This is a genomic window from Roseococcus suduntuyensis, from assembly GCF_014196305.1.
Lineage (GTDB): Bacteria > Pseudomonadota > Alphaproteobacteria > Acetobacterales > Acetobacteraceae > Roseococcus > Roseococcus suduntuyensis.
Genome location: NZ_JACIDJ010000005.1, coordinates 163,847 through 217,518, shown reverse-complemented (window position 1 = coordinate 217,518; position 53,672 = coordinate 163,847). Strand labels below are relative to the sequence as shown.

General features: G+C 68.7%; 63 protein-coding genes and 4 tRNA genes (2 of these 67 running past the window's edge). 6 read left to right on the top strand and 61 right to left on the bottom strand.

The window, feature by feature from the left end; genetic code table 11:
* The 3 genes in view from GGQ83_RS14865 to GGQ83_RS14855 are tightly spaced (at most 10 nt apart) and all read left to right on the top strand, a layout consistent with a single transcriptional unit that may run on beyond the window.
* Window positions 1–302: the final stretch of a P-loop NTPase family protein gene (locus GGQ83_RS14865; RefSeq protein WP_184385367.1), read on the top strand. 409 nt of this gene lie to the left of the window's left edge; the window shows 302 of its 711 coding nt (coding positions 410–711); the start codon falls outside the window, past its left edge; the stop codon is at window positions 300–302.
* Between the two features lie 10 nt (window positions 303–312).
* Complete coding sequence (locus GGQ83_RS14860; RefSeq protein ID WP_311728308.1) at window positions 313–2,493, top strand: RNA degradosome polyphosphate kinase; 2,181 nt, start codon at window positions 313–315, stop codon at window positions 2,491–2,493.
* Between the two features lie 4 nt (window positions 2,494–2,497).
* A complete protein-coding gene (locus GGQ83_RS14855) occupies window positions 2,498–3,982 on the top strand; it encodes a Ppx/GppA phosphatase family protein (RefSeq protein WP_184385363.1) in 1,485 nt (494 codons plus the stop codon).
* A 4-nt stretch (window positions 3,983–3,986) separates the two neighbouring features.
* On the opposite strand, the gene GGQ83_RS14850 is transcribed toward GGQ83_RS14855, so the two are convergent.
* The 3 genes from GGQ83_RS14850 to GGQ83_RS14840 are packed head-to-tail and all read right to left on the bottom strand — an operon-like array spanning window position 3,987 to window position 6,445.
* Window positions 3,987–4,922 (bottom strand): AEC family transporter, encoded by a 936-nt coding sequence (locus GGQ83_RS14850; protein ID WP_311728306.1) that lies wholly within the window; start codon window positions 4,920–4,922, stop codon window positions 3,987–3,989.
* On the bottom strand, window positions 4,915–5,556 hold the full coding sequence (gene gmk / locus GGQ83_RS14845; protein WP_184385361.1) for a guanylate kinase: 642 nt from the start codon (window positions 5,554–5,556) through the stop codon (window positions 4,915–4,917). The genes GGQ83_RS14850 and gmk overlap by 8 nt, the downstream gene beginning before the upstream one ends.
* Entirely contained in the window at window positions 5,546–6,445 is a 900-nt protein-coding gene (locus GGQ83_RS14840) for a YicC/YloC family endoribonuclease (RefSeq protein WP_184385359.1), read from the bottom strand. Before GGQ83_RS14840 ends, gmk begins: the two co-directional genes overlap by 11 nt.
* A 39-nt stretch (window positions 6,446–6,484) precedes the next feature.
* On the opposite strand from GGQ83_RS14840, the gene GGQ83_RS14835 reads away from it, so the two are divergent.
* Entirely contained in the window at window positions 6,485–7,255 is a 771-nt protein-coding gene (locus tag GGQ83_RS14835; protein ID WP_184385357.1) for an SDR family NAD(P)-dependent oxidoreductase, read from the top strand.
* Here GGQ83_RS14835 and GGQ83_RS14830 read toward each other — a convergent pair.
* From GGQ83_RS14830 to rplK, 40 genes are all read right to left on the bottom strand, one after another.
* On the bottom strand, window positions 7,212–8,405 hold the full coding sequence (locus GGQ83_RS14830) for a BaiN/RdsA family NAD(P)/FAD-dependent oxidoreductase (protein ID WP_184385355.1): 1,194 nt from the start codon (window positions 8,403–8,405) through the stop codon (window positions 7,212–7,214). The genes GGQ83_RS14835 and GGQ83_RS14830 overlap by 44 nt on opposite strands.
* 33 nt (window positions 8,406–8,438) lie before the next feature.
* On the bottom strand, window positions 8,439–9,656 hold the full coding sequence (locus tag GGQ83_RS14825; protein WP_184385353.1) for an RNA polymerase sigma factor: 1,218 nt from the start codon (window positions 9,654–9,656) through the stop codon (window positions 8,439–8,441).
* Complete coding sequence (locus tag GGQ83_RS14820; RefSeq protein WP_242535114.1) at window positions 9,653–9,979, bottom strand: YciI family protein; 327 nt, start codon at window positions 9,977–9,979, stop codon at window positions 9,653–9,655. The genes GGQ83_RS14825 and GGQ83_RS14820 overlap by 4 nt, the downstream gene beginning before the upstream one ends.
* 12 nt (window positions 9,980–9,991) lie before the next feature.
* Window positions 9,992–10,345 (bottom strand): YciI family protein, encoded by a 354-nt coding sequence (locus GGQ83_RS14815; protein ID WP_184385349.1) that lies wholly within the window; start codon window positions 10,343–10,345, stop codon window positions 9,992–9,994.
* Between the two features lie 139 nt (window positions 10,346–10,484).
* A complete protein-coding gene (gene rplQ, locus GGQ83_RS14810; RefSeq protein ID WP_184385347.1) occupies window positions 10,485–10,907 on the bottom strand; it encodes a 50S ribosomal protein L17 in 423 nt (140 codons plus the stop codon).
* A 187-nt stretch (window positions 10,908–11,094) separates the two neighbouring features.
* The gene (locus GGQ83_RS14805) at window positions 11,095–12,165 is read right to left on the bottom strand and encodes a DNA-directed RNA polymerase subunit alpha (protein WP_184385345.1); all 1,071 of its coding nucleotides are present in this window, start codon (window positions 12,163–12,165) and stop codon (window positions 11,095–11,097) included.
* Window positions 12,131–12,523, bottom strand: a complete 393-nt coding sequence (gene rpsK / locus GGQ83_RS14800; RefSeq protein ID WP_184385343.1) for a 30S ribosomal protein S11 — start codon at window positions 12,521–12,523, stop codon at window positions 12,131–12,133. Before rpsK ends, GGQ83_RS14805 begins: the two co-directional genes overlap by 35 nt.
* 1 nt (window position 12,524) lies before the next feature.
* Entirely contained in the window at window positions 12,525–12,902 is a 378-nt protein-coding gene (gene rpsM, locus GGQ83_RS14795; protein WP_184385341.1) for a 30S ribosomal protein S13, read from the bottom strand.
* A gap of 174 nt (window positions 12,903–13,076) precedes the next feature.
* Window positions 13,077–13,730 carry an adenylate kinase gene (locus tag GGQ83_RS14790; protein WP_184385339.1) on the bottom strand — a complete coding sequence of 218 codons (654 nt, stop codon included), beginning with the start codon at window positions 13,728–13,730 and terminating at the stop codon, window positions 13,077–13,079.
* Between the two features lie 10 nt (window positions 13,731–13,740).
* Entirely contained in the window at window positions 13,741–15,096 is a 1,356-nt protein-coding gene (gene secY / locus GGQ83_RS14785; protein WP_184385337.1) for a preprotein translocase subunit SecY, read from the bottom strand.
* Window positions 15,097–15,207: 111 nt separating this feature from the next.
* Window positions 15,208–15,687 (bottom strand): 50S ribosomal protein L15, encoded by a 480-nt coding sequence (gene rplO / locus GGQ83_RS14780; protein ID WP_184385335.1) that lies wholly within the window; start codon window positions 15,685–15,687, stop codon window positions 15,208–15,210.
* Between the two features lie 91 nt (window positions 15,688–15,778).
* Window positions 15,779–15,967 (bottom strand): 50S ribosomal protein L30, encoded by a 189-nt coding sequence (gene rpmD, locus GGQ83_RS14775; protein WP_184385333.1) that lies wholly within the window; start codon window positions 15,965–15,967, stop codon window positions 15,779–15,781.
* The gene (gene rpsE, locus GGQ83_RS14770) at window positions 15,960–16,583 is read right to left on the bottom strand and encodes a 30S ribosomal protein S5 (RefSeq protein WP_184385332.1); all 624 of its coding nucleotides are present in this window, start codon (window positions 16,581–16,583) and stop codon (window positions 15,960–15,962) included. The genes rpmD and rpsE overlap by 8 nt, the downstream gene beginning before the upstream one ends.
* 18 nt (window positions 16,584–16,601) lie before the next feature.
* On the bottom strand, window positions 16,602–16,964 hold the full coding sequence (rplR, locus tag GGQ83_RS14765) for a 50S ribosomal protein L18 (protein ID WP_184385330.1): 363 nt from the start codon (window positions 16,962–16,964) through the stop codon (window positions 16,602–16,604).
* Window positions 16,964–17,497, bottom strand: a complete 534-nt coding sequence (gene rplF, locus GGQ83_RS14760; RefSeq protein WP_184385328.1) for a 50S ribosomal protein L6 — start codon at window positions 17,495–17,497, stop codon at window positions 16,964–16,966. The genes rplR and rplF overlap by 1 nt, the downstream gene beginning before the upstream one ends.
* A gap of 12 nt (window positions 17,498–17,509) precedes the next feature.
* On the bottom strand, window positions 17,510–17,908 hold the full coding sequence (gene rpsH, locus GGQ83_RS14755; RefSeq protein WP_184385326.1) for a 30S ribosomal protein S8: 399 nt from the start codon (window positions 17,906–17,908) through the stop codon (window positions 17,510–17,512).
* Window positions 17,909–17,918: 10 nt separating this feature from the next.
* The gene (gene rpsN, locus GGQ83_RS14750) at window positions 17,919–18,224 is read right to left on the bottom strand and encodes a 30S ribosomal protein S14 (RefSeq protein ID WP_184385324.1); all 306 of its coding nucleotides are present in this window, start codon (window positions 18,222–18,224) and stop codon (window positions 17,919–17,921) included.
* Window positions 18,225–18,279: 55 nt separating this feature from the next.
* Complete coding sequence (gene rplE / locus GGQ83_RS14745) at window positions 18,280–18,822, bottom strand: 50S ribosomal protein L5 (RefSeq protein WP_184385561.1); 543 nt, start codon at window positions 18,820–18,822, stop codon at window positions 18,280–18,282.
* 131 nt (window positions 18,823–18,953) lie between these two features.
* The gene (rplX, locus tag GGQ83_RS14740) at window positions 18,954–19,274 is read right to left on the bottom strand and encodes a 50S ribosomal protein L24 (RefSeq protein ID WP_184385322.1); all 321 of its coding nucleotides are present in this window, start codon (window positions 19,272–19,274) and stop codon (window positions 18,954–18,956) included.
* 2 nt (window positions 19,275–19,276) lie between these two features.
* Window positions 19,277–19,645: a 50S ribosomal protein L14 gene (gene rplN / locus GGQ83_RS14735; RefSeq protein WP_184385320.1), complete on the bottom strand. Its 369-nt coding sequence runs from the start codon at window positions 19,643–19,645 to the stop codon at window positions 19,277–19,279.
* Window positions 19,642–19,905, bottom strand: a complete 264-nt coding sequence (rpsQ, locus tag GGQ83_RS14730; protein WP_184385317.1) for a 30S ribosomal protein S17 — start codon at window positions 19,903–19,905, stop codon at window positions 19,642–19,644. Before rpsQ ends, rplN begins: the two co-directional genes overlap by 4 nt.
* A gap of 15 nt (window positions 19,906–19,920) precedes the next feature.
* Window positions 19,921–20,133, bottom strand: coding sequence for a 50S ribosomal protein L29 (gene rpmC, locus GGQ83_RS14725; protein ID WP_184385315.1), 213 nt, complete (start codon window positions 20,131–20,133; stop codon window positions 19,921–19,923).
* 5 nt (window positions 20,134–20,138) lie between these two features.
* Window positions 20,139–20,564, bottom strand: a complete 426-nt coding sequence (gene rplP / locus GGQ83_RS14720; protein WP_184385313.1) for a 50S ribosomal protein L16 — start codon at window positions 20,562–20,564, stop codon at window positions 20,139–20,141.
* A 12-nt stretch (window positions 20,565–20,576) separates the two neighbouring features.
* Complete coding sequence (gene rpsC, locus GGQ83_RS14715; protein WP_184385311.1) at window positions 20,577–21,254, bottom strand: 30S ribosomal protein S3; 678 nt, start codon at window positions 21,252–21,254, stop codon at window positions 20,577–20,579.
* Window positions 21,255–21,659 carry a 50S ribosomal protein L22 gene (gene rplV / locus GGQ83_RS14710; RefSeq protein ID WP_184385309.1) on the bottom strand — a complete coding sequence of 135 codons (405 nt, stop codon included), beginning with the start codon at window positions 21,657–21,659 and terminating at the stop codon, window positions 21,255–21,257.
* Window positions 21,660–21,663: 4 nt separating this feature from the next.
* On the bottom strand, window positions 21,664–21,942 hold the full coding sequence (gene rpsS / locus GGQ83_RS14705; RefSeq protein WP_184385307.1) for a 30S ribosomal protein S19: 279 nt from the start codon (window positions 21,940–21,942) through the stop codon (window positions 21,664–21,666).
* Between the two features lie 4 nt (window positions 21,943–21,946).
* Entirely contained in the window at window positions 21,947–22,783 is an 837-nt protein-coding gene (gene rplB / locus GGQ83_RS14700; protein WP_184385305.1) for a 50S ribosomal protein L2, read from the bottom strand.
* Between the two features lie 4 nt (window positions 22,784–22,787).
* The gene (locus GGQ83_RS14695) at window positions 22,788–23,084 is read right to left on the bottom strand and encodes a 50S ribosomal protein L23 (RefSeq protein WP_184385559.1); all 297 of its coding nucleotides are present in this window, start codon (window positions 23,082–23,084) and stop codon (window positions 22,788–22,790) included.
* 35 nt (window positions 23,085–23,119) lie between these two features.
* Window positions 23,120–23,740, bottom strand: a complete 621-nt coding sequence (rplD, locus tag GGQ83_RS14690; RefSeq protein WP_184385303.1) for a 50S ribosomal protein L4 — start codon at window positions 23,738–23,740, stop codon at window positions 23,120–23,122.
* Between the two features lie 12 nt (window positions 23,741–23,752).
* Window positions 23,753–24,436, bottom strand: coding sequence for a 50S ribosomal protein L3 (gene rplC / locus GGQ83_RS14685; protein ID WP_184385301.1), 684 nt, complete (start codon window positions 24,434–24,436; stop codon window positions 23,753–23,755).
* Window positions 24,437–24,446: 10 nt separating this feature from the next.
* A complete protein-coding gene (rpsJ, locus tag GGQ83_RS14680; RefSeq protein WP_027285682.1) occupies window positions 24,447–24,755 on the bottom strand; it encodes a 30S ribosomal protein S10 in 309 nt (102 codons plus the stop codon).
* Between the two features lie 16 nt (window positions 24,756–24,771).
* Window positions 24,772–25,959, bottom strand: coding sequence for an elongation factor Tu (tuf, locus tag GGQ83_RS14675; RefSeq protein WP_184385279.1), 1,188 nt, complete (start codon window positions 25,957–25,959; stop codon window positions 24,772–24,774).
* Window positions 25,960–26,022: 63 nt separating this feature from the next.
* A complete protein-coding gene (gene rpsG, locus GGQ83_RS14670) occupies window positions 26,023–26,499 on the bottom strand; it encodes a 30S ribosomal protein S7 (protein ID WP_184385299.1) in 477 nt (158 codons plus the stop codon).
* An 11-nt stretch (window positions 26,500–26,510) separates the two neighbouring features.
* The gene (gene rpsL, locus GGQ83_RS14665; protein WP_184385297.1) at window positions 26,511–26,882 is read right to left on the bottom strand and encodes a 30S ribosomal protein S12; all 372 of its coding nucleotides are present in this window, start codon (window positions 26,880–26,882) and stop codon (window positions 26,511–26,513) included.
* 285 nt (window positions 26,883–27,167) lie between these two features.
* A complete protein-coding gene (gene rpoC / locus GGQ83_RS14660) occupies window positions 27,168–31,352 on the bottom strand; it encodes a DNA-directed RNA polymerase subunit beta' (RefSeq protein WP_184385295.1) in 4,185 nt (1,394 codons plus the stop codon).
* Window positions 31,353–31,437: 85 nt separating this feature from the next.
* Window positions 31,438–35,625 carry a DNA-directed RNA polymerase subunit beta gene (gene rpoB / locus GGQ83_RS14655; RefSeq protein WP_184385293.1) on the bottom strand — a complete coding sequence of 1,396 codons (4,188 nt, stop codon included), beginning with the start codon at window positions 35,623–35,625 and terminating at the stop codon, window positions 31,438–31,440.
* A 175-nt stretch (window positions 35,626–35,800) separates the two neighbouring features.
* Window positions 35,801–36,175 carry a 50S ribosomal protein L7/L12 gene (gene rplL / locus GGQ83_RS14650; protein ID WP_184385291.1) on the bottom strand — a complete coding sequence of 125 codons (375 nt, stop codon included), beginning with the start codon at window positions 36,173–36,175 and terminating at the stop codon, window positions 35,801–35,803.
* A gap of 147 nt (window positions 36,176–36,322) precedes the next feature.
* Window positions 36,323–36,838 carry a 50S ribosomal protein L10 gene (gene rplJ / locus GGQ83_RS14645; RefSeq protein WP_184385289.1) on the bottom strand — a complete coding sequence of 172 codons (516 nt, stop codon included), beginning with the start codon at window positions 36,836–36,838 and terminating at the stop codon, window positions 36,323–36,325.
* A gap of 289 nt (window positions 36,839–37,127) precedes the next feature.
* Window positions 37,128–37,817 (bottom strand): 50S ribosomal protein L1, encoded by a 690-nt coding sequence (gene rplA, locus GGQ83_RS14640; protein WP_184385557.1) that lies wholly within the window; start codon window positions 37,815–37,817, stop codon window positions 37,128–37,130.
* 12 nt (window positions 37,818–37,829) lie between these two features.
* Window positions 37,830–38,264 carry a 50S ribosomal protein L11 gene (gene rplK, locus GGQ83_RS14635; RefSeq protein ID WP_184385287.1) on the bottom strand — a complete coding sequence of 145 codons (435 nt, stop codon included), beginning with the start codon at window positions 38,262–38,264 and terminating at the stop codon, window positions 37,830–37,832.
* A 257-nt stretch (window positions 38,265–38,521) separates the two neighbouring features.
* Between rplK and GGQ83_RS14630 the strand changes: the two genes are divergently transcribed.
* Entirely contained in the window at window positions 38,522–39,403 is an 882-nt protein-coding gene (locus tag GGQ83_RS14630; protein WP_184385285.1) for a DMT family transporter, read from the top strand.
* A gap of 42 nt (window positions 39,404–39,445) precedes the next feature.
* Here GGQ83_RS14630 and nusG read toward each other — a convergent pair whose 3' ends face one another.
* The 8 genes from nusG to GGQ83_RS14590 form a co-directional block, all read right to left on the bottom strand.
* Window positions 39,446–39,982 (bottom strand): transcription termination/antitermination protein NusG, encoded by a 537-nt coding sequence (nusG, locus tag GGQ83_RS14625; protein WP_184385283.1) that lies wholly within the window; start codon window positions 39,980–39,982, stop codon window positions 39,446–39,448.
* 23 nt (window positions 39,983–40,005) lie between these two features.
* On the bottom strand, window positions 40,006–40,197 hold the full coding sequence (gene secE / locus GGQ83_RS14620) for a preprotein translocase subunit SecE (protein WP_184385281.1): 192 nt from the start codon (window positions 40,195–40,197) through the stop codon (window positions 40,006–40,008).
* A gap of 93 nt (window positions 40,198–40,290) precedes the next feature.
* Window positions 40,291–40,367: transfer RNA gene (locus GGQ83_RS14615), tRNA-Trp, on the bottom strand.
* Window positions 40,368–40,423: 56 nt separating this feature from the next.
* Entirely contained in the window at window positions 40,424–41,611 is a 1,188-nt protein-coding gene (gene tuf / locus GGQ83_RS14610; RefSeq protein WP_184385279.1) for an elongation factor Tu, read from the bottom strand.
* 74 nt (window positions 41,612–41,685) lie between these two features.
* Window positions 41,686–41,759, bottom strand: a tRNA-Gly gene (locus GGQ83_RS14605).
* Between the two features lie 75 nt (window positions 41,760–41,834).
* Window positions 41,835–41,917, bottom strand: a tRNA-Tyr gene (locus GGQ83_RS14600).
* A gap of 24 nt (window positions 41,918–41,941) precedes the next feature.
* Window positions 41,942–43,123, bottom strand: coding sequence for a polysaccharide pyruvyl transferase family protein (locus GGQ83_RS14595; protein ID WP_184385277.1), 1,182 nt, complete (start codon window positions 43,121–43,123; stop codon window positions 41,942–41,944).
* 26 nt (window positions 43,124–43,149) lie between these two features.
* Window positions 43,150–43,235, bottom strand: a tRNA-Leu gene (locus GGQ83_RS14590).
* Between the two features lie 49 nt (window positions 43,236–43,284).
* Here GGQ83_RS14590 and lipB point away from each other — a divergent pair.
* Complete coding sequence (lipB, locus tag GGQ83_RS14585; RefSeq protein WP_184385275.1) at window positions 43,285–43,953, top strand: lipoyl(octanoyl) transferase LipB; 669 nt, start codon at window positions 43,285–43,287, stop codon at window positions 43,951–43,953.
* On the opposite strand, the gene GGQ83_RS14580 is transcribed toward lipB, so the two are convergent.
* The 10 genes from GGQ83_RS14580 to GGQ83_RS14535 form a co-directional block, all read right to left on the bottom strand.
* A complete protein-coding gene (locus tag GGQ83_RS14580) occupies window positions 43,947–44,900 on the bottom strand; it encodes a D-2-hydroxyacid dehydrogenase (protein WP_184385273.1) in 954 nt (317 codons plus the stop codon). The genes lipB and GGQ83_RS14580 overlap by 7 nt on opposite strands.
* A 107-nt stretch (window positions 44,901–45,007) precedes the next feature.
* Window positions 45,008–46,369 (bottom strand): DEAD/DEAH box helicase, encoded by a 1,362-nt coding sequence (locus tag GGQ83_RS14575; protein WP_184385271.1) that lies wholly within the window; start codon window positions 46,367–46,369, stop codon window positions 45,008–45,010.
* A gap of 234 nt (window positions 46,370–46,603) precedes the next feature.
* On the bottom strand, window positions 46,604–46,879 hold the full coding sequence (locus GGQ83_RS14570; RefSeq protein WP_184385269.1) for an acylphosphatase: 276 nt from the start codon (window positions 46,877–46,879) through the stop codon (window positions 46,604–46,606).
* A complete protein-coding gene (locus GGQ83_RS14565; protein WP_184385267.1) occupies window positions 46,876–47,577 on the bottom strand; it encodes an ATP12 family chaperone protein in 702 nt (233 codons plus the stop codon). The genes GGQ83_RS14570 and GGQ83_RS14565 overlap by 4 nt, the downstream gene beginning before the upstream one ends.
* Before the next feature lie 101 nt (window positions 47,578–47,678).
* Window positions 47,679–49,976, bottom strand: coding sequence for an AsmA family protein (locus GGQ83_RS14560; protein WP_184385265.1), 2,298 nt, complete (start codon window positions 49,974–49,976; stop codon window positions 47,679–47,681).
* A complete protein-coding gene (locus GGQ83_RS14555; RefSeq protein WP_184385263.1) occupies window positions 49,973–50,953 on the bottom strand; it encodes an RluA family pseudouridine synthase in 981 nt (326 codons plus the stop codon). Before GGQ83_RS14555 ends, GGQ83_RS14560 begins: the two co-directional genes overlap by 4 nt.
* Before the next feature lie 593 nt (window positions 50,954–51,546).
* Complete coding sequence (locus tag GGQ83_RS14550; protein ID WP_184385261.1) at window positions 51,547–51,729, bottom strand: hypothetical protein; 183 nt, start codon at window positions 51,727–51,729, stop codon at window positions 51,547–51,549.
* Window positions 51,730–51,813: 84 nt separating this feature from the next.
* A complete protein-coding gene (locus GGQ83_RS14545) occupies window positions 51,814–52,701 on the bottom strand; it encodes an MBL fold metallo-hydrolase (RefSeq protein ID WP_184385259.1) in 888 nt (295 codons plus the stop codon).
* A gap of 20 nt (window positions 52,702–52,721) precedes the next feature.
* A complete protein-coding gene (gene rsmA, locus GGQ83_RS14540; RefSeq protein ID WP_184385257.1) occupies window positions 52,722–53,591 on the bottom strand; it encodes a 16S rRNA (adenine(1518)-N(6)/adenine(1519)-N(6))-dimethyltransferase RsmA in 870 nt (289 codons plus the stop codon).
* Window positions 53,575–53,672 carry the end of a peptidylprolyl isomerase gene (locus GGQ83_RS14535; protein ID WP_184385255.1) on the bottom strand. The gene runs 1,252 nt beyond the window's last position, so 98 of the gene's 1,350 nt are visible here — the last part of the coding sequence; its start codon lies beyond the right edge, outside the window; it ends in the stop codon at window positions 53,575–53,577. Before GGQ83_RS14535 ends, rsmA begins: the two co-directional genes overlap by 17 nt.

Sequence of the window (53,672 nt, the reverse complement as noted above, 5' to 3'; positions counted from 1 at the left end):
CCACGGCAGTGGCGATGACCAACGAACCCTCGGACGCGCTGCTGGACGCGCTCTTCGCCAAGCACCTGGCGGACCGGCAGCTCTCGCTGGACCCCGGCCTGGGCGCGCGGCTGCGGCTGCGCCTGCCCCGCAGCGCGGCCGCCATGGCGGAGGCCGTGGCGCGGCTCGATCGCGCCACGCTCGGCACCCATGCCCGGCCCACGCTGCGCTCCGCCCTGGCCGCCCTGGCCCCCATGCTCGATGATGATGGTTTCGAGACAGCGCCTCCGGAGTACCTGCTCGACCACGCCCGGTTGCTGTAGCGTGGCCGCCATGCCCAGCGCCGTGACCCTGCCCCCGATCGCCCCGCCCGCCCCCGAGCCCGCGCAGGAGCCCGGCCGCTTCTTCAACCGCGAGCTCTCCTGGCTCGACTTCAACACCCGCGTGCTGGAGGAGGCCGCCAACCCCCAGCACCCGCTGCTGGAGCGGCTGCGCTTCGTGGCCATCTCGGGCTCCAACCTGGATGAATTCTATTCGGTGCGCGTGGCCGGGCTGGTGGGGCAGGAGCGCGAGAACGTCACCACCCCCTCGCCCGACGGGCTCTCCCCCACCCAGCAGTTGCAGGCCATCCACCAGCGGGCGCTGAAGCTGATCGAGGGACAGCAGACGGCGTGGACCACGCTGCACAAGCAGCTGCGCGCCGCCGGCGTGACCTTGCTGGACGCCGACGCCCTGGGTGAGCCGGACATCGCCTGGCTGGAGGCCTTCTTCCAGGACCGCGTCTTCCCGGTGTTGACCCCGTTGGCGGTGGACCCGGCGCACCCCTTTCCGTTCATCTCCAACCTCGCGCTCTGCATGGTGCTGAAGCTGGTGCGCGAGGAGGATGGCGGGACCATGCGCGCGCTGATCCCGCTGCCGCCCCAGGTGGACCGCTTCATCCGCCTGCCCAATGGCGAGGAGGGCATCCGCTTCGCCCTGCTGGAAGATGTGGTGGCGCTGAACCTGCACCACCTCTTCCCCGGCTTCATCGTGGCCGAGCGCGGGCTGTTCCGCCTGATCCGCGACACCGACGTGGAGTTCGAGGAGGAGGCCGAAGACCTCGTCCGTTCCTACGAGACCGCGCTGAAGCGCCGCCGCCGCGGCCGCGCCATCCGCCTGGCGGTGGATGCGCGCATGCCCAGCGACATGATCGAGTTCGTGGCGGAAGAGCTGGACGCCGCCCGCGATGGCATCTTCACGGTGAACGGGCTGCTGGGGGTGGCCGACCTCTCGCAGATGATTGTGGACGACAGGCCGGACCTGCTGTTCACCCCCTACACGCCGCGCTTCCCCGAGCGCATCCTGGATTTCGGCGGCGACTGCTTCGCGGCCATCCGCGCCAAGGACATCGTGGTCCACCACCCCTATGAGAGCTTCGACGTGGTGGTGCAGTTCCTGCGGCAGGCGGCGCGCGACCCCAGCGTCGTCTCGATCAAGCAGACCCTCTATCGCACCAGCCGCGACAGCCCGATTGCCAGGGCCTTGATCGAGGCGGCCGAGGCCGGCAAGTCCGTCACCGCCATGGTGGAGCTGAAGGCCCGCTTCGACGAGGAGCGCAACATCTCCATCGCGCGGGAGCTGGAAGCGGCCGGCGTGCAGGTCGTCTTCGGCTTCGTGGAGCTGAAGACCCACGCGAAGGTCTCGCTCGTGGTGCGGCGTGAGGGCGGTTCCCTTCGCAGCTACGCCCATTTCGGCACGGGCAACTACCACCCCATCACGGCGCGCATCTACACGGACCTCAGCTACTTCACGGCCGACCCCACGCTGACGCGCGATGCCGCCAAGCTGTTCAACTACATGACCGGCTACGCGCGGCCCGAGGACATGGAGAAGCTCGCTTTCGCGCCGCTGACCATCCGCCCCACCCTCATGGGCCTGATCGAGCAGGAGATCGCCTTCGCGCGCGAGGGCAAGCCCGCCACCATCTGGCTCAAGATGAACAGCCTGGTGGACCGCGACCTGATTGACGCGCTGTATCGCGCCTCCATGGCCGGCGTGCATGTGGAATGCGTGGTCCGCGGCATCTGTTGCCTCCGCCCGGGCGTTCCTGGCCTGTCGGACAACATCCGGGTCAAATCCATCGTGGGCCGCTTCCTTGAACACAGCCGCGTCTATGCCTTCGGCAACGGGCACCGCATGCCCTCGCGCCGCGCGCGGGTCTACATTTCCAGCGCCGACTGGATGGCGCGCAACATGGACTGGCGCGTCGAGACCATGGTCCCGGTGGAGAACGCCACCGTCCACGCCCAGGTGCTGGACCAGATCATGGTGGTGAATTTGCGCGACGCCGCGCAGAGCTGGGACCTGGAGCCCGACGGCACCTGGCGCCGCCGCGCGCCGGACCCGCGGCAATTCTCGGCGCACGAATACTTCATGACCAACCCCTCGCTCTCCGGCCGGGGCAGCGCGCTGTCACGGCCCGTGCGCTCGGCCACCTCCCGCCGCGCCCGACAAGACCGGCTGCATCAGGACTGACTGTATGGATTCGCACATCACCACCCGCATCCGCACCGGCGTGGTGGACCTGGGTTCCAACTCGGTGCGGCTGGTGGTCTATGAGGGGCTCAGCCGCAACCCGCATGTCATCTTCAACGAGAAGGCGGTGCTGGGCCTGGGCCGCGGCCTGCACACCACCGGCGAACTGAACGAGGCCGCCGCCGCCCAGGCCCTGACCGTGCTGGGCCGCTACCACGCCCTGGCGCGCGGCATGGGCGCCGAACCGCTGGAGGTGATGGCCACCGCCGCCGTGCGCGACGCCAGCAATGGCGCGCAGTTCCTGGAGGAGATGGCCCGCGTCATGCCCGGCGCGCGCCTCAACGTCCTGACCGGCGAGGAGGAGGCCCGGCTCTCGGCCGAGGGCCTGCTGCTGGGCGTGCCCATGGCCGATGGCGTGCTGGGCGATCTGGGCGGCGGTTCGCTCGAACTGGTGCGGCTCTCGCAGGGGCGCATCACCGACACGGCCTCGCTGCCCATCGGCACCATCCGCCTGGGCGAGCGGGCCGAGGGCGACGCCACCCGGGCGCGCGCCATCGCGGAGGCCGAGCTGAAATCCGTGCCCTGGCTGGGCGCCACCCCGCTGAAGGACCTGTTCCTGGTGGGCGGCACCTTCCGGGCGCTGGCGCGCATCCACATCGTGCAGACGGGCTATCCGCTCAACATCGTCCACCACTACGCCATCCGGCGGGAGGAGGCGCGGGACCTCGCGGGCGTCATCATGAACGCGCCGCGCAAGTCGCTGGAGCGGATGCCGGCCGCGCCCAGCAAGCGCCTGGCGGACCTGCCCTTCGCCGCGGTGGTGATGCGCCGGTTGCTGCGCGCCTCAGGCGCGGCGCGGGTGGTCTTCTCGGCGAATGGGCTGCGCGAGGGCTGGTATGCCCAACGCCTTCCCCCCCGCGAGCGCGACGAGGACCCCCTGCTGGCCGCCGCACGGGAGATCGCGCAGCGCAATGGGCGCGACATGGGCCTGCCGCCCGCCCTGCTGCGCTGGCTGGAACCCCTGGCCGAGGAGGGCGAGGCCGACAGCGCCCTGCGGGCCGCCGCCTGCTGGATCAGCGACAGCGGCAGCCGCGACCACCCCGAATACCGCGCCGAACAGGCCTTCCTGCGGCTGCTGCGGCTGCACGGGGTGGGGCTGGACCACCATGCCCGCGCCTACCTCGCGCTGGTGGCGGCGTTGCGCTACGAGGCCGACCCGCTGGCGCCCTTTCTGGCCCCCGCACGGCTTCTGCTCTCGGCCGCCACCACGCGGCGGGCCGAGGCGCTGGGGGCGGCGCTGCGGCTGGGCTACACGCTCTCGGGCGGCGTGCCCTCGCTGCTGGAAGCCACGCGCCTCGAACGGCGCGGGCAGCGGCTGGTGCTGCGCCTCGACCAGGGGGCCGGCGTCTTTGCCGGCGAAAGCGTGCTGCGGCGGCTGGACGCGCTGGCGGTGGCGTTGGGGCTGGAGGCGTCGCTGGAGGTGGAGTGAGGCCTCACCCCGCCCGGAACAGCGTCAACAGCGCCGAAAGCGTCACCACCGACAGCACCGTCGAGATCAGCACTGCCGCCCCCGAGCCATCGGCCCCCGTGGCATAGCGCCGCGCCAGCAGGAAGGCATTGGCGCCGGTCGGCAGGGCGGCGGTGAGCACGGCGACGGAGGTCTCGAACTCGCTCACCCCCAGCAGGCGGCAGAAGCCCCAGACCAGCAATGGGAGAGCGGCCAGCTTCAGCACCACCATCACCCCCGTCTGCGCCCAGAGGCCCGCGGCGGCGAAACCCGTCAGGCTCGCCCCCAGGCAGAACAGCGCGAGCGGGGGCGTGGCGGCGCCCAGCATCTCCAGCGTGGTGCGCGCCGCCGCCGGCACCGGCAGGCCCAGGCTGCTCCAGATCAGGGCGAGGAAGACCGCCATCACCACCGGGTTGCGCGCCACGCCCGCGAGGGTGCTTCGCAGCAGCATGAGCGGCCGCGCGCCATTGTTCTGCGCCAACTCGGCCACCACTGTCCCGACCCCGAGCAGCAGCATGGCGTGCAGCGCCAGGATGGCCAGCAGCACCGAAAGCCCCGCCTGGCCGAAGGCCGCGGCCACCAGGGGAATGCCCATCATGACCGTGTTGCCGAAGGTGACGTTCAGCCCCAGCGCGTTCGCCGCCCCCAAGGTTATGCCCGTGCGCCGCGCGCCCCAGAGGGTGAAGGCATAGAGCACACCGCAGCCCAGGAAGAAGGCCAACGCCGCCAGCCCCCCGCCCGTGTGCCCCGCCGTGCCGGCGGTGAACAACAGGGCCGGCGCGGCCAGGCTGAAGGCGAATGCGTTCATGCCCGCGAAGCCCGCCTCATGGATCCAGCGGCGGCGGGCGGCCAGGTAGCCCATCAGGATGATGGCGAAGATGGGCGCCACCACCTCCAGCACCACCAGGGCCGCCTCATGCACCGAGCAGGGTCTCCATGAAGGCGGCCATGCCGGGCAGCCGCGCGCGCTCGGTGCGGGCGGCGTGCAGGATGGCGCGCACGTCGCTTACCGTGCGGTCGAAGTCGTCATTGACCAGGATGTGGTCGAACTCGTGCCAGTGTTCCATCTCGTGCCGCGCGGCATCCATGCGGCGCGCGATCTCCTCGGCGCTGTCCTGGGCGCGGGCGTTGAGGCGCCGCTCCAGCTCGGCCAGCGAGGGCGGCAGCAGGAAGACGCCGACCACATCCTGCGGCAGCTTGGCGCGAAGCTGGCGGTGGCCCTGCCATTCGATGTCGAACAGCACGTCGCGCCCCGCCGCCAGCGCGGCCTCGACCGGCGCGCGCGGCGTGCCATAGGCGCGGCCCAGGAAGCGCGCATGTTCCAGCAGCTCACCGGCTTCGGCCATGGCGTCGAATTCCGCGGCGCTGCGAAAGAAGTAATGGACCCCCTCCTGCTCGCCGGGGCGAGGAGCACGGGTGGTGGCGCTGATGGAGAGCTCCAGCTCCGGCTCCATCGCCAGCAGGGCGCGGGAGACGCTGGTCTTGCCGGCACCTGGCGCGGCCGCCAGCACCAGGCAGACGCCGCGCCGCACGGGTTTAGGTACTTCACTCGACATTCGCCGCCTGCTCCCGCAGCCGCTCGATGGCCGCCTTGAGGTCAAGGCCCGTGCGCGTCAGCGCGACACTGGCCGATTTGCTGCACAAGGTGTTCGCCTCGCGCACGAATTCCTGCACGAGGAAATCCAGCTTGCGGCCGGCCCCCTCGCCCGCCGCCACCAGGGCGCGGGCAGCGGCGATATGCGCGGCGAGGCGGTCCAGCTCCTCCCGCACATCGGATTTCGTGGCGAGCAGCGCCACTTCCTGCGCGAGTCGCTCCTCCGGGATGCGGGCGCGGGCCTTGTCGTCGAGCAGGGCGGCGAGGCTTTCCAGCCAGCGGTCGCGCTGCTGCGCGGGCTGGGTCGCGGCCTCGGCGGCGGCAGCGGCGCAGAGGGCTTCGATCTCGTCCAGCAGCGCGGTGAGGATGTCCGCCAGCCTTGCGCCCTCTGCGTGGCGCGAGGCCACAAGGCCTTCCAGCGCCCGCTCGAACCCCGCCAGCAGCGCGGTGCGACGCGCGGCCTCGGCGGCCTCATCGGGTTCGGTGGTCTCGGCGCGTATGACGCCCGGCAGGGCGAGCAGCGCCTCGGCGCGCGGCGGCGGGGCGCCCAGGCGATGGGCCAATTCCTGCGCCAGCCGCACCGCCTGGTCGAGCGCCACCGGGTCGGGCGCGAGAATGGGTCGCGCCTCGGCCCGCAGCGTGAGCCCCACCTGCACATTGCCGCGCTTCAGCCGCCGCGAGGCGGCCTCGCGCAGGGCGGGTTCCAGCGCGTCGAGGCCACCCGGCAGGCGCAGCCGCAGGTCCAGGCCGCGCCCGTTCACGCTTTTCAGTTCCCAGACATAGGCGGCGCCGTCCGGCAGGGTTCCGGCTTCCCGCGCGAAGCCCGTCATGCTTTGCAGGGATATTGTCATGTCGCGGCTTGTCCCGCGCCGCGCCCCGGGAGTCCAGCGATGCCCTTCGACCATGTGCTGATCACGGGCGCTTCCTCCGGCCTGGGGGCGGCGCTGGCGCGCGCCGTCTCGCGGCCGGGCGCGATGCTGCACCTTGGCGCCCGCCGTGCCGAGGTGCTGGAGGCCGTTGCCGAATCCTGCCGCGCCCTGGGCGCCGAGGTCCATACGCGCTGCGTGGATGTGCGCGACGGCGCGGCCATGGATGACTGGATTCTGGGCGCGGGGCGGCTCGACCTCGTCATCGCCAATGCGGGCGTCAGCGCCGGCACGGGCCACGCGACCGAAGCCGCGACCGCCGCGCGCGACATCTTCGAGACGAACATCCTGGGCGCCATGAACACCACCCTGCCCGCCTTGCAGGTGATGGCCGAGCAGGCGCCCGGCCCCGATGGCTGGCGCGGGCATGTGGCGGTGGTGGCCTCGCTGGCGGCCTTCGTGGCCGGCCCCTCGGCCCCCGCCTACAGCGCCAGCAAGGCCACGGTGCAGCGCTGGACCGAGGCGCGGGACGCCACCGAGCGCGCGCGGGGCATCCGGCTCCATGCGGTCTGCCCGGGTTTCGTCCGCACGGCCATGACCGAGCGCAACGCCTTCCCCATGCCCTGGCTGATGACGGCCGAGCAGGCGGCGGCGCGCACGCTGAAGGGAATCGAGCGGGGGAAGCTGCGCATCGTCTATCCGCGCCGCCTTTATGTGATCTCGCGGATCGTGGGCGCCCTGCCGCCGGGGCTCAGGAACCGGCTGATGTCGCTGGTGCCGCCGAAGGCGATCTGAGCCAGTCCAGCGCCCCCTGCCCCGCCGCCTGGCCTGTGGCGAAGCACCCTTGCAGCAGGTAGCCGCCCGTGGGGGCCTCCCAGTCCAGCATCTCGCCGGCGCAGAAGATGCCGGGGCGGTCGCGCAGCATCAGGCGCGGATCGAGCTGGTCCCAGCGCAGCCCGCCCGCCGTCGAGATGGCGCGGGCCAGGCCCATGGGCGCCTCCAGCCGGATGGGCAGCGCCTTCACCAATCCCGCGATGTCCTCTCGCCGGGCGCCGGCGCGCAACGCCTCCTGCACCAGCCCGGCCGCGACGGGGGCGAGGCCCGCGCGGCGCAGCCGGTTGGCCAGGGATTGCGCGCCAGCGCCAAGCCGGGCGCGCAGCGTGGCGAGGTCGAGGTCGGGCCGCAGGTCGAGCGTGACGGTGACGGGCGCCGCCCCGCGCAGCGCGGCCGCGGCGGCATAGATCACGCCGCCCTCGATGCCGCGCGCGGAGATCATGGCCTCACCACGCCAGGATTGATCGCCCAGCTGCAGCGCCACGCGCTTCAGCGGCGCGCCGGCGAAACGCGTGGCGAAAAGGGCGGACCAGGCGACATGGAAGCCCATGTTCGCGGGCTCCAGCGGGGTGATGGCGTGTTCCGGGAAGGCCTGAATCCAGGCGCCGTCGCTGCCCAGTTGCGGCCAGGAGGCACCGCCGCAAGCCAGGATGGCGGCATCCGGCGCGATCTCGCCCTGGTCGAAACGCAGGGTGCGACCGGGGCCGAAACCCTGCCAGCACCAGCCGGCGCGCAGGGTGACGCCCAGCGCCTCCAGCCGCCGCAGCCAGGCGCGCAGCAAGGGCGAAGCCTTCATCGCCACCGGGAAGACGCGGCCCGAACTGCCGGTGAAGACCGGCTGACCCAGCGCTTCGCACCAGGCGACGAGCGCCTGGGGCGGGAAGGCCTCGATGAAGCGGCGCATGGGCACGGGATAGCGGCCGAGGAAGCGCGGCAGGGCCTCGCCATGGGTGAGGTTCAGCCCGCCCCGCCCCGCCAGCAGGAATTTGCGGCCCGGCCGGGCCATGACGTCATAGACCGTGACGCACGCGCCGCCCTGGGCCAGAATCTCCGCGGCCATGAGGCCCGCGGGGCCGGCGCCCACCACGGCGACCGTCTTGGATATTGTCATGCGGCGGACCATCCGCGCGATGGGCGGGCTTGTCTATGCGGGTTGGAACAGGCCAGCCAGCAGGAAGGCGCGCACGGCGGGATCCTCGGTCAACGCCGCGGCACGCCGTGCCGCCTCCCGCGCGCCTGAGGCATCCCCCAGCAGGGCCATGACACGGGCCCGCGTGGCCCACCAGGGTTGGTGCTGCGCGAGCTCAGGCCCCAGGGCATCCAGCGCCGTGCGGGCGGCAGCCGGATGCCCGGCCTCGGCCAGGGCAGCGGCACGGGCGACCAGCACCCCGGCCGTGGGAGCAATGTCCGCCAAGGCGTCGTAGAGAGCGAGCAAGGCGCCGTCCGCCCGTTGCCCCGTCAGACGAGCGGAGATGTGGAAGGATTGGATCGCGGCCTCAAGCTGGAAGCGCCCCAAGGTCCCGGCCCTGGCGGCTTCGCGCAACAGCGCTTCCGCCTCGGCCATCAAGGGGCGTGACCATAGTGCCGTGTCCTGCTGCGAGAGCGGAACATAGGCGCCATCGCCACTCCGCCTTGCCGGGCGCCGCGCCTCGGCATGGAGCATCATGGCGAGCAGGCCACGCGCCTCGGGCTCGGGGCTGAGAGCCACCACGACACGGGCGAGCCAGATCGCCTCCTCCGCCAGTCCGCGCACCGCGGCATCGGCCCCGGAGACATCCGCCCAACCCGTTCCATAGGCGCCGTAGATGCCTTCCAACACAGAGGAGAGGCGGGTCGGCAGCGCCTCCGGCCCTGGCAGTTCGAAGGGGATGCCCGCGGTGCGGATCCGCGCTTTGGCACGAACCAGGCGCTGTGCCATGGCGGCGGGTGAAGCCAGGTAGCAGGAGGCGATGCGCGCCGCATCGAGGCCCAGCACCGTCTGAAGCATCAACGGCGCGCGGGCCTCCGCCGCGATGGCGGAGTGGGCGCAGACCAGCATGAGCTGCAGTCGCCGGTCCGGCAATTCCACCGGTGAATCGGGCGTGGCGAGCCATTCCAGCGCGACACGTGCCCCATCCGCCACGCCGCGGTGGCGGCGGGCATGCCCAAGCCTGCGCCGGGCTACCGTGAGCAGCCACGCCTCAGGCCGATCCGGTACGCCCGTCCCTGGCCAATGGCGCAACGCGGATTGGAAGGCATCGGACAAGGCGTCCTCGGCGGCCGCCACGTCACCGGTGCGGGCGGCCAGCAGGGCGACGAGGCGACCATAGGCCCCCCGCGCCGCCTGCTCAGCCGCCTGCTCAGCCGCTTGGGCCGCACTCACGCAGGAGGCGGCAGCAGAGGGCGGATTTCGACCGCCCCGTCGATGGCGCCCGGGCAACGGGCCGCCCACTCCACCGCGGCGGCCATGTCAGGTACCTCGATCACCACGAAGCCACCCAGTTGCTCAGGGCTGTCGGCATAGGGGCCGTCCTGGACGTGGCGGACGCCATCCTTGAGGCGCAGCGTGGTGGCGGCATCCGGCGCGGCCAGGCGTTGTCCACCCCGCATCACGCCGGCGGTCCTCATCGCATCCATATAGGCGGTCCAGGCGGCGAGGTTCGCCGCGGCGCCCGTGCGCCCGGAAGGCTGGGCGAAAAGCAGCATGGCCTGCATGGGTCAGCCCCCCGCCGAGAGGATGGGACGGATTTCGACGGCCCCGGCCCCGGCGCAGGGCGCACGGGCCGCCCATTCCAGCGCGGCATCGAGGTTGGGCACATCCAGCAGCACATAGCCGCCCAGTTGTTCCTGGCTGTCGGCAAAGGGGCCGGTCTGCACCAGGCGCTCAGCTCCACGCAGACGCAGCGTGGTGCCGGCTTCGGGCGGCAGCAGCCCGGCGCCGCCGCGCATGACACCCGCGGCTTGCAGGGCCTCCATGTAGGCGGTCCAGGCGCCCCAGTAGACGGGAGCATCCTGGGTCTCGCGGCGGCCTCGCTCGGCGGGCGTCTCCGCGAACAGCATCACATATTCCATGGTGTCTTCTCCGGTTCAGGGTGAGGGGGGATGCCCTCGACACCATGAGCCGCTGGCCCAGCCTATCTCGACAGGCGGCCATAAAAAAAGGCGAGGGTTTCCCCCTCGCCTTTCCTGTCCGCAGGGCGGAGTGTCGGCTTTACGCCGCCTCCTGCGCCTCGTCCTTCTCGGCCACGGGACCGCTGTCCTGGCCCTTGGCGGCGGGGTCACGGTCCACCAGCTCGATCACGGCCATGGGGGCGGCGTCGCCATAGCGGAAGCCGGCCTTCAGCACGCGGGTGTAGCCACCCTGGCGCGCCTTGTAGCGCTCGGCGATGGTGGTGAAGAGCTTGTCCACCACCTTCTGATCCATGATCACCGCATAGGCCTGACGGCGGGCGTGCAGGTCGCCACGCTTGCCCAGCGTGATGATGCGCTCCACGTAGGGGCGCAGCTCCTTCGCCTTGGGCAGCGTGGTCTTGATCTGCTCGTGCTTGATCAGGCTCGTCGCCATGTTGCGGAACATGGCGGCGCGGTGCGTCGAGGTGACGCCCAGCTTCCGATTGGCCATACCGTGACGCATCACACCACTCCATCAGCGCGCATCGGCGCGATCAGTTCACATCCAGATTGGTAGCCCAGACAGGCTACCACTTATTCAATGCCCGGCCGCACCGCGGCCGGCGCCGCTCGACTTCCCTCTTCACCTGCGCGACAGCCGCGCGGCGAAAGCCAGGGCGGCGGAGCCGCCGCCTGGCGTATGAGGGCCGTTAAAACGGCTCTTCGACCTTCTTCGCCAGGTCCTCGACGTTCTCGGGCGGCCAGCCGGTGATTGGCATGCCGAGCGCGAGGCCCATCGAGGCCAGCACTTCCTTGATCTCGTTCAGCGACTTGCGGCCGAAATTCGGCGTGCGGAGCATTTCCTGCTCGGTCTTCTGAACGAGGTCGCCGATGTAGACGATGTTGTCGTTCTTCAGGCAGTTCGCGCTGCGGACCGACAGTTCCAGCTCATCCACCTTGCGGAGCAGGTTGCGGTTGAAGGGCAGGTCATCATGCACCTCCTCGCGCGCCTTCTCGCGGGGCTCCTCGAAGGTGACGAAGAGGGCCAGCTGGTCCTGCAGGATGCGGGCGGCCAAAGCCACCGCGTCCTCGGGCACCAGCGTGCCATTCGTCTCCACCGAGATCACCAGGCGGTCATAGTCGGTCACCTGGCCCACGCGGGTGGGTTCCACCCGGTAGGACACCTTGCGGACCGGCGAGTAGATGGCATCCACCGGGATCATCCCGATGGGCGCATCCTCGGCGCGGTTCATGGCGGCGGGGACATAGCCGCGGCCGGTGCCGACCATCAGCTCCATGGAGAGCTTGGCGCCATCGTCCAGCGTGCAGATGACCAGCTCCGGGTTCGCGATCTCGATGTCGCCCGTCGTCTGGATCTGGCCCGCCGTCACCTCGCCAGGACCGGTGGCCGTGAGCATCAGGCGCTTGGTGCCCTCACCCTGGTAACGGATGGCGAGCTGCTTGAGGTTCAGGATGATGTCGGTGACATCCTCCCGCGCGCCGGTGAGGCTGCTGAATTCGTGCAGCACGCCGTCAATCTTCACGCCCGTGACGGCCGCCCCCTGCAGCGAGGACAGCAGCACGCGGCGCAGCGCGTTGCCGAGCGTCATGCCGAAGCCGCGTTCCAGCGGCTCCGCCACCAGGGTGGCCTGGCGGAGATCGGCAGAGCCGGACTCCACGAGGAGCTTTTCCGGCTTGATCAGCGATTGCCAGTTGCGTTCGAGCAAAGGGGCAGGCTCCTTGGCGTCAGACCCGCCGACGCTTGCGCGGGCGGCAGCCATTGTGCGGGATGGGCGTCACGTCGCGGATGGCGGTGACGTGGAAACCCACGGATTGCAGGGCGCGCAGCGCCGATTCGCGGCCCGAGCCAGGGCCCGACACCTCGACCTCGACGGTCTCCATGCCGTGCTCGCGCGCCTTCATGCCGGCATCTTCAGCAGCCATCTGCGCGGCGTAAGGCGTGCTCTTGCGGCTGCCCTTGAAGCCCTTGGACCCGGAGGAGGACCACGCGATGGCGTTGCCCTGCGCGTCCGTGATGGTCACGATGGTGTTGTTGAAGGTGGCAAGCACATGCGCCACGCCGGAGCTGATGTTCTTGCGCTCCTTCTTGCGGGGGCGCGAGCTGGGCTGACGGGCCATCTTACTTGGTCACCTTCTTCTTGCCGGCCACAGGCACGGCCTTGCCCTTGCGGGTGCGGGCATTGGTGTGCGTGCGCTGGCCGCGCACCGGCAGGCCACGGCGATGACGCAGGCCGCGATAGCAGGCCATGTCCATGAGACGCTTGATGTTCATCGCGTTCTCACGGCGGAGGTCACCCTCCACGCGGAAATCGCGGTCGATCACCTCGCGCAGCTTCATGATCTCGTCATCGGTGAGCTGATTCACGCGACGCTCATCCGGAATGCCGACGGTCGCGCAGATCTGCTTCGCGTTCTGCGGGCCGATGCCAAAAATATAGCGCAGCGAGATCACCACGCGCTTGTTCGGGGGAATGTTCACGCCAGCGATGCGCGCCACGTTGCAGCTCCTGCAGCCCCCTCGGGGACCGTCCCTTGATGCGCCCGCCCCATGGGAGATGACCCATGGGTGAGCAATTCCTTCGTCCACAAATGCCGAGCGCGGCCGAAGGCTGCCGAACACGACACGCCCCGCCCGCAAGAGCGGAGGCAATAGAGCGAGCCCTGCGCGCCGTCAAGCGCCCGGGCTGAGAATCTTCGACAGCGACGCGGTCACATCAGCCATCTCGGCCATGCCGTCCACGCTGCTCAGCTTGCCCTGCTCCGCGTAGTAGGGCAGCAGCGGAGCGGTTTGCTTGTGATAGGCGGCCAGCCTGGCGCCCACCGTCTCCGCGCGGTCATCGGCGCGGCGGGTGAATTCCGTGCCGCCACAGACGTCACACACGCCGGCCACCTTCGGCTGCTTGAAGCTGTCGTGGTAGCCTTCGCCGCAAGCGGCGCAGGTGAACCGGCCGGAGATGCGCTCCACCAGCGCCGCGTCATCCACCCGCAGCTCGATCACGTGGTTGAGCGTCAGGCCATTCTCGCGCAGCACCTCGTCCAGCGCGCCGGCCTGGGGCACGGTGCGCGGGAAGCCGTCCAGGATGAAGCCCTTCTTGGCGTCGGGACGCTGCACCCGGGCCACGATCATGGCCGTGATGAGCTTGTCCGGCACCAGCTCGCCGCGCTCCATGATCTCCTTGGCCTGACGGCCGATCTCGGAACCCGCCTTCACCTCGGCACGCAGCATGTCGCCCGTCGAGATCTGGACGACGCCGAAGCGTTCCTCCAGGCGCTTGGCCTGGGTGCCTTTGCCGGCACCGGGTGGGCCCAGGAGAATCAGGTTCATCACTTCCTCCTCACCGCGGCCTCGGGCCGCGTCCGCCCAGCCGGGCCTTCTTGATCAGGCCCTCATATTGATGGGCGAAGAGATGAGACTGAACCTGCGCCACCGTGTCCATCGTTACCGTCACGATGATGAGCAGGGAGGTGCCACCAAAGTAGAAAGGCACGCCATAATTTGAGATCAGTATTTCAGGGATGAGGCAGACGATGACCAGGTAGATGGCCCCCACCACCGTCAATCGCGTCAGCGTGCGGTCCAGATAGTCGGCCGTGTGCTGGCCTGGCCGGATGCCGGGCACGAATCCGCCATACTTCTTCAGATTGTCGGCCGTCTCGGTCGGGTTGAAGACCACCGCCGTGTAGAAAAAGGCGAAGAACACGATCAGCGCCATGTAGAGGCCCATATACATGGGCTGCCCATGGGCCAGCAGGTTCGTGATCCAGTTCAGCCACCCCTCCGCCCCGGGCTCGGCGCTGAAGCCGGCCACGGTCGCGGGCAGCAGCAGCAGCGAGGAGGCGAAGATGGGCGGGATCACGCCCGCGGTGTTCAGCTTCAGCGGCAGGTGCGTGGCCTCGCCGCCGAACATACGGTTGCCAACCTGGCGCTTCGGATACTGTACGGGGATGCGGCGCTGGGCGCGCTCCACATAGACCACGCCGAAGATGACCGCGAGCGCCGCCAGCAGGAAGAAGATGATGAAGAAGGTGGAGAGCGCGCCCGTCCGCCCCAGCTCCAGCGTCGAGATCAGAGCCGAGGGCAGGTTCGCCACGATGCCCGCGAAGATGATGAGGCTGATGCCATTGCCCACCCCGCGCGCCGTGATCTGCTCACCCAGCCACATCAGGAACATGGTCCCACCGGTGAGGGTGATGACGCAGGAAATGCGGAAGAACATGCCCGGATCGGCCACCGCCGGCCCCGAGGCCCCACGCATCGCCTCCAACCCCACCGAGATGCCATAGGCCTGGATGATGGCGATGAATAGCGTGAGGTAGCGCGTGTACTGGTTGAGCTTCTTGCGCCCCGCCTCGCCTTCCTTCTTGAGCTGTTCCCAGGAAGGAATGGCCGCCGTCATCAGCTGCACGATGATCGAGGCGGAAATGTAGGGCATGATGTTCAGGGCGAACACCGTCATGCGCCCTAGCGCACCGCCCGAAAACATGTCGAACATGCCAAGGATGCCGCCGCCATGCTGGCGCAGCATCTCGCCCATGACGGCTGCGTCCACACCCGGCACCGGCACATAGGTGCCGATTCGGTAGACAATCAGCGCGCCCAGCGTGAACCAGATGCGTTTCTTGAGTTCCGTCGCCTTGGCCAGCACACCGAAGTTGAGGCTGGAAGCAAGCTGATCGGTGGCCGAAGCCATGCGTGACATCCCCCGCTGGTCAGACCGGACGCCGGGCGCACATGGCCCGGGCGCCCGCCCATATCAATCGCGCCGCCCCCGCGCGGATCACGCGTGGCGCCGCGCCGCCGATCACTCGGCCGCGGCAGCCTCGGGGAGGATCACCTTGCCACCCGCCGCCTCCATGGCGGCCAGCGCCGTGGCCGAGGCGCCGGAGACGCTGATCTCGACCGCACGGGTGATCTCGCCGCGGCCCAGCAGGCGCACGCCCGCATACTTGCCGCTGCGGGCCACGATGCCGGACTCGCGCAGCATGTCCTCGGTGATCACGCCCGAGGCAGGCAGCTTGCCGGCCTCGATCGCCGCGTCGAGCACGCCGATGTTCAAGGGCGCATAATCCTTGCGGAAGATGTTCTTGAAGCCGCGCTTGGGCATACGCCGGTAGATCGGGAGCTGACCGCCCTCGAACCCGTTCAGCGACACGCCCGTACGCGCCTTCTGGCCCTTCACGCCGCGGCCGCCGGTCTTGCCCTTGCCGGAGCCGATCCCGCGCCCGATGCGCTTGAACTTGGGCCGCGCGCCCTCGTTGTCGCGCAATTCGTTGAGCTTCATGACACTCTCCAATGACCGGCCGGGTGGGCCTCCGCGCCCTCGCGCCCCGGCCGCCGTTCGGATGATATACCTTGGGGAAGGCTGACCGTGGTCAGCCTTCCACCTTCACCAGATGCGCCACCTTGCGGATCATCCCGCGTACCGCGGGCGTGTCCTCCAGCTCGCGCGAGCGGTTGATCTTGTTCAGGCCGAGGCCCTTCAGCGTGTCCTGCTGGCCGGGCTTGCGCCCGTTGCCGGACGCCACCTGGGTCACGCGCACCGTCTTCTTCGCATCAGACATTGGCCGCCTCCTGGACCTCGGCGCCGTCCTTGCGGGGGCCCAGCAGGTCCGAAACCTTCTTGCCGCGGCGGGTCGCCACGCTGCGCGGGCTGGTCGCCCGGGTCAGCGCCGCGAAGGTCGCCTTCACCATGTTGTGCGGGTTGGTCGTGCCGGTGCACTTCGCCACCACGTCGCCCATGCCCAGCGTCTCGAAGACGGCGCGCATCGGGCCACCCGCGATGATGCCCGTGCCGGCCGGGGCCGCGCGCAGGATCACACGGCCGGCGCCGAACTCGCCGATCACGTCATGGTGGAGGGTGCGGCCTTCGCGCATCGGCACGCGGACCATGCCGCGCTTCGCACGCTCGGTCGCCTTGCGGATGGCCTCGGGCACCTCGCGCGCCTTGCCGGAACCCCAGCCCACGCGGCCCTTCTGGTCACCCACGACCACCAGCGCGGCGAAGCTGAAGCGACGCCCGCCCTTCACCACCTTGGCGACGCGGTTGATGGTGACCAGCTTGTCCTGCAGCTCGTCGCCCTGGTCGCGCTCGGGCTGGTTGCGATTCTGGTCGCGGTCGCGGCCACGGCCGCGCCCCCGGTTCTCGCCTTCGCCGCCGCTTCGCGGTTCACGTGCCATATGCTCTCTCCCCGCGCGTCAGAAGGACAGACCGCCCTCACGGGCGGCGTCCGCCAGCGCTTTCACGCGGCCATGATACAGATAAGGGCCGCGGTCGAAGACCACGGCGGAAACGCCGGCCGCGAGCGCACGCTCGGCCACCAGCTTGCCGACCGTCACCGCCGCGTCCTTGTCCGCGCCGGTCTTGAGGCTGTCGCGCAGCGTCTTCTCGAGCGAGGAGGCCGCGGCCACCGTGCGGCCCGCCGCGTCGTCGATCACCTGCGCGTAGATGTGCCGGCCGGAGCGGAAGACGGACAGGCGCGCGCGCCCGCCGCCCTTGACCTTGAGCTGGTAGCGGAGCCGCGCGCGGCGCCGTTCCTGCAGAGCAAGCTTCTTGGGCATTACTTCTTCTTCCCCTCCTTACGGAGGATGACCTCGTTGTCGTACTTGATGCCCTTGCCCTTGTAGGGCTCGGGACCACGATAGCCGCGGATTTCCGCCGCCACCTGGCCGACCTTCTGCTTGTCGATCCCTTCCACCTTCACGGCGGTGGGACGCTCGCAAGTGATCTTGATGCCGGCCGGGGCGGGATAGCGGATTTCGTGGCTGTAGCCCAGGTTCAGCACCAGGTCATTGCCCTGCATCGCGGCCTTGTAGCCGGTGCCGGTGATTTCCATGGACTTGGTGTAGCCCACGGAAACGCCCTTCACCATGCCTTCGACCAGGCTGCGCGTCGTACCCCAGAGGGTGCGCGCGCGCCGGTCCTCGCCGCGGGGGGAGACAGCCACCTGGTCGGGGCCGATCTCCACATCCACGAACTCGGTCAGCTCGAGCGAAAGCTCGCCCAGCTTGCCCTTGGCCTTCAGCGTCCGGCCGGCCAGCGTCACCTGGACGCCAGCGGGAACGGGAACGGGATACTTACCAACGCGAGACATGCCGCACCCCCATCAGAACACGCGGCAGAGGACTTCGCCGCCAACATTGGCAGCGCGGGCCTCGGTGTCGCTCATCACGCCGCGGGGCGTGGACAGGATCTGGATGCCGAGGCCGTTGTAGAACTTCGGCAGCTCCTTGATCTTCGAATAGACGCGCCGGCCGGGCTTCGAGACGCGGCTGATTTCCTTGATGGCGGGCTCGCCCTCGGAATACTTCAGCTCGATCTCGATCTGGCTGATGCCGGGGCGAAGCTCTTCCACGCGCCAAGCGCGGATATAGCCTTCGCGCTTCAGCACGTCGAGCACATCGGTCTTCAACCGGCTGGCCGGCGCCAGGCACTTGGTCTGGCGCGCGCCATGCGCGTTGCGGATACGGGTGAGCAGGTCGCCCAACGGGTCGGACATGGACATGGGCCGCTCCTTACCAGCTTGCCTTGACCACACCGGGGAGCTGGCCCTTGTTGGCCAGATCCCGCAGCTGGTTGCGGCAGAGCTTGAACTTCCGATAATTGCCGCGCGGACGCCCGGTCACCTCGCAGCGCAGGCGGATGCGCACCTTGGCCGCGTTGCGCGGCATCTGCGCGAGGCGCAGCGTCGCGTCGAAGCGGTCCTCGATGGGCGCGTCACGGTCCATCACGACAGCCTTCAGGGCGGCGCGCTTCTTGGCGTGCTGCCCCGCGAGCTTCTCGCGGCGCTTGTTCTTCTCGACGGAAGAGGTCTTGGCCATAGGGTCTGTGGTCCTTTGGAACCTGCGGGCTTTCGCCCGCGGTTTTCCCGGTTGATCAGTTGGTGAAGGGGAGGTCGAAAGCCTTCAGCAGAGCCTTGGCTTCCTTGTCCGTCTTCGCCGTCGTGACGAACACGATGTCCATGCCGCGCACCGCGTCCACCTTGTCGTAGTTGATTTCGGGGAACACGATCTGCTCCTTCAGCCCAAGGGCATAATTGCCCCGGCCGTCGAAGCCCTTGTTGCCCGGCAGCCCGCGGAAGTCACGCACGCGCGGCAGCGCGATGGTGACCAGGCGGTCCAGGAACTCGTACATGCGCGCCTTGCGGAGCGTGACCTTGCAGCCGATCGCCTGGCCTTCGCGGATCTTGAAACCCGCGATCGCCTTCTTCGCATGGGTGCGAACCGGCTTCTGGCCCGAGATCATCGTCAGGTCGGCCACCGCCGCGTCCAGCTTCTTCTGGTCCGCCGCAGCTTCGCCCACGCCCATGTTGATCACGATCTTCTCGAGCTTGGGCACCTGCATCGGGTTCTCATAGGAGAACTCCTTCTGCATGGCCGGACGCACGACATCGGCATAGAGCTTCTGCAGCCGCGCCATCTCGGGCGGGATTGCAACCGCGGGCCCGGGGGCCGCGGGCACCATGTCGCCGCGGCGCGAGGAGCCCTCGGCCGCATCGGGCTTCTTGCCCTGGGCCGGCGCCTTGCCGCCCGCCTTGTTCTTCGTCCCGCTCATGCGTCGAGCACCTCACCAGAGCCCTTGGCGACGCGCACCTTCTTCCCATCCTCGAGGATGCGGAAGCCGACGCGCGTGGGCTTGTCCGTCTTCGGGTCAATCAGCGCCAGGTTGGAGAGTTGGATCGGCGCCTCCTTGGAGACGATGCCGCCAGTCTCACCCACCCGGGTCTGCTTGGTATGCTTCTTCACTAGGTTCACGCCCTGCACCAGCGCGCGCCCCTCGGTGGGGGTCACGCGCAGCACTTCGCCGCGCTTGCCCTTGTCGCGACCGGCCAGAACCTGGACCCGGTCGCCCTTCTTGATCTTCGCCGCCATGGTTACAGCACCTCCGGCGCCAGCGAGATGATCTTCATGAACTTGCGCGCACGCAGTTCACGCACCACCGGGCCGAAGATGCGCGTACCGATCGGCTCGCCCGCCTTGTTGATCAGCACGGCCGCGTTGCGGTCGAAGCGGATCGCGGAGCCATCGGGGCGGCGCACCGGGTAGGCCGTGCGCACGATGACTGCGCGCTCGACCGAGCCCTTCTTCACCTTGCCGCGGGGAATGGCTTCCTGCACGGCCACCACGATGATGTCGCCCACCGAGGCGGTGCGGCGCTTCGAGCCGCCCAGCACCTTGATGCACTGCACCCGACGCGCGCCCGAGTTGTCGGCGACGTCCAGGTTGCTTTCGACGGAGATCATGCCTGCGCTCCCTCAGCCACGGCTTCGCCGTTGCGGGCAACGACCGTCCAGCTCTTGCGCTTGGACAGCGGAGGGCATTCCTGGATGGACACCAGGTCGCCTTCCTTGCACAGGTTTTCCTCGTCATGCGCCGCATACTTCTTCGAGCGGCGGATGAACTTCTTGTAGAGCGGATGCATCACGCGACGCTCGACCAAGACGGTGATCGTCTTGTCCATCTTGTCACTGACGACCCGGCCCGTGAGGACTCGCTTCGGCATTGCCGTGGTCTCCTCTTAAGCCTTGTTGGAGGAAGCCGCGCGCGAACGCTCGGCCATGATGGTCTTCACGCGCGCGATGTCGCGGCGGACGGCCTTGATGCGGCCCAGCGCCTCGAGCTGGCCGGTGGCCCGCTGGAAGCGCAGGTTGAACTGCTCCTTGCGGAGGTCCAGCAGCATCCCGTTCAGCTCGTCGCCGGACTTCGCGCGGATATCCACGATCTTCGTCATCGCCCTCAGGCCTCCGCCGCCGCGCCGAGGCGCGTGACCATCTTGGTCCGGATGGGCAGCTTCGCCGCGCCGAGGTCGAGCGCTTCACGCGCCACCTCGACGGGCACGCCGTCGATCTCGAACATGATGCGGCCGGGCTTCACCCGGGCCACCCAGTATTCGGGCGCGCCCTTGCCCGAGCCCATGCGGACTTCCGCGGGCTTGGTCGAGACGGGCACGTCCGGGAAGATGCGGATCCACACCCGCCCCTGGCGCTTCATGGCGCGCGTGATCGCGCGGCGGGCCGCCTCGATCTGGCGGGCCGTCACACGCTCGGGCTCCAGTGCCTTCAGGCCATAGCCGCCGAAGGTCAGGGTGAAGCCACCCTTGGCATCACCCTTGATCCGGCCCTTGTGGGCCTTCCGGAATTTGGTTCGCTTAGGCTGCAGCATTGCTCACAATCCTTACCGCTGCGGCGCTTGTTCTTGCGCCCGGCGGTCCTGCGCCATCGGGTCATGGGCCATGATCTCGCCCTTGAAGATCCAGACCTTCACACCGCAGGTGCCATAGGTCGTCTTCGCGGTCGCGATCCCGTAGTCGATGTCCGCGCGCAGCGTGTGCAGGGGCACGCGGCCCTCGCGGTACCACTCCATGCGCGCGATCTCGGCGCCGCCCAGACGGCCGGAGCAGTTGATCCGGATGCCCAGCGCGCCCAGGCGCATGGCGGACTGCACGGCGCGCTTCATGGCGCGGCGGAAGGCCACGCGACGCTCGAGCTGCTGCGCGATGCTCTCGGCCACCAGGGTGGCGTCCAGCTCCGGCTTGCGGATCTCGAGGATGTTCAGCGACACCTCGGCGCCGGCGCGCACGCTCAGTTCCTTGCGGAGCTGGTCGATGTCCGCGCCCTTCTTGCCGATGACGACGCCAGGCCGCGCGGCATGGATGGTCACGCGCGGCTTCTTCGCCGGACGCTCCACCACCACCTTCGACACGCCGGCGGACTTCAGGCGGTCCTTCAGCGTCTCGCGCAGCTTGAGGTCATCATGCAGCAGGCGCGCATAGTCGCGGCCGGCGAACCAGCGGCTGTCCCAGGTGCGGTTGATACCGAGCCGGAGGCCGATCGGATTGACTTTATGACCCATTTACGCGGCCTCCGCTTCGCTCTTCGCCTTCGCCACCTGCTGCTCCGCCACCACGATCTTGAGGTGGCTGAACCACTTCTCGATGCGGGAGGACTTGCCGCGGCCACGGGCGTGGAAGCGCTTCATGACGATGGCACGGCCCACTTCGGCGTGGCTGACGACCAGGCGGTCCACGTCGAGCTGGTGATTGTTCTCGGCATTGGCGATGGCGCTCTCGAGCGTCTTCTTCACCGTCTGCGCGATGCGGCGCTTGCTGAAGGTCAGCGTCGCGACGGCGTCCTGCGCCTTCGCGCCACGGATCATCGCGGCCACTTCGTTCAGCTTGCGCGGGCTCACACGGATATTCCGCGTGATGGCCTGCGCCTCGGAATCCGTGAGACCACGGGGGTGTTGGGGCTTGCTCATCGGCTCAGTTCCGCTTCGCCTTCTTGTCGGCCGAGTGGCCGCCGAAGGTCCGCGTCGGCGAGAATTCGCCGAGCTTGTGCCCCACCATGTTCTCCGTCACCTGCACCGGCAGGAACTTCCGGCCATTGTAGACCCCAAAGGTGAGGCCCACGAATTGCGGCAGGATCGTGCTGCGGCGCGACCAGGTCTTGATGACCTCGTTGCGCGTCGAAGCACGGGCCGCATCGGCCTTCGCCAGGAGGTACCCGTCCACGAACGGGCCTTTCCAAACGCTGCGCGGCATCGGTTCAGCCCTTCGTCGCGTTGCGGCGGCGCACGATATTGCGATCCGTCCGCTTGTTGTTGCGGGTCTTGGCACCCTTGGTGGGCTTGCCCCAGGGCGTCACGGGATGACGACCGCCCGAGGTGCGGCCCTCGCCACCACCATGCGGGTGGTCGACCGGGTTCATGGTCACACCGCGGTTGTGCGGCTTGCGGCCCAGCCAGCGCGAACGGCCGGCCTTGCCCAGGTGCTGGTTGCTGTTGTCCGGGTTGGACACGGCGCCGATGCTCGCGATGCACTCGCTGCGCACGGTCCGCACTTCGCCCGACATCAGCTTGATCTGCGCCAGACCCGCATCCTTGCCCACGAGCTGGGCGAAGGTGCCGGCGGAACGCGCGATCTTGGCACCGGCGCCCGGCTTGATCTCGATGTTGTGGATCACGGTGCCCACGGGGATCGAGGCCAGCGGCATGGCGTTGCCCGGCTTGATGTCCGCGCGCTCAGCCGCGATCACGGCATCACCGACCTTCAGGCGCTGCGGCGCGATGATGTAGGCAAGCTCACCATCTTCGTACTTCAGCAGCGCGATGAAGGCCGTGCGGTTCGGGTCATACTCGATCCGCTCCACCACCGCGGGCACACCGAACTTGGCGCGGCGCTTGAAGTCCACCACGCGGTAGGACTGCTTGTGCCCGCCGCCCCGGAACCGGACGGTGATGTGGCCGTGGTTGTTGCGGCCGCCGGAATGCGACTTGCCCTCGGTCAAGCCCTTCACGGGCTTGCCCTTCCACAGGCTGGAGCGGTCGATCAGAACCGTGCCGCGAAGGCTCGGCGTGACCGGATTGAAGTTCTTCAGCGCCATGGCGTTACGAAAGCCCCGTCGTGAGGTCGATGCTCTGGCCTTCGGCCAGGCGCACCACTGCCTTCTTCCAATCCGAGCGCTGGCCGGGACGACCCTTGAAGCGCTTGGACTTGCCCTTCATCACCAGGGTGTTCACCGCAACCACGCTGACACCAAACAGGCCTTCAACCGCCTGTTTGATCTCGGGCTTGGAAGCATCGAGCGCCACGCGAAAGACGTACTGCCCCTGCTCGCTCAGCCCCGTCGCCTTCTCGGTGACGAGGGGGGAGAGAATGGCCTGGTACATCCGCTCGCCCGAAATCTTGGGCGCAGCCTTGGGCTTGCTGATGGACGCGCTCATGCCAGCCGCTCCTTCAGGGCTTCGACGCCGGCGCGGGTGACCACGAGCACGTCATGCTTCAGGATGTCGTACACGTTCGCGCCCGCCGTCGGCAGCGCGTCCATGCCGGGGATGTTGCGCAGCGTGCGGGCGAAGATCTCGTCCACCTGCGCATCCACCACCAGGGCCGAGCTCCAGCCCAGCGCCTTCACGCGCTTGGCCATCACGCTCGTCTTGGCATCGGCCTCGCCCGCCGCGGCGTCGAGCACCACGAGCTTGCCGTCCTTGGCCTTCTGGCTCAGTGCCGAGATCAGGCCCAGGCGCCGCACCTTCTTGTTCAGCGAATAGCCATGGTCACGGACCACCGGCCCGTGGACCACGCCACCCGTGCGGAACTGCGGCGCACGCAGCGAGCCCTGGCGGGCGCTGCCCGTGCCCTTCTGGCGATAGGGCTTCTTCGTGGTCCCGGAGACCTCGCCCATGCCCTTCGCCTTGTGCGTGCCGGCCCGGCGCTTCGCGAGCTGCCAGTGCACGACGCGCGCCATGATGTCCGCGCGGGGCGCGGCGCCGAACAGCTCTTCCGGCAGCTCCGTGGAGCCGGCCGGTGCGTTGTCCAGCGTGATGACGTTGACCTGCATTGTCCTCGATCCTCAGACCGTCGCCGCGGGGAAAGGCGCGTCGGCGGGGCGCGCGCGCTTCACTGCGTCGCGCACCATGACGTAGCTTCCGGCGGAACCAGGCACCGCGCCCTTCACCAGCAGCAGGCCCCGTTCCAGGTCATGCCCGGCGATCTCGAGGTTCTGGGTGGTGATGCGCTCGACACCGAGATGGCCGGCCATCTTCTTGTTCTTGAAGGTCTTGCCCGGATCCTGGCGATTGCCGGTGGAGCCGTGCGAGCGGTGGCTGATGGACACGCCGTGCGAGGCTTCGAGGCCCGAGAAGTTCCAGCGCTTCATCGCACCCGCGAAGCCCTTGCCCTTCGAGGTGCCCGTCACGTCCACCTTCTGGCCCGGCACGAAATGTGCGGCGGACAGAACGGTGCCGGCCGGCAGCATCGCATCGGCGTGCACGCGGAACTCGACGACCTTCATCGGCGCCTCGACACCCGCCTTGGCGAAATGGCCGCGGTTGGGCTTCGACACGTTCTTGGGCTTCGCGGTGCCAAGGCCGACCTGCACGGCGGTGTAGCCGTCGGTTTCCTCGGTCCGCTGCGCCACGACGCGCACGGCATCCACATGCAGCACCGTCACCGGCGTGCTCGATCCGTCTTCGTTGAACAGACGGGTCATGCCGAGCTTGCGCGCGAGCAGACCAGTCCGGGTCTGGGTGGCCATGACCGGATCCTCAGATCTTGATCTCGACGTCCACGCCGGAGGCGAGGTCGAGCTTCATCAGCGCGTCCACGGTCTGCGGGGTGGGGTCGACAATGTCGAGAAGGCGACGATGCGTGCGAATTTCGAACTGCTCGCGGCTCTTCTTGTCCACATGGGGCGAGCGGTTCACCGTGAAGCGCTCGATCTGCGTCGGCAGCGGGATCGGGCCCCGCACGCGCGCGCCCGTCCGCTTCGCGGTGTTCACGATCTCCCGCGTGCTGCCATCCAGCACGCGGTGATCGAACGCCTTGAGGCGGATGCGGATGTTCTGGCTGTCCATGGAAGTGACGCCTGCCTTACTTCGAAATGCTGGCGACGACGCCCGCACCCACGGTGCGGCCACCCTCGCGGATCGCGAAACGAAGGCCCTCATCCATCGCGATCGGCGCGATCAGCTCCACGTCCATCGAGACGTTGTCGCCCGGCATCACCATCTCCACACCCTCGGGAAGCTGAACCACGCCCGTCACGTCCGTCGTGCGGAAGTAGAACTGCGGGCGGTAGTTCGTGAAGAACGGCGTGTGCCGGCCGCCCTCCTCCTTCGTCAGGATGTACGCCTCGGCCTTGAACTTCGCGTGCGGCTTGATCGAACCCGGAGCCGCCAGAACCTGGCCACGCTCCACATCCTCACGCTTCGTGCCACGCAGCAGCGCGCCGATGTTGTCGCCCGCCTGGCCCTGGTCCAGCAGCTTGCGGAACATCTCAACGCCCGTGACGACCGTCTTCACCGTGTCCTTCAGGCCCACGATCTCGACTTCCTCACCGACCTTGATCACGCCACGCTCCACGCGGCCCGTCACCACCGTGCCGCGACCCGAAATCGAGAACACGTCCTCGACCGGCATCAGGAACGGACGGTCGATCGCGCGCTCGGGCTGCGGAATGTAGCTGTCCACCGCCGCCATCAGCGCCAGAACCGCCTGCTCGCCGATCTCAGGCTGCTTGTCTTCCAGCGCGCACAGAGCCGAGCCCTTGATGATGGGGATGTCGTCGCCAGGGAACTGGTAGGAGGACAGCAGCTCGCGCACCTCCATCTCCACCAGCTCGACCAGGTCGGGGTCCGCCATGTCCATCTTGTTCAGGAACACCACCAGCGCGGGAACGCCAACCTGCCGCGCCAGCAGGATGTGCTCGCGCGTCTGCGGCATCGGGCCATCCGCCGCCGACACCACCAGGATCGCGCCGTCCATCTGCGCGGCACCCGTGATCATGTTCTTCACGTAGTCCGCGTGGCCAGGGCAATCCACATGCGCGTAATGACGGTTCGCCGTCTCGTACTCCACATGCGCCGTCGAGATCGTGATCCCGCGCGCACGCTCCTCAGGCGCCTTGTCGATCTGGTCGTACGCCGTGAACGTCGCACCACCCGTCTTCGCCAGCGTCTTCGTGATAGCCGCCGTCAATGACGTCTTGCCATGATCCACATGGCCGATCGTCCCAATGTTGCAGTGCGGCTTGTTCCGCTCAAACTTCGCCTTGGCCATCGTCGTGCATCCAATCCGAAAGGGGTCTCAAAGGCGCCGAGGGCGCCGAATGGGGGGCGCCAATTACCAGCGGTAGTGGCTGAAGGCCTTGTTGGCTTCGGCCATGCGGTGCGTGTCTTCGCGCTTCTTCACGGCGGTGCCGCGGTTGTTCACCGCGTCCATCAACTCGCCGGAGAGGCGCTCTTCCATGGTGCTCTCGCCGCGCTTGCGGGCGGCGTCGATCAGCCAACGGATGGCCAGCGCCTGGCGCCGCTCGGGGCGGACCTCGACGGGCACCTGGTAGGTGGCACCACCGACGCGGCGCGAACGCACCTCGACGGCCGGCTTCACATTGTCCAGCGCCTCATGGAACAGCCGCAGCGGGTCGCTGTTGGGGCCACCCTTGCGCTTCAGCGTGTCCATGGCGGCATAGACGATGCCTTCAGCAATGCTCTTCTTGCCGTCATACATCAGCACGTTCATGAAACGGCTGAGGACGACATCACCGAACTTCGGATCCGGCAGAACTTCGCGCTTCTCGGCGCTGTGACGACGCGACATCTCTCAGACCCTCACTTCGGCCGCTTGGCGCCGTAGAGCGAGCGCCGCTTGCGCCGCTTCGGCAGGCCCTGCGTATCCAGAACACCGCGCAGGATGTGGTAGCGCACACCGGGAAGGTCCTTCACGCGCCCGCCACGGATGAGCACCACCGAGTGCTCCTGCAGGTTGTGGCCTTCACCGGGGATGTAGCTCACCACCTCGAAACCATTGGTCAGGCGCACCTTCGCGACCTTACGAAGCGCCGAGTTCGGCTTCTTCGGCGTGGTCGTGTAGACGCGCGTGCAGACGCCGCGCTTCTGCGGGCAACCCTGCAGGGCCGGAACCTTGTTCTGGCTCCTCCGCGGCTCGCGCCCCTGCGCGATGAGCTGGTTGATCGTCGGCATGACGCCCCTTCGTAACCTTAATCGTTTCCCAGGTCGCGCACCAAACGACACGCGGCCCGGCGGGCGCGCTTGCGCTCCGACCGGGCCACCGCGTCAACTCCGGGCCTGAGCCCTCCGAAAAGGGCGGCGTCCGAAGCAAGGCGTTTGAACCAACACACCCAAAAGAGGCCGAAACCACCCTCGGGCAAGGCGGGTGTGATACGCACCCACCCCGGCGGAGTCAAGTGAACCCAGCCGGTAAAAGCCGGGGCAAAGGTCGTTAACCCCCGCCCCTGGCACAGGGCCCTATTCCGCCGCCGCGGGGCGGCCGTCGGGCTCCGGCAGGGCGGGCGCAGCCGCCGGCAGGCGACCACTGTCACGCTGCGCCGCGATGGCACGCAGGCGGTTCATCACCGAACCCGTGCCCGCGGGGATCAGACGCCCCACGATCACGTTCTCCTTGAGGCCACCCAGGTTGTCCACCTTGCCGGCCGTGGCCGCCTCGGTGAGCACGCGGGTCGTCTCCTGGAAGGAGGCGGCCGAGATGAAGCTCTGCGTCTGCAGGCTGGCCTTGGTGATGCCCTGCAGCACCGGCTCGGCCCGCGCGGGACGTTCGCCGAGTCGCAGGCGCTTTTCGTTCTCCGCGTCGAACTCGAAGCGGTCCACCTGCTCGCCGATCAGGAAGGTGGTCTCGCCGGGTTCGAGGATCTCGACCTTCTGCAGCATCTGGCGAACGATCACCTCGATGTGCTTGTCGTTGATCTTCACGCCCTGCAGGCGATACACGTCCTGAATCTCGTTCACGAGGTAGTTGGCCAACGCCTCCACGCCCAACACGCGCAGGATGTCGTGCGGCACGCGGGGGCCGTCCACCAACGGGTCGCCGGCCTTCACATAGTCGCCTTCCTGCACCGAGACGTGCTTGCCCTTCGGCACCAGGTACTCGCGCTCGATCGGCGGCTCGTCGCCCAGCGGCTCGCTCTTCACGATGACGCGGCGCTTGGCCTTGTAGTCCTTGCCGAACTCCACCCGCCCGTCGATGTCGCTGATGATGGCGGCATCCTTGGGCCGGCGGGCCTCGAACAGCTCGGCCACGCGGGGCAGACCACCCGTGATGTCGCGCGTCTTGGACGATTCGCGCGGCATGCGGGCCACCACGTCACCGGCTTCCACCATGGCGCCATTGTCCACGCTGAGCACCGTGTCGGGGCTGAGGAAGTAGCGCGCCTCGGCCCCGTTGGGCAGCTTCAGCACCTCGCCCCGCTCATCCTTCATGACGATTCGCGGCCGCAGGTCCACGCCCTTCGCCGCGGACTTGTAGTCCACCACCACCTTGGAGCTGAGGCCCGTCACCTCGTCCTGCCGCTCGACCAGGGTGATGCCCTCGATCAGGTCGGCGTATTCGACGCGGCCCGCCCGCTCCGTGAGGATGGGAAGGGTGAACGGGTCCCACTCGGCCAGCTTCTGGCCGCGCGTCACCACATCGCCTTCCTGGATGAGCACCTTGGCGCCGTAGGGGATGCGGAAGCGGGCGCGTTCACGCCCATTCGCATCCATCAGCAGCACTTCACAATTGCGGCTCATCACGATGGGCGCGCCGGAGCTGTTGGTGACGAGGCTGAGGTTCAGCAGCTTCGCCGTCGCTTCCGTCGTGGCCTCCACCGCCGACTGCTCGGCGCCTCGCTGCGCGGCGCCACCGATGTGAAAGGTGCGCATGGTCAGCTGCGTGCCCGGCTCACCGATGGACTGCGCGGCGATGACGCCCACCGCCTCGCCCATGTTCACCGGCGTACCGCGCGCCAGGTCGCGGCCATAGCAATGGCCGCAGACACCCTGCTTCGATTCGCAGGTCAGCACCGAGCGGATCATCACCGCCTCGACGCCCGCGGCTTCCACGGCCTCGGCGGCCGCTTCCTCGATGAGCGTGTTGCGGGGGACGATGATCTCGCCCGTCGCAGGGTCGATGATGTCCTCCTGCGAGGTCCGGCCCAGGATACGCTCGCTGATGGAGGAGACGATATCGCCGCCATCCATCACCGCACGCACGTTCAGCCCGCGCTCGGTCCCGCAATCATCTTCCATGATGATGCAGTCCTGCGCGACGTCCACGAGGCGGCGCGTCAGGTAGCCCGAGTTCGCCGTCTTCAGCGCCGTGTCGGCCAGGCCCTTGCGGGCGCCGTGGGTGGAGTTGAAGTACTCCAGCACGGTCAGGCCTTCCTTGAAGTTCGAGATGATCGGCTGCTCGATGATCTCACCCGAAGGCTTGGCCATCAGGCCACGCATGCCGGCCAGCTGGCGCATCTGCGCCGGCGAACCACGCGCACCGGAATGCGACATCATCCAGACGGAGTTGGTCGGACGGCCGACCTCCTGCTTCTGGATTTCCTTCATCATGGCACCCGCCACCGCGTCCGTGCAGCGCGACCAGGCGTCCACGACCTTATTGTAGCGCTCGCCCGAGGTGATGAGGCCGTCGAGGTACTGCTGCTCGAACTCCTTCACCTCGGCCTTGGTGGTGGCGATGAGCCCTTCCTTCTCGGCCGGGATCATCATGTCATTCTTGCCGAAGGAGATGCCGGCCTTCGCCGCGTGACGGAAGCCGAGGCCCATCAGGCGGTCGGCGAAGATCACGCTCTCCTTCTGGCCGCAGTGACGATACACCGCGTCAATCACGTCGGAGATGGTCTTCTTCGTCAGCAGCCGGTTCAGCAGGCTGAACGGCAGCGCCGGGTGCTTGGGCAGCAGCGCCGCCATCAGCATGCGGCCCGCGGTCGTCACCACCCGCTCCATCACCAGCTGGCCATCCGGGTTCATCGTCTCGCGACGGGTGCGGATCTTCTGGTGCAGCGTGATGGCGCCGACGGCGAGCGCGTGCTCGATCTCGGCCAGCTCACCCAGGAGAGGCGCGCCCTTTTCGTCGGTCGCGACGAATTCCGGCGTCTCCAGGCTGAGGTAGTAGATGCCAAGCACGATGTCCTGCGACGGCACGATGATGGGCTTGCCGTTCGCGGGGCTGAGGATGTTGTTGGTGGACATCATCAGCACGCGGGCTTCGAGCTGCGCCTCCAGCGACAGCGGCACGTGCACCGCCATCTGGTCGCCGTCGAAGTCGGCGTTGAAGGCGGTGCAGACCAGCGGGTGCAGCTGGATGGCCTTGCCCTCGACCAGCACCGGCTCAAAGGCCTGGATGCCCAGGCGGTGCAGGGTGGGGGCGCGGTTCAGCAGCACCGGGTGCTCGCGGATGACCTCTTCCAGGATGTCCCACACCTCGGGACGCTCCTTTTCCACCATCCGCTTCGCCTGCTTGATGGTGGAGGCGTGGCCGTACTTCTCGAGCTTCGAGTAGATGAAGGGCTTGAACAGCTCCAGCGCCATCTTCTTGGGCAGGCCGCACTGGTGCAGCTTCAGCTCCGGGCCCACCACGATGACCGAACGGCCTGAGTAGTCCACGCGCTTGCCCAGCAGGTTCTGCCGGAACCGGCCCTGCTTGCCCTTCAGCATGTCGGACAGCGACTTCAGCGGGCGCTTGTTGGTGCCCGTGATGGCGCGGCCGCGGCGGCCGTTGTCGAACAGCGCGTCCACCGCCTCCTGCAGCATGCGCTTCTCGTTGCGCACGATGATGTCGGGCGCGCGCAGCTCGATCAGCCGCTTCAGGCGGTTGTTGCGGTTGATGACGCGGCGATACAGGTCGTTCAGGTCGGACGTCGCGAAGCGGCCGCCATCCAGCGGCACCAGCGGGCGCAGCTCGGGCGGAATGACCGGCACCACGTCCAGGATCATCCACTCGGGGCGAGCACCCGACTCGGAGAAGGCCTCGATCAGCTTCAGGCGCTTCACCAGCTTCTTGCGCTTGGCCTCGCTGGTGGTCTCCTTCAGCTCCGCGCGCAGGCGCGTGCCCTCCTTGCCCATGTCGAGCCCGGCCAGGATTTCCTTCACCGCCTCGGCGCCGATGCCGACGCGGAAGGCGTCCTCACCGAACTCTTCCTGCTTGGTGTAGAGCTGATCCTCGTTCACGAGCGAATGCAGCTTGAGGTCCGTCAGGCCCGGCTCCAGCACCACATAGCTCTCGAAGTAGAGAACCTTCTCCAGCTCCTTCAGCGACATGTCCACCATGAGGCCGACGCGGCTGGGCAGCGACTTCAGGAACCAGATGTGGGCCACGGGCGCCGACAGTTCGATATGGCCCATGCGCTCGCGCCGGACCTTGGCGAGCGTCACTTCCACGCCGCACTTCTCGCAGACGATGCCGCGGAACTTCATCCGCTTGTACTTGCCGCACAGGCACTCATAGTCCTTGATCGGGCCGAAGATGCGGGCGCAGAACAGCCCGTCCCGCTCCGGCTTGAAGGTGCGGTAGTTGATGGTCTCGGGCTTCTTGATCTCGCCATAGGACCAGGAGCGGATCTGCTCCGGCGAGGCCATGGAGATCTTGATCTGGTCGAAGGTCATCGCCTGGCCGGTCTGGCCCAGGATCTTCATCAGCTCGTTCATGCCGCCTCGCTCTCTGCCCGGCGCGCGCGCGGGGCCTTGAAGGGGGTGTGGCGGGGCGCCTCAGGGCGCCCCGCGAAGGAAGAAATCAGGCGCCGCGGTTCTCGAGGTCCACGTTCAGGCCGAGCGACTTCAGCTCCTTCACCAGAACGTTGAAGCTCTCGGGAATGCCGGCCTCGAAGCTGTCCTGGTCGCGGACGATCGCCTCGTAGACCTTGGTGCGCCCGGACACGTCGTCCGACTTCACCGTCAGCATCTCCTGCAGCGTGTAGGCGGCGCCATAGGCTTCCAGCGCCCAGACCTCCATCTCGCCGAAGCGCTGTCCGCCGAACTGCGCCTTGCCGCCCAGCGGCTGCTGGGTGACGAGGCTGTAGGGGCCGATGGAGCGCGCGTGGATCTTGTCGTCCACCAGGTGGTGCAGCTTCAGCATGTAGATGTAGCCGACCGTCACCTTGCGCTCGAAACGCTCGCCCGAGCGGCCGTCATGCAGCCAGACCTGTCCGGAGGTGTCGAGGCCCGCGCGTTCCAGCATGCCCTCGATGTCGCCCATGCGCGCGCCGTCGAAGACGGGCGTCGCGATGGGGATGCCCTTCTTGAGGTTGTCGCACAGCTCGATCAGCTGGTCCTCGTCCATGGGGGCGATGTCACGCTCGAACACCTCCTCGCCATAGATCTCGCGCAGCTTCGCGTGCAGCTCGTCCCGCACGGCGGATGAGCGGCGGAAATCCTCCACCAGCTCACCCACCTGGCGGCCGAGATTGGCGCAGGCCCAGCCCAGATGCGTCTCCAGGATCTGCCCGACGTTCATGCGCGAGGGCACGCCCAGCGGGTTCAGCACCAGGTCCACGCTCGTCCCGTCTTCCAGGAAGGGCATGTCCTCGATGGGCACCACGCGGGAGACAACACCCTTGTTGCCGTGGCGGCCGGCCATCTTGTCGCCGGGCTGCAGCTTGCGCTTCACCGCCACGAAGACCTTGACCATCTTCATCACGCCGGGCGGCAGCTCGTCGCCGCGCTGCAGCTTCTCCACCTTGCTGTCGAAGCGCTTCTGCAGCCGCTCCACCGCCGCGTCGAACTCGCGCTTCAGCGCCTCGATCTCGGCCATGGCGGCGTCATCGGCCACCGCGATCTGGCGCCAGGTCGCCTTGGCGAACTGCTCCAGCACCTCGTCGGTGATGACGGTGCCGGCCTTGACGCCCTTGAAGCCGCCGCTGGCCTTGCGGTTCAGCAGGCGCTCGCGCAGACGGCCGTAGAAGCTGCGCTCCTGGATGGCCTTCTCGTCGTCGCGGTCCTTGGCCAGGCGCTCGATCTCGGCGCGTTCGATCGCCATCGCGCGCTCGTCCTTGTCCACGCCGCGGCGGCTGAACACGCGCACATCCACGATGGTGCCGGACACGCCGGGCGGCAGGCGCAGCGAGGTGTCGCGCACGTCCGACGCCTTCTCGCCGAAGATGGCGCGGAGCAGCTTCTCCTCCGGCGTCATCGGGCTTTCGCCCTTCGGCGTCACCTTGCCGACGAGAATATCGCCCGGGTGCACCTCGGCGCCGACATAGACGATGCCCGCCTCGTCGAGGTTCCGCAGCGCTTCTTCACCGACATTCGGGATGTCGCGGCTGATCTCCTCCTGGCCCAGCTTCGTGTCGCGCGCCATCACCTCGAATTCCTCGATGTGGATGGAGGTGAACACGTCATCGCGCGCGATGCGCTCGCTGATGAGGATGGAGTCCTCGAAGTTGTAGCCGTTCCAGGGCATGAAAGCGCAGAGCACGTTGCGGCCCAGCGCCAGCTCGCCCAGCTCCGTGCTGGGGCCGTCGGCGATGATCTCGCCAGGGCTCACCCGGTCGCCCACCTTCACCAGCGGGCGCTGGTTGATGCAGGTGCTCTGGTTGGAACGCTGGAACTTGCGCAGGCGATAGATGTCCACACCCGTCGTCTGGCCGTCGCCGCCGGTCGCGCGCACCACGATGCGCGCGCCGTCGATCTGGTCCACCACGCCTTCGCGGCGGGCGGAGATGGCCGCGCCCGAATCCCGCGCCACGGCGGCTTCCATGCCCGTACCCACCAGCGGCGCATCGGACTTGATCAGCGGCACCGCCTGGCGCTGCATGTTCGAGCCCATGAGCGCGCGGTTGGCGTCATCGTTCTCGAGGAACGGGATCAGCGCTGCGGCCACGCTCACAAGCTGCTTCGGCGAGACGTCGATCGCCGTCACCTCTTCCGGCTTCACCAGGCGGAAGTCGCCGCCCTGGCGCACGCTGACGAGTTCGCTGAGGAACTGGCCCGTGCCGGCATCCACCTCGGCATCGGCCTGGGCGACGACCAGCTTCTCCTCCTCCATGGCGGAGAGGTAGCGCGGCTCGCCCACGATCATGCCGTCCTTCACGAGGCGATAGGGCGTCTCGATGAAGCCATACTTGTTCACCCGCGCGAAGGTGGCGAGCGAATTGATGAGGCCGATGTTCGGCCCTTCCGGCGTCTCGATGGGGCAGATGCGGCCGTAATGCGTCGGGTGCACGTCGCGCACCTCGAAGCCGGCCCGTTCGCGGGTCAGACCGCCCGGGCCAAGCGCCGAGAGGCGGCGCTTGTGCGTCACCTCGGAGAGCGGATTGGTCTGGTCCATGAACTGGCTGAGCTGCGAGGAGCCGAAGAACTCCCGCACCGCCGCCGCCGCCGGCTTCGCGTTGATCAGGTCATGCGGCATCACGGTGTCGATATCCACCGACCCCATGCGCTCCTTGATCGCGCGGTCCATGCGCAGCAGGCCCACGCGGTACTGGTTCTCCATCAGCTCGCCCACCGAGCGCACGCGCCGGTTGCCGAGGTTGTCGATGTCGTCGATGGAGCCGCGGCCGTCCTTCAGGTCCATCAGCACGCGCATGGTGCTGACGATGTCCTGCTTGCGCAGCGTGCGCAGGTAGTCCGGCGCCTCCTCCAGCGAGAAGCCCAGGCGCATGTTCATCTTCACGCGACCCACCGCCGAGAGGTCATAGCGGTCGGCGTCGAAGAACAGGCCCTTGAACAGCGTCTCCGCGGTTTCCGGCGTCGGCGGCTCACCCGGGCGCATGACCCGGTAGATGTCCATCAGCGCTTCTTCGCGGTTGCTGTTCTTGTCCACCGTCAGGGTGTTGCGGATCCAGGGGCCGACCGACTGGTCGATGGCCAGCGTGGGGAGGCGGTCCAGCCCGGCATCCTCGATGGCGGCGAGCTTGGCTTCCGTCAGCTCCTCGCCGGCCTCGGCCCAGATCTCGCCGGTCTCGTAGTTCACGAGGTCCTCGGCCATGAATCGGCCCAGCAGGTCGGCGCGCCCGACCAGAACCTCGGTCGTGCCGGCTTCCGCGATCTTGCGGGCGGCGCGGGGCGTCATCTTGGTGTCCTTCTCGGCCACCACGGCGCCGGTGCGCGCGTCCACCAGCGGCTCCAGCAGCTTGATGCCCTTGAAACTGTCGGGGTCGAAGGCGCGCGACCAGCCCTTGGGCGAGCGCGTGAAGATCACCTGGCCATAGAAGGCGGAGAGGATTTCCTCGGCATCCATGCCGCGGATTTCGACCTGGTCCATCTCAAGGCCCTGGGCCGCGCGGTCCACGCGCTTGGCCTCGGTGGCGGCGCTGTCCAGCGCCATCAGCAGGGTGGAGGCCGGCAGCTTGCGCTTGCGGTCGATGCGGACATAGCAGATGTCCTTGGCATCGAACTCGAAGTCGAGCCAGGAACCGCGATAGGGAATGACCCGCGCGGCGAACAGGTACTTGCCGCTGCTGTGCGTCTTGCCGCGGTCATGGTCGAAGAACACGCCGGGCGAGCGGTGCATCTGGCTGACGATGACGCGCTCGGTGCCGTTGATGATGAAGGTGCCATTGTCCGTCATGAGCGGCATATCGCCCATGTAGACATCCTGCTCCTTGATGTCGCGGACGGAGCGCGCGCCGGTGTCCTCGTCCAGGTCCCAGACGATCAGGCGCAGCTTCACCTTCAGCGGCGCGGCGAAGGTCAGGCCGCGCTGGATGCATTCCTCGACGTCGTACTTGGGCTCCTCCAGCTCGTACTGGACGAATTCCAGACGGCCGCGGCCCGCGAAGTCGTTGATGGGGAAGACGGACTTGAACACCTCCTGCAGCCCGGTATTGGTCCGGCTGTCGGGGTGCGTCTCCATCTGCAGGAAATTGGCGTAGGAGGCGCGCTGCACGTCAATCAGGTTCGGCATCGGCGCAATCTCGGGCAACCGCCCGAAGCTCTTGCGGATCCGCTTGCGTGCCGTGAACGACTTGCTGATTGCGTTCATGCCTGTTCCGCTTTCCTATCAAGGCTTGATGCGCGGACCCATCGCCCGCCATCGGTAGTTTGGCTCCAGCGGGCACCCTGCCCCCCGAAACAGCCAGAGGGGCGGCAACCAGACCCTGATTGCCACCCGCCCCAACCTGGTAGAAACCGCTGCGCCGAAGGTGGCGCGGCGGGAATTACTTGACTTCGACCTTGGCGCCGTTTTCTTCCAGTACCTTCTTGATCTTGTCCGCCTCGTCCTTCGACACGTTTTCCTTCACGGTCTTCGGCGCGCCCTCGACCAGGTCCTTGGCTTCCTTCAGGCCCAGGCCGGTGATCGTGCGGATTTCCTTGATCACGTTGATCTTCTTGTCGCCACCGGCGGCGAGGATCACGGTGAACTCGGTCTGCGCCTCAGCGGCGGGGGCGGCGGCGGCGGCCGGCGCGGCGGCAACCGCCACCGGCGCGGCGGCGGAAACGCCCCACTTCTCTTCCAGCATCTTGGAGAGCTCGGCGGCCTCCAGGACGGTCAGGGCGGACAGCTCGTCAACGAGCTTAGCGAGATCGGCCATATGCGTATTCCTTCGATTTAATAGCTTGACTGTGGCTTGACAACCCCACCGCGCCACGCGGCAGGGCCAGAGTGTTCGGTGGCAGCCTCGGCCCCCTGTGCGGGGAGAGGACGCGCGACCCGGTGCCGGGGCAAAGCCCGGCCAGGATCACGCGGCGTCCTTCTCCGCATAGGCCTTCAGCACCCGCGCCATCTGCCCGCCAGGTGCCTGCAGCACCCCGGCGATCCGCGTGGCCGGGGTCTGGATCAGACCCACAAGCCCCGCGCGCAGCGTCTCCAGAGACGGCAGCTCGGCCAGTGCCTTGACCCCTTCGGGGGCCAGGTTCTGGGTGCCGAGCGCACCGCCCAGGATCACGAACTTGTCGTTCGTCTTGGCGAACTCCACGGCGGTCTTCGCCACGGCCACAGGGTCCGTCGACCACGCAAGCGCGGTCGGACCCTTCAGCAGCGGCGCGATGCCCTGGAAGCGGGTGCCGTCGAGGGCGCGAGTGGCCAGCCGGTTCTTCGCGACCTTGTACGTCGCGCCCGCGGCCCGCATCTTCCGGCGCAGATCATCCACCGCCGCGACCGTCAGCCCCTTGTTCTGGGCGACGAGCACGAAGGATGTCTCACCGAAGACGCCGACCAGGGACTCGACGAACGCGCGCTTTTCCGTGCGGTCCAATTCACGTCTCCGTCGGTGGCCGGAACCTTGTGGAAGGGCGCCGGCCGGTTCACACGGGGGTGGCGGGACCATTCCCTCCACCCCGTTCGCCTGTCGTTGCCGGAAAGCCAAGCCATCATTGCCCAGGCCCATGGCCCAGGAATGGCATCTCGGTTCCCCGTCTCATGCGGGCGGGGCGGACCCCTTCAAGCTGCCCGTCGCCGGGCGGCACCTGCAATCTCCGACAGGATCGGCGGGGGAGAACCCCCGCCTGCGCGGCCAGGCCCCGAAGGCCCCGGCCGAATTCCGTTCAGCCCGCGCCGATGGTGGAAACATCCACCTTCACGCCCGGCCCCATGGTGGAGGACACGGCCACCTTCTTCACATAGCTGCCCTTGGCGCCCGTGGGGCGCGACTTCTGGATGGCGTCCACGAAGGCGCGGGCGTTGTCCAGCAGCTTGTCGGCGTCGAAGCTCGCCTTGCCGATGCCGGCATGGACGATGCCCGCCTTCTCGGCGCGGAACTCCACCTGGCCGGCCTTGGCGGCGGTCACGGCACCCTTCACGTCCATGGTGACGGTGCCGAGCTTCGGGTTCGGCATCAGGCCGCGCGGGCCCAGCACCTTACCGAGGCGACCGACCAGCGCCATCATGTCCGGCGTCGCGATGCAGCGGTCGAAGTCGATCTTGCCTTCCTGCACGGCGGCGGCCAGGTCATCGGCGCCCACCACGTCGGCGCCGGCGGCCAGCGCCTCCTCAGCCTTCGGGCCACGGGCGAAGACGCCCACGCGGACCGACTTGCCGGTGCCGTTGGGCAGGCCCACCACGCCGCGGACCATCTGGTCGGCATGGCGCGGGTCAATGCCGAGGTTCATCGAGATCTCGATGCTCTCGTCGAACTTGGCCTTCGCATTGGCCTTGGCCAGGGCGATGGCTTCCTCCAGTGGGTAAAGCTTGGCGCCGTCCACCTGGGCGGAGAGGGTCTTCATGCGCTTGGTCATCTTTGCCACGGCTCAGCCCTCCACCACGGTCATGCCCATGGAACGGGCGGAACCGGCCAGCATCCGCACCGCGCTCTCGACGTCGGTGCAGTTCATGTCCTTCATCTTGACCTGGGCGATCTCACGCAGCTGCGCCTTGGTGACGCGGCCCACCATGGCGCCCTTGCCGGGGGTGTTGCTGCCCTTCTCGATCTTCGCCGCCTTCATCAGGAAGTAGGTGTTGGGCGGGGTCTTCGTGATGAAGGAGAAGGTGCGGTCCGTGTACGCGGTGATGACGACGGGCGTCGGGGTGCCCGGCTCCATCTGCTGCGTCGCCGCGTTGAATTCCTTCACGAACTGCATGATGTTCAGCCCGCGCTGACCCAGCGCCGGGCCCACCGGCGGCGAAGGGTTCGCCTTGCCGGCCGGGATCTGCAGCTTGATGTAGCCTGCGATCTTCTTTGCCATGAACCTGTTCAGTCCTCTCGCGTTGTGAGAGACCCGCGGTGCCAGCGGCCCCCCGCCAAGTGGGGCGAGGGCGACCTCCCGCGTTTCTCCACCCCGGCGGCATGGCCACCGGGGTTGAAGCGGGGCGCGTAGCGCGGAACGCGAGGTCTGTCCATCCCTGGCGGCGGCCCGGAATGCGTGCCCCTCGTGGCGCGCATGGGTCGCATCCACCCCCCCTGCCCTGGACGCGGCGCGCGCCCCGGCCCCATCCTGCGGCGGTGAGTAGCATCGCCCCCCCATCCCGCATCCTCGTCGGCATCCTCTTCATGGTCACCGCGGGACTGCTGTTCCCCGTCATGGGAGGCTTCGCGAAGCTTCTGGGGCAGGACTACTCCTCGCTGCAGATCTCCTGGGCGCGGGCCTTCGGGCACATCCTGTTCCTGTCCGCGCTCTTCATGCCGCGGATGGGGCTGGCGCTGTTCCGCACCAAGCGGCCGGGGCTGCAGCTGGCGCGGTCCTCCATGCTGTTCACCTCCAACCTCTGCTTCTTCTACGCCATCGCCTTCATCCCGCTGGCCAAGGCGGCCGCCATCTCGCTCGCCGCGCCGCTGATCGTGGCCCTGCTGGCCTGGCCCATGCTGAAGGAGCGGACCACCTGGGGCCGCGTCATCGCGCTGCTGATCGGCTTCGTGGGCGTGCTGGTGGTGATCCGGCCCGGAACGGCGCTGTTCCACTGGGCTTCGCTGTTCATCCTGACCAGCGCCACCGCCTATGGCGTCTACCAGATCCTGACACGCCAGATCGCAAGCTCCGACTCGCCGGAGACCTCCGCCCTCTATTCCGCCTTCGTGGGCGGCTTCGGCATGCTGGTGGTACTGCCCTTCGTCTGGCTGACGCCCGCGAGCCTGCTCGATGTTGGACTGTTCATCGGGGTGGGGGTGCTGGGGGCGCTCGGCCACTACTGCGTGGCGCGGGCCTTCGGCTATGCGCCGGCCAACATCATCTCGCCCTTCCAGTATTTCCAACTGCTGGGCTCGGTGGCGGTGGGCTGGCTGCTGTTCACCGAATTCCCCGACAGCATGACCTGGCTGGGGGCCGCCATCATCTGCGGGGCGGGGCTGTATATCGGCTGGAGCCAGACGCGGCGGCGGCCGGCATAACCACAGCCGGGTAAGCCGGCCGCAGCGCGGCCGGCAATTCGGCTAAAGCTTCTCGACCTGCCCGTATTCCAGCTCCACCGGGGTGGAGCGGCCGAAGATGGAGACGCTGACCTTCACGCGGCCCTTCTCCTCGTCCACCTCTTCCACCGTGCCATTGAAGCTGGTGAAGGGGCCGTCGGAGACGCGCACCTGCTCGCCCACCTCGAAGAGCACCGCGGGGCGGCGGGGCTTCTCGGCCCCCTCCTGCACGGCGTTGACGATGCGCATCGCCTCGGCCTCGGTGATGGGCTGGGGCTTGTTGCGCGCGCCGAGAAAGCCCGTGACCTTGGGCGTGTCTCGCACCAGGTGCCAGGTGTCGTCGGTCATTTCCATCTTCACCAGGACATAGCCCGGGAAGAACTTGCGCTCGGCGTCCACCTTCTGGCCGCGGCGCACCTCGGTCACCTGCTCGGTCGGCACCAGGATGTCGTCGATCCGGTCCGCGAGGCCGGATTTGGCCGCCTGCGCGCGAATCTGCTCGGCGATCTTCTTTTCGAAGCCCGAATAGACATGCACCACATACCAACGCTTGTCGGCCATTGGCCTGAACCCCGCTTGCGCTGTCACAGACCGAACACCCAGCCCATCAGGAGCTGGATGATCTGGTCCACGATCAGGAAAAACACCGCCGCGAGCGCCGACAGGGCCAGCACCAGGCCAGTGGTGATGAGCGTCTCCTTGCGTGTCGGCCAGGTGACCTTGGAGGTCTCCTGCCGCACTTCCCGGACGAACTGGACGGGGTCGGGTTTGGCCAAGGTGCTGTGTCCTGAAACGTCGCCGCAATATACGGCCTCTGAAAGCATGACGGCGGCCGTTGTGCAACGTGCCGCCGCCAAGCAGGTCAAATCTGGCAGGGGTGGAGGGTCTCGAACCCCCAACCTCCGGTTTTGGAGACCGGCGCTCTAGCCAATTGAGCTACACCCCTCCGCGGCAACCGCGCCGGGGGTTATCCCCCCTGCGCGGCCGCGCCGCAAGCGGGCCTTACTTCGAAATGCTGGCGACGACGCCCGCACCCACGGTGCGGCCACCCTCGCGGATCGCGAAACGAAGGCCCTCATCCATCGCGATCGGCGCGATCAGCTCCACGTCCATCGAGACGTTGTCGCCGGGCATCACCATCTCCACACCCTCGGGAAGCTGAACCACGCCCGTCACGTCCGTCGTGCGGAAGTAGAACTGCGGGCGGTAGTTCGTGAAGAACGGCGTGTGCCGGCCGCCCTCCTCCTTCGTCAGGATGTACGCCTCGGCCTTGAACTTCGCGTGCGGCTTGATCGAACCCGGAGCCGCCAGAACCTGACCGCGCTCCACATCCTCACGCTTCGTGCCGCGCAGCAGCGCGCCGATGTTGTCGCCCGCCTGGCCCTGGTCCAGCAGCTTGCGGAACATCTCAACGCCCGTGACGACCGTCTTCACCGTGTCCTTCAGGCCCACGATCTCGACTTCCTCACCGACCTTGATCACGCCGCGCTCCACGCGGCCCGTCACCACCGTGCCGCGACCCGAAATCGAGAACACGTCCTCGACCGGCATCAGGAACGGACGGTCGATCGCGCGCTCGGGCTGCGGAATGTAGCTGTCCACCGCCGCCATCAGCGCCAGAACCGCCTGCTCGCCGATCTCAGGCTGCTTGTCTTCCAGCGCGCACAGAGCCGAGCCCTTGATGATGGGGATGTCGTCGCCAGGGAACTGGTAGGAGGACAGCAGCTCGCGCACCTCCATCTCCACCAGCTCGACCAGGTCGGGGTCCGCCATGTCCATCTTGTTCAGGAACACCACCAGCGCGGGAACGCCAACCTGCCGCGCCAGCAGGATGTGCTCGCGCGTCTGCGGCATCGGGCCGTCCGCCGCCGACACCACCAGGATCGCGCCGTCCATCTGCGCGGCACCCGTGATCATGTTCTTCACGTAGTCCGCGTGGCCAGGGCAATCCACATGTGCGTAGTGACGGTTCGCCGTCTCGTACTCCACATGCGCCGTCGAGATCGTGATCCCGCGCGCACGCTCCTCAGGCGCCTTGTCGATCTGGTCGTACGCCGTGAACGTCGCACCACCCGTCTTCGCCAGCGTCTTCGTGATAGCCGCCGTCAATGACGTCTTGCCATGATCCACATGGCCGATCGTCCCAATGTTGCAGTGCGGCTTGTTCCGCTCAAACTTCGCCTTGGCCATCTGTGGTCCCGCTCCGCGAATGATCGTTCCTGAAACCGCATCCGCGCGAGCGCCACTCAGCGGGAGCATCACCCTGGAGCGGGTGAGGGGAATCGAACCCCCGTAGCCAGCTTGGAAGGCTGGTGCTCTACCATTGAGCTACACCCGCGCCGAGGCGGACGCCTGCATCACGCCAGGAGCGCCACCCCGTTCGGGACGGCACCCGCTGCTCGCGCCGGGAATATGGAGGGGGCTGGATTCGAACCAGCGTAGGCGCAAGCCAACGGATTTACAGTCCGTCCCCTTTAGCCACTCGGGCACCCCTCCGCACGCGGGCGAGAGCGGACGCCTTCAAGCGGTTTCGCCGCCCCCTGTCAATGCGGGCTGCCGCGCCACCTCCGCGCCAAGGCGATGCGCGAGGCCGTTCTCTTCCAGGAAGGCGCGGTAGATCGTGAAATTGCGCGCATAGGCCGCCTCGAAAGACGCGAAATCCGCGCCCTCCAGCATCACGTCCAGATCCATGGCGCCGGCGAGCTGCATCTCGATCGCGGGGAGTTCGAACAAATCGGCCATCTCGCGCGTGCGGGTGTCATAGACGATGGGAATGGCGGGGATGCCCTGTTGCAGCGCCATGACATTGCCATGCAGCCGCAGCCCCAGCACCACGTCCACATGGGCCGCCAGATCCTCGGCCCAGCTCTCGATGTCGATATGGGCCGCCATGTGTCGCCCCAGCAGCTGCGCCACGCGGGGATCGTCCGCGAGGCCGTGCAGGCCCAGCACCTCCCGCAGCCGCTCCGCGCGTCGCGTGGGCGCGCCAAGGGCCAGCAGCATCTCCTCCCGCTCGCCCTGGGCGTAGAGACGGCTGCCGGGGCGCCGGGCCACCTCGGCCAGGAGGCGCCGCTGCGCGATCTGGGAGAGGCCCTGGCTCGGCGTGTATTCGCCCTGCAGGTGCCGGTTCAGCGTCAGGCCCAGCCGTCCCGCACGGGCCTGCACGGGACGGATGGGACGCGTGGGCGCGCCGGATCGGTAAAAGCTCGGGCAACCGATGATGCGCGTGTTGTGGATGCCGAGCGCGGCCAGCACCTCGGCCGAATACTCGCCCCGCACACCCAGGCTCGCGGACTTCTCCGCGACCAGGCGCCAAAAGGCGACCGAGCCTTCCGGCAGGCTCAGGCGGCGGTAGGAGGCGGCCTGCGCGCCCACCCCCAGTGCCACCACCGGCCCGGTCAGGTGCCGCAGCAGGGGCACCACATGGCCGAACTCCAACCCCTCCATGAGGTAGTTGGAGCCGCGGATGATCGTGATGTCCGGCTGTTCCTTCGGCCAGTGCTTCCGCTCGCCGGCCGCGGCGAAACCCAGCTGCGTGACCTTGGTGGCGGCCAGGTGGCGCAGCGTCGCGTCATAGACCAGCAAGTCGCCGGTGTTGATGCCGCGCGCGCCGAAGAAGGCCTCGGGGTCGGGGATGCGAAGTTCCGCCCCCGCCAGCCCGGTCCGCACGGAGGCGCCGGCATTGAGGACGAAGACATGCATCCAGGGGGGCCCCCTCGGGCAGGGAATGGTGCGGTCAAGAAGATTCGAACTTCCACGGGGTTGCCCCCACTAGCACCTCAAGCTAGCGCGTCTACCATTCCGCCATGACCGCGACGCGGTGGGGGCTGTAGCGCATGATCCCGCCCGGTTCAACTGACCCGATGACAAATCTCTCCTGGACCATCTCCGAGGGCCTGACCCCCTACCCCGAGGCGCTGGCCGCGATGGAGGCCCGCGTGGCCGCCATCCGCGCCGGCACGGCCCCGGAATGCGTCTGGCTGGTCGAGCATCCGCCCAGCTACACCGCCGGCACCAGCGCCAAGCCCGAGGAGCTGGTCGAGACCCGCTTCCCCGCCTTCGCCGCCGGGCGCGGCGGGCAATGGACCTACCACGGCCCCGGTCAGCGCACCGCCTATGTCATGCTGGACCTGACGCGGGCGCATGGCACGGTGAAGCCCCGCGACGTGCGCGCCTATGTCCATGGCCTGGAGGAATGGATGATCCAGGCACTGGGTCGCTTCAACATCCGCGGCGAGCGGCGCGAGGGACGCGTCGGCATCTGGGTGGTCAAGCCCGGTGGATTGGAAAGCAAGATCGGCGCGATCGGCGTGCGCGTCACCCGCTGGGTGTCCTGGCACGGCATCGCGCTGAACCTGGAGCCCGACCTCGGCCATTTCGGCGGCATCATCCCCTGCGGCATCCGCGAGCATGGCGTGACCAGCCTGCACGACCTCGGCGTGCTGGCCAGCATGGAGGAGCTGGACAGCGCGCTGAAGGCCGCCTGGGACGAGGTGTTCGGCGAGGCGCCCGAGGCGCTGGCCGCTCAGTAGCCGAGCTTCGGGTCCACCGCCTGGGACAGCGCCTCGCCCGCCAGCAGGCGCCGCGCGTTCTCGGCGAAGAGGGCCGCCACCACCTTGTCGCGCTCTGGGTGCAGCCCGCCGATATGGGGCAGCACCACGCAGTTGGGCGTGGTCCAGAAGGGGTGGCTCTGGGGCAGCGGTTCCTCGCGGAAGACATCCAGCACCGCGCCCGCGATCACGCCCTCCTTCAGCGCCTGGACGAGGTCCTCGTCCACGATGGCGGAGCCGCGGCCGAAATTGATCAGCCAGGCGTCGCGCTTCATCCGCCCGATTCGCGCGGCGTTCATCAGGTTGTCGGTCTCCGGCGTGGCGGGCAGCAACAGCACCACGAAGTCGGACTGCGCCAGCACCGCATCGGTCTCGTCCGGCCCGAAGACCTGCTCCACATGCGGCACGGCGCCCGGGCTGCGGCGCGTGCCGATGACGCGCATCTCCAGCGCGGCCGCCTTGCGCGCCAGTTCCACGCCGATGGCGCCCAGGCCCAGAATGCCCAGCGTCCGACCCGCGAGCGTGCTGGCAATGCGCCGCGTCCAGCGCGATTCGCGCTGGTCCATGGCGGCGGCGTGATAGGGCTTCGTGATGTGGAAGAGCGCGCCCAGGATGTTCTCGGGCATCTGCACGCGGTGGGTGCCGCGCGCGCAGCACAGCGTCACGCCGGCAGCGAGATCAGGCCGGCCGATCCAATTCTCCACGCCCGCCGTCAGCGCCTGCACCCAGCGCAGCCTGGGCATCTGCGCCAGCAAGCCCGGCGGGGCGCCCCAGGCCAGCAGCCCCTCGGCCTCGGCCAGCAGGGCGGCGTCAGGCGCCTCGGCCCGCTTCAGCTCCTGGATGCGGAAACGCCCCGCCACGCCGGCCTCTTCCAAGGCGCGGCGGTACGGGGCGGTGTTGTCGTGCCAGAGAAGCAGAAGCGGGGCCATGACGTCTCCTGGGTTTTGCCCAGGCTAGCGCCTGATCCGCGGGGGCGGAAACGCCGGAGCGGTGAATCAGTCGCTCAAGGTCACGCCATCAGCCCCGTGCGACCAACTCAGGGACCGCGCGCAAGGAAGCCGCGCTGCTGCGGCGCGCCCGGACGGCGGCGCCCCTCGCTGCCCGCCGGCTTCACGAAGCTGCGCGGGGCGGAGCTGCGCTCCTCCCGGTGGTCGCCGCGCGCCTCGCCGCGCGATTCCCCCCTGGGGGCGGGCTTGGCCGGGCGCTGCGGCCCGGGGCGGCCACGCTGCGGGCGGGCGGGGGTGGCGCGGTCATCCAGCGGGCGGGAGCGGTCCGTGCGGATGTCCGAGGTGTCGATCTTCTGCCGCGTGGTGCGCTCGATGGCGCGCAGCAGGCCGATCTCGTCCGGCGCCACCAGCGCGATGGCCTGGCCCGAAGCGCCGGCGCGCGCGGTGCGGCCGATGCGGTGGACATAGGTCTCGGGCACTTCCGGCAGCTCGTGCTGAATGACATGCGTCACGTCCGGCACGTCGATGCCGCGCGCCGCGATGTCGGTCGCCACCAGGATGGGCGCGCGGCCGGACTTGAACTCGGCCAGGGCACGTTCCCGCTGGGACTGGCCCTTGTTGCCGTGGATGGCATTGGCCTGCAGGCCATCCTGCTCCAGCGACTTCACAATCTTGTCCGCGCCATGCTTGGTGCGGGCGAAGACCAGCACGCGGCCCACGCCATCCTCCTTGAGCAGCTTGGCGAGCGTGGCACGCTTCTGCCCGCCTTCCAGGATGATGCAGCGCTGGTTGACGCGCTCGGCCGTGGTGGCGACGGGCGTCACCTCGATCCGCACCGGCTCGCGCAGCATGTCGGCCGCGAGCTTGGCGATGTCGGGCGGCATGGTGGCCGAGAAGAACAACGTGGTGCGCTCGGCCGGCACCGCGCGGACGACCTGCCGGATGGCGGGCAGGAAGCCGCGGTCCAGCATCTGGTCGGCCTCGTCCAGCACCAGGATCTGGGTGTGATCCAGGCGCGCGGCGCGGCTGTTCATGTGGTCCAGCAGGCGGCCGGGGGTGGCCACCACCACGTCCACGCCGCGGGCCAGCGCCCGCTGCTGGGGCGCATGGCCCACGCCGCCGAAGATGGTGGCGACGGAGAAGCCCATGTGCTTGCCATAGGTCTTGAAGCTGTCGGCGATCTGGCTGGCCAGTTCGCGCGTCGGGCTCAGCACCAGCACGCGGCAGCCACCCTTGGGCGGACGGCCCGGCGTCTCGGCCAGGCGGTGCAGGATGGGCAGGGCGAAGGCGGCCGTCTTGCCGGTGCCGGTCTGGGCGATGCCGAGCACGTCACGGCCCGACAGCACGGTCGGGATGGCCTTGGTCTGGATGGGGGTGGGGGTGGTGTAACCGGCCTCTTCCAGCGCGCGCAGCAGCAGCGGGTTGAGGTTCATTTCAGCGAAAGTGGTCATGATAAATCCAGCAGCGCGGCGCCGCGTCACGGGCCGCGAAGTTCAGGGTGGACACCCCGCGTGGCTGGGCTGATCCGGGAGAAAGCATCGGGAATCCGGCAGTTCGGCTGCCTGGGGCGTCACGATGAGAACCGTGGCGCGGCGCCGCTCACGCGGCCGGATCCGGGCGGGGTGCTTCCCCGCTGACCGGGCTCACATGATGCATTGCAGCAGAAAATGCAAGCGCTTTTGAGATTACAGCGTTGGAAGACGTTGGAATCCAGGCTCGCCCGGAGGTTCCGCAAAGCTTTCCTCGATGGCGGTGACGCGCGCCATCGGCGGCCCCAGCCGGCAGGCTGAGACCACGGCCTGCACCGCCGGCGTCTCACCCGCCAGCAAGGCCTCCACCGAGCCATCGGCCCGGTTGCGGACCCAACCGGACAGCCCATGCCGCTGCGCCTCGCCCTGCAGCCAATCGCGGAAGCCCACCCCCTGCACACGGCCGGCGATTCGCAACCGCAACGCCGTCACGGCGCCAACTCCAGCAGGCGGACGGCCAGGCGCAAATCGGTCGCCACCTTCTCGCGCCGCTCCTCGGCCATCCAGTCGAGGCCCCATCGCTCCTCCTGGAACAGCTCATCCAGGATGGAGAGGCGGTGCGCCTCCTCCACCGCCAGCGCGCCGCGCTGCACGGCCAGGCCCAGCACCAGGCTGCCCAGGGCCGGCACCAGAACGCCCAGCGCGGACAGCCGCAGCGGATCGAGCCGCGCCACCGCCCGCGCCAGGGCGGCCAGGGCCACGGGTTCCTGCGCCACGGGCATCAGCCCGTCCGTCACCGCCAGCCGTGCGCCCAGCACCTCGGCCGACCAGTCGAGCCAGGGCTGCCACCCCGAATGCTGGCGGGCGGCCAGTACCGGGTCCTCGGCGCGGTAGCAGAGCAGGTCCGTCTCGCCATACTTGGCGATGGCCAGCATGGTGGCCTCCGGCGCGGGGGCGATGCGCTCGGCCGCCGTGCCGATCAGGCGCGAGAGGGGCACATCCTCCCAGCTCATCTCGCCATCTCGGGCGCCACCCGCCGCCTGCCATTCGGCGGCCAGCGCCTCGGCCAGCGGGCGGGTCCGCACCGCCAGCGTGCCACCGCCGGGCAGGCGCACCGGCTTGCCGTCGAGATGCACGGCGAAACCCTCCGCCGCGGTCACGACGGAGGCATGGTCCCAGAAACGCTTCATGCGCTCATCCTAGCGTCTGATCCGCGGAGGCGGAATCGCCGGAGCGGTGAATCAGTCGCTGAAACAATGCGAGGCCGTGATCCACCCAGGTGGATCACGGCCTAACGCCGCAGGAAACCGCGCAAAAGCTCGTTCACCGCGGGCGGCGCACCCGGGATGCCGCCCTCGGAGGGCATGGCGTCGGCGGGCGCGGGCGTGGGGTTGGCGGGCAACGGCCCGTCCCGCCCGCCACGGGCAACCCGCAGCGTGGTGGCGCAATCGGGCAGCGAGGGCATGCCGCCGCCACCCAGGGCACCGGCGATGAGGCCCGCCCCCTCCAGCCGGGGCGCCATCAGCCGCCCGGTCACCGGCACCGGGGCGCGGACACGCAGCCCGGCCACACGCAAATCGGTCAGCAGCCGCATGGCCAGCGCCTCGTCGGAGAGGCGGATGGTCCCCTCCCCCGCCACGCGGCCGGCCGCGCCGTCGAGGAACAGCGTCGTCACCCGCGCCAGCCCCTGCTCCACATCGGTGCGGAAGGCGAGGCAGGCCAGCGGCGCGCCAGGCGCCAGCAGCGGCGTGAGCTGCTGCAAGGTCTGGCCCAGCCCGCCGCCCAGCCGGGCGTCAATCACGGCAAGGCCGAGATGCCCCGTCAGCGTCGCGGCCAGGGCGCGCAGATCGCCCCCCTGCCCGCGCAGGTCCATCTCGAGATCAGCCCGGCCGCCCGTGGGCGCCTGGGTGCCGATGAAGGCCAGCAGCGCCGCGAGGTCGAGCCCCTGCCCGCCTCCCGAGACCTGCACCAGCGGCACCTGCCCCCGCGCATCGGCCGCGACGCGCAGCATGAGCCGCCCGCCCGGCACATTGGCCGCGAAGGGGTTCAGCCGCGCCTCGCCCGCCGCGTTCACGAAGCGGCCCTCGACCGCCGTGGCTGTCAGGCCGGGCTGCACCAGCTCGGCCAGGGTGAAGCGCAGGTCGGCGTCGAAATCCCGCAGGAAGGCGAGGTCGAGGGGCGTGGCCGGGATCAGCCGCGCCGGCTCCGCGGGGGCCGGAGCCGGCGCGACCGGTGCGGGCACCCCCGCCGGGGCGGGCGGCAGGCGCAGCGCGCCGAGATCGAGCCGCCGCGACTGCACCTGCCCCGTCACGCGAGGCCGGTCGGCCCAGCCCAGTTCCAGCGCGCCGCCCAGGTCGCCCGCCGAGGATTCGGCGGTGAAGCGCGGAATGGACACGCCCTGCTGCCCGCGCGGCGCCAGATCGGCGCGGAGCGCGACGCCCGTCAGCGCCGGCAGCGCCCGCCCCGCCAAGGGGGAGAGGGCGGCCAGTTCCGGCACATCCGCCTCCAGCCGCAGCGCCTGCGGCCAGTTACCGGCGACCGTCATCACCGCCTGGCCGGAGACGATTCGCGCCGTGACCTCGGCGGAGCCGCCGGCCATGAGGGCGGCGGGCGGGGCGCGCAGCGCGACCTCCAGCGGGACGCCACGCCAGGTCAGGCGGGCCGTCCCTTCCAGCGGCGCATCCAGCGCGGGCAGCCGGGCTTCCAGCGCGGCGAGGGTGATGCCCATGGCCTCGCCCCCGGTGGCGCGGCCTTCCAGATTGCTGAAGCGGGGCGGCCCCTCGCCCAGCCCGCCCTCGGCGCGCAGGGAGACGCCGGTCAACGCCGGCAGCGGCCGCCCGACCAGCGGCGAGAGGGCGGCCAGGGCCGGGATCTCACCCGAGACGCGACCCTGCACGGTGGCGCCGCGGCGCTGCCCCTCCAGGGAAAGCCGGGCGCCGGCGGCCGAGAGCGTGACGGCGAAGGGGGCCTCGCCCGCGCCCATCCAGGCCTGGGGCGGGGCCACCTCCCCTTCCAGGACCAGCGGCGTGGCCCGCCATTCGCCGCGCGCAGCCAGGGCCAGCGGCGCGCCGGTCGAGGGGCTGGAGAGGGTCGCCTCGGCCAGGGTGAAGGTCTCGCCGCCATGGGTCACGCGCCAATCCGCCAGCCGCGCCGCGCGCAGGTCGAGCGTCATGGGCTCGCGGGCCTCGGCAGGCGTGTGCGCGGGGGGGGCGGCCTGCGGCGCGGCGGCGCGCGCCCAGGCGGCGGCGTCCAGCCGCAGCACGCCGCCGGTCAGCTCCAGGCGGTCCACCTCCACATGCCCGCCGATGAGGGGCAGGATGGCTAGGCGCAGCGTGGCATCCTCGATGGACAGGATGGGCGCGCCATCGGCCCCGGTGGCCGTAATGCGGCTGGCGCCGAGGCTGGGCGTCAATGCGGGGCGCAGGGTGAGCGGCCCCTCGATGCGGACGGGGTGGCCCAGCGCCTGGCTCGCCGCGCGTTCGGCGCGCGGGCGGAAGGCATCGGCGTCGAAGAACAGCATGAAGCCCGCCACCGCCAGCAGCGGCAGCGCGACGACCACGGCCAGCAGGCCGATCAGAAACTTCTTCATGCGAGGCGCCGGGGCGGCTTGGGGGCGGGGTTGTCGAAGCCCAGGAAGCGCATGGTTTCCTCCATGTGCGGCGGGGGCGCGGCCATGGCCTCCAGCACCCCGCCATCAGGGTGCGGCACCCGCAGGGCGCGGGCGTGCAGGTGCAAACTGCCCGACAGCCCCTCCAGATGCGCGGCCGTCCCGCCATATTTGCCATCGCCCAGAATGGGCGTGCTGAGCGCGGTGGCGCAGTGGACGCGCAGCTGGTGGGTGCGGCCGGTGTGGGGCTTCATCTCCAGCAGGGCGGCGCGGCGCTTGGCCACGTCCAGCAGGCGGTAATCGGTGGTGGAGCGCACCACGTCCGGCCCCCGCGCGCCGGGTGGGGCGGCGACGACACGCTCCCGCCCGGCGGCGCCCTCCTTGGTCAATGGCATCTCGATGCTGCCGGCGTGGTGCAGGGGTTCGCCCACCACCACGGCCCAGTAGGTCTTTTCCACGTCGCGGCCGCGGAAGGCCTTGGCCAGGAAGGCGGCCGCCTGGACCGTGCGGGCCAACAGCAGCACGCCCGAAGTGTCGCGGTCCAGCCGGTGCACCAGGCGCGGGCGCTCGCCGTCATAGGCCAGCGCGTCCAGCATGCCGTCCAGGTGCTTCGTGATGCCGGGGCCGCCCTGCACGGCCAGGCCCGGCGGCTTGTCCAGGACGATCACACTGGCGTCGCGGTAGAGGACGCGGGCCTGGAGTTCGCGCGCCGCGGCCTCTGGAATGGGGCGAGGTTCCGCCTTGGGCGCGGGCGTGTCGGGCATGGGGGGCAGGCGCACCTCCTGCCCGGCGGCGAGGCGGGTGTTGGCCTCGGCGCGCTTGCCATCCACCCGGATCTGCCCGGTGCGAAGCATTTTTTGCAGCGCGCCCTGGGTGAGCGCGGGGTACCGGCGACGGAGCCAGCGGTCGAGGCGGGTTTCCGCCTCGGCGGGCGGGACGGTCAGGGTGGCGACGGACATGGGGAGGGGTTTAGCAGGTTTCTTGGGTATGGCCTCCTGGGCGAATGGCCGACCTGGCCCGACGCAGGCCGCTAAGTTTATTCACTACCGATGAGATCAAGTATCGATATAGCGGATCAAGTGACTATCCAAATAGGACTTTTCAGATAAATGTCTTACGCTATTTAGTTTTTGTCCCAAGCAGCTTGAGCCTTCGTATTGGCTTCACTTAAGAATTTTCCGATGTCCCAGTTAGGCTTTGGGGGGGGTCAAATTTTGGCAATTTATATCTGAGTCTTAGCTCAGTCGCTAGTCCTAGAGCACGAAAACCATGCAACGCCGTCTGGCCGAGCACTCGACCGCCACATCATCATTATCTCCAACCTCCCACTCAAACGATATTCGAAGCGACGCGAGCAGTAAGTCGTTGGGGAGAGTGAGCGCGCGACTCGCTAACGCGCCATCTAGGCTCTTCCACTCGGCTTCCGCTGGAAACGGAGTCAGCGTTGGCAGCCCGACATGCTCTCTGCCCACGTGACCACCTGAACTCCACGCCAACTCTGTCTCGCCAATACGATCGGCACACTCGATTGCAAATTTTTCCAAAATAACCGCTATACGAAGTGCAAGATATCGTGCGCCTGCATCGCTTCTTTTCTTTTCTTTTCTGCGCGACCGGTCAACCAATAATTACCGAACGCTCCTACAAATCCAGCGATGACGGTCGGCACGAAAATGGACGAGACGTGAGACAAAAATGCCAATAAGGATTGTGCTGTAGCGGTCATCCACTCCATATGCTTCTCCAGCTAAGGTGAACGGAACTGCATCCACCCGGCGGAGTGTCCTTTTGCACGGGGCAGAGAGAAGGCACGCCGCTACTAAGCCTCGCGCAGAAATTCCCACTGGAACCCGCTGCCCCCCTTCCCCTTCAGCCGCCCCACCGTCGGGTTCGCGAAATGGATGGGCAGCATCAGGGTGGGCGTGTCCGCCACCTCCTCGAAGACCCGCCGGCGCGAGGCCTCGGCCTGCTTCGGGTCCCAGCAGAAGATGGTGGAGAGCGAGGGGTCCGTGCACTGCAGCTGGTGGTGCATCATGTCGCCCGCGATGATGGCGCGCTGCCCGCGGCTCTCGATCTTCACGCAGCAATGGCAGGGGGTGTGCCCCGGCGTCAGGATCAGGCTGAGGCAGTCATCCAGCGTGTAGCTCTCATCCACCAGCAGGGCCTGGCCGGCCTCCACGATGGGCAGGCAGTTCATGCGCCACACGCCGCCCGCGCCGCCGGCCTTCTCGACGCCCTGCGCGTCCAGCGCCTCCCAGGCCGCGTATTCGCCCTTGTGGAAGATGTACTTGGCGTTGGGGAAGGTGGGCACCCAGCGCCCGTCCACCAGCTTGGTGTTCCAGCCGCTGTGGTCGATGTGCAGGTGGGTGCAGAAGACGTAGTCCACATCCTCGGGCGCCAGGCCCTCGGCGGTCAGCGCGTCCATCCAGGGCTGCTTGGGGAAGTCCATGGGCGGGGGGTAGCCCTTGTGCTCGCCGGTGCAGGTGTCCACCAGGATCACATGCTTCGGCGTGCGGACCACGAAGGTCTGGTAGGTGATGACCATCTTGCCGCTGGCGCGGTCGAAGACCTCGGGCTCCAGCCCGGCCATGTTGTCGGCCTGCGCCTCGGCGTTCCACCCCAGGAAGAATTCCTGCGGGGTGCGCCAGGGGCCGTCCCGCTCGATCAGGCTCGTGATGCTCACATCGCCCAGTTGCAGCCGCTTCATGGCGTCATTCCCCCTTTGCTTCAGGGGGTAGCTTGGCCTGCCTCTTCGCCGCGCGCCAGCCATGCCCTGGCCAGCGCGTCGAAGGCGGCCACGGGCAATTCCTCCGCCCGGCGCTCGGGCGCGATGCCGCAGGCGGAAAGCAGCGCCTCCGCGCCACCCAGCGGCTTCAGCGCGCCCCGCAGCATCTTGCGGCGCTGGCCGAAGGCGGCGGCGGTGATGCGTTCCATCGCGCGGAAGAGTTCAGGCGGCGGCTGTTCGGCATGGGGTGTCAGCACCACCACGGCTGAATGCACCTTTGGCGGCGGACGGAAGGCACCCGGCGGCAGGCGCAGCCCGATGGAGCAGGACGCCACCCATTGCGACAGCACGGCCAGCCGCCCGTAATGCTCCGTGCCGGCGGCGGCGGTGATGCGGAAGGCGACCTCTTCCTGGAACATCAGCGTCAAGCGTTCCCAGGCGGCGGCCTCGCGCAGCCAACCCACCAGCAGGGGCGTGCCGACATTGTAGGGCAGGTTCGCCACCACCTGACGGGGGGCCGGCAGTAGCGTGGCGCCGTCGAAGTGCCGCGCATCCTGCCGCAGCACGGTCAGCCGGCCCGGATGCGCCGCCTCCACCTCGGCCAGGGCGGCCAGCGCCCTTTCGTCCAGCTCCACCGCGGTGAGGTGCGCCAGCGGGTGCGCCAGCAGCGCTCGGGTCAGGCCACCCGGCCCGGGTCCCACCTCCAGCACGTGCCGTCCCGAGAGGTCGCCGGGCAGCAGGGCGATGCGGCGGCACACGGGTTCATCCAGCAGGAAATGCTGGCCCAGCGCCTTGCGCGCATCGAGGCCGAACCGGCGGACGACCTCGCCAAGCGGGGTCAGCGCCCCCGCCGCGTCAGACGCGCTGGTCAATGATGGCGCGGCGGCGCAGTTCCCGCTGCAATTGCCGCGCGACCAGTTCCACGCGGTCGCGCAGGATGGTCTGGCGCGCGA

Coding starts and splice junctions, on each gene's coding strand:
- GGQ83_RS14855 (WP_184385363.1), top strand. CDS start 2,498: ATGGATTCGCACATCACCACCCGCATCCGCACCGGCGTGGTGGACCTG.
- rplX (WP_184385322.1), bottom strand. CDS start 19,274: ATGGCGGCGAAGATCAAGAAGGGCGACCGGGTCCAGGTTCTGGCCGGT.
- tuf (WP_184385279.1), bottom strand. CDS start 41,611: ATGGCCAAGGCGAAGTTTGAGCGGAACAAGCCGCACTGCAACATTGGG.
- rplQ (WP_184385347.1), bottom strand. CDS start 10,907: ATGCGTCACGGTATGGCCAATCGGAAGCTGGGCGTCACCTCGACGCAC.
- rplO (WP_184385335.1), bottom strand. CDS start 15,687: ATGAAGCTCAACGAATTGCGCGACAACGAGGGCGCGCGGCCCAAGTTC.
- rpoB (WP_184385293.1), bottom strand. CDS start 35,625: ATGAACGCAATCAGCAAGTCGTTCACGGCACGCAAGCGGATCCGCAAG.
- GGQ83_RS14595 (WP_184385277.1), bottom strand. CDS start 43,123: ATGCATGTCTTCGTCCTCAATGCCGGCGCCTCCGTGCGGACCGGGCTG.
- rpsH (WP_184385326.1), bottom strand. CDS start 17,908: ATGTCCATGTCCGACCCGTTGGGCGACCTGCTCACCCGTATCCGCAAC.
- gmk (WP_184385361.1), bottom strand. CDS start 5,556: ATGTCGAGTGAAGTACCTAAACCCGTGCGGCGCGGCGTCTGCCTGGTG.
- rplD (WP_184385303.1), bottom strand. CDS start 23,740: ATGCAGGTCAACGTCATCACGCTGGACAACGCACCGGCCGGCTCCACG.
- GGQ83_RS14805 (WP_184385345.1), bottom strand. CDS start 12,165: ATGGCTGCCGCCCGCGCAAGCGTCGGCGGGTCTGACGCCAAGGAGCCT.
- GGQ83_RS14790 (WP_184385339.1), bottom strand. CDS start 13,730: ATGAACCTGATTCTCCTGGGCCCACCCGGTGCCGGCAAAGGCACCCAG.
- rplC (WP_184385301.1), bottom strand. CDS start 24,436: ATGGCCACCCAGACCCGGACTGGTCTGCTCGCGCGCAAGCTCGGCATG.
- rplL (WP_184385291.1), bottom strand. CDS start 36,175: ATGGCCGATCTCGCTAAGCTCGTTGACGAGCTGTCCGCCCTGACCGTC.
- GGQ83_RS14830 (WP_184385355.1), bottom strand. CDS start 8,405: ATGACAATATCCAAGACGGTCGCCGTGGTGGGCGCCGGCCCCGCGGGC.
- GGQ83_RS14575 (WP_184385271.1), bottom strand. CDS start 46,369: ATGACCACTTTCGCTGAAATGAACCTCAACCCGCTGCTGCTGCGCGCG.
- GGQ83_RS14555 (WP_184385263.1), bottom strand. CDS start 50,953: ATGTCCGTCGCCACCCTGACCGTCCCGCCCGCCGAGGCGGAAACCCGC.
- rplV (WP_184385309.1), bottom strand. CDS start 21,659: ATGAGCAAGCCCCAACACCCCCGTGGTCTCACGGATTCCGAGGCGCAG.
- GGQ83_RS14820 (WP_242535114.1), bottom strand. CDS start 9,979: ATGCTGCTTTTCGCCCAGCCTTCCGGGCGCACGGGCGCCGCGGCGAAC.
- rpsQ (WP_184385317.1), bottom strand. CDS start 19,905: ATGCCGAAGCGAGTCCTCACGGGCCGGGTCGTCAGTGACAAGATGGAC.
- lipB (WP_184385275.1), top strand. CDS start 43,285: ATGACAAATCTCTCCTGGACCATCTCCGAGGGCCTGACCCCCTACCCC.
- rpsS (WP_184385307.1), bottom strand. CDS start 21,942: ATGCCGCGCAGCGTTTGGAAAGGCCCGTTCGTGGACGGGTACCTCCTG.
- GGQ83_RS14545 (WP_184385259.1), bottom strand. CDS start 52,701: ATGAAGCGGCTGCAACTGGGCGATGTGAGCATCACGAGCCTGATCGAG.
- rpsJ (WP_027285682.1), bottom strand. CDS start 24,755: ATGGACAGCCAGAACATCCGCATCCGCCTCAAGGCGTTCGATCACCGC.
- rplB (WP_184385305.1), bottom strand. CDS start 22,783: ATGGCGCTGAAGAACTTCAATCCGGTCACGCCGAGCCTTCGCGGCACG.
- rpsG (WP_184385299.1), bottom strand. CDS start 26,499: ATGTCGCGTCGTCACAGCGCCGAGAAGCGCGAAGTTCTGCCGGATCCG.
- GGQ83_RS14550 (WP_184385261.1), bottom strand. CDS start 51,729: ATGGAGTGGATGACCGCTACAGCACAATCCTTATTGGCATTTTTGTCT.
- GGQ83_RS14565 (WP_184385267.1), bottom strand. CDS start 47,577: ATGAAGCGTTTCTGGGACCATGCCTCCGTCGTGACCGCGGCGGAGGGT.
- rpmC (WP_184385315.1), bottom strand. CDS start 20,133: ATGACGAAGATCGTGGATATCCGCGCGAAGTCCGGCGACGAGCTGAAC.
- nusG (WP_184385283.1), bottom strand. CDS start 39,982: ATGGCCGACAAGCGTTGGTATGTGGTGCATGTCTATTCGGGCTTCGAA.
- GGQ83_RS14835 (WP_184385357.1), top strand. CDS start 6,485: ATGCCCTTCGACCATGTGCTGATCACGGGCGCTTCCTCCGGCCTGGGG.
- rpsC (WP_184385311.1), bottom strand. CDS start 21,254: ATGGGTCATAAAGTCAATCCGATCGGCCTCCGGCTCGGTATCAACCGC.
- rpsE (WP_184385332.1), bottom strand. CDS start 16,583: ATGGCACGTGAACCGCGAAGCGGCGGCGAAGGCGAGAACCGGGGGCGC.
- rplF (WP_184385328.1), bottom strand. CDS start 17,497: ATGTCTCGCGTTGGTAAGTATCCCGTTCCCGTTCCCGCTGGCGTCCAG.
- GGQ83_RS14860 (WP_311728308.1), top strand. CDS start 313: ATGCCCAGCGCCGTGACCCTGCCCCCGATCGCCCCGCCCGCCCCCGAG.
- tuf (WP_184385279.1), bottom strand. CDS start 25,959: ATGGCCAAGGCGAAGTTTGAGCGGAACAAGCCGCACTGCAACATTGGG.
- GGQ83_RS14840 (WP_184385359.1), bottom strand. CDS start 6,445: ATGACAATATCCCTGCAAAGCATGACGGGCTTCGCGCGGGAAGCCGGA.
- rpoC (WP_184385295.1), bottom strand. CDS start 31,352: ATGAACGAGCTGATGAAGATCCTGGGCCAGACCGGCCAGGCGATGACC.
- rplR (WP_184385330.1), bottom strand. CDS start 16,964: ATGCCCAAGAAGCTTGCTCTGCAGGAACGGCGCCGCGCGCGGCTCCGC.
- GGQ83_RS14580 (WP_184385273.1), bottom strand. CDS start 44,900: ATGGCCCCGCTTCTGCTTCTCTGGCACGACAACACCGCCCCGTACCGC.
- rplK (WP_184385287.1), bottom strand. CDS start 38,264: ATGGCAAAGAAGATCGCAGGCTACATCAAGCTGCAGATCCCGGCCGGC.
- rplP (WP_184385313.1), bottom strand. CDS start 20,564: ATGCTGCAGCCTAAGCGAACCAAATTCCGGAAGGCCCACAAGGGCCGG.
- rpsL (WP_184385297.1), bottom strand. CDS start 26,882: ATGCCGACGATCAACCAGCTCATCGCGCAGGGGCGCGAGCCGCGGAGG.
- rplA (WP_184385557.1), bottom strand. CDS start 37,817: ATGACCAAGCGCATGAAGACCCTCTCCGCCCAGGTGGACGGCGCCAAG.
- rplE (WP_184385561.1), bottom strand. CDS start 18,822: ATGGCGCGGCTGCAGAAGCTCTATGCCGATGTCGTGCGTCCGGCCATG.
- GGQ83_RS14815 (WP_184385349.1), bottom strand. CDS start 10,345: ATGGAATATGTGATGCTGTTCGCGGAGACGCCCGCCGAGCGAGGCCGC.
- rpsK (WP_184385343.1), bottom strand. CDS start 12,523: ATGGCCCGTCAGCCCAGCTCGCGCCCCCGCAAGAAGGAGCGCAAGAAC.
- GGQ83_RS14560 (WP_184385265.1), bottom strand. CDS start 49,976: ATGAAGAAGTTTCTGATCGGCCTGCTGGCCGTGGTCGTCGCGCTGCCG.
- rpsN (WP_184385324.1), bottom strand. CDS start 18,224: ATGGCCAAGACCTCTTCCGTCGAGAAGAACAAGCGCCGCGAGAAGCTC.
- rplN (WP_184385320.1), bottom strand. CDS start 19,645: ATGATCTCCGTCGAAAGCAACCTGGACGTCGCCGACAACTCGGGCGCG.
- secY (WP_184385337.1), bottom strand. CDS start 15,096: ATGGCTTCGGCCACCGATCAGCTTGCTTCCAGCCTCAACTTCGGTGTG.
- rpmD (WP_184385333.1), bottom strand. CDS start 15,967: ATGTCTGATGCGAAGAAGACGGTGCGCGTGACCCAGGTGGCGTCCGGC.